Annotated in this window: 51 protein-coding genes and 1 tRNA gene (2 of these 52 only partly in view); 38 read left to right on the forward strand and 14 right to left on the reverse strand. The window is 62.9% G+C overall.

Annotated elements, in window-relative coordinates; genetic code table 11:
• Together nrfD and AC54AG_RS21935 are read left to right on the forward strand one after the other, a co-directional pair.
• On the forward strand, positions 1-259 hold the 3' portion of the coding sequence (gene nrfD, locus AC54AG_RS21930) for an NrfD/PsrC family molybdoenzyme membrane anchor subunit (RefSeq protein ID WP_496631564.1). Its footprint begins 854 nt before the window's first position; only the last 259 of its 1,113 coding nucleotides appear in the window; its start codon lies beyond the left edge, outside the window; the stop codon is at positions 257-259.
• A gap of 10 nt (positions 260-269) precedes the next feature.
• Positions 270-3,479, forward strand: coding sequence for a molybdopterin dinucleotide binding domain-containing protein (locus tag AC54AG_RS21935; protein ID WP_496631565.1), 3,210 nt, complete (start codon positions 270-272; stop codon positions 3,477-3,479).
• 53 nt (positions 3,480-3,532) lie between these two features.
• On the opposite strand, the gene AC54AG_RS21940 is transcribed toward AC54AG_RS21935, so the two are convergent.
• Genes AC54AG_RS21940 through mutM form a run of 5 tightly spaced genes read right to left on the reverse strand, consistent with a single transcriptional unit; the run spans position 3,533 to position 9,880 of the window.
• Positions 3,533-4,147: a response regulator transcription factor gene (locus AC54AG_RS21940; protein WP_034753257.1), complete on the reverse strand. Its 615-nt coding sequence runs from the start codon at positions 4,145-4,147 to the stop codon at positions 3,533-3,535.
• Positions 4,144-5,934, reverse strand: coding sequence for a sensor histidine kinase (locus AC54AG_RS21945; protein WP_496631566.1), 1,791 nt, complete (start codon positions 5,932-5,934; stop codon positions 4,144-4,146). The genes AC54AG_RS21940 and AC54AG_RS21945 overlap by 4 nt, the downstream gene beginning before the upstream one ends.
• The gene (gene mutY, locus AC54AG_RS21950) at positions 5,934-7,097 is read right to left on the reverse strand and encodes an A/G-specific adenine glycosylase (protein ID WP_419177880.1); all 1,164 of its coding nucleotides are present in this window, start codon (positions 7,095-7,097) and stop codon (positions 5,934-5,936) included. The genes AC54AG_RS21945 and mutY overlap by 1 nt, the downstream gene beginning before the upstream one ends.
• A 23-nt stretch (positions 7,098-7,120) precedes the next feature.
• Positions 7,121-9,022, reverse strand: a complete 1,902-nt coding sequence (locus AC54AG_RS21955; RefSeq protein ID WP_046681686.1) for a dynamin family protein — start codon at positions 9,020-9,022, stop codon at positions 7,121-7,123.
• A gap of 21 nt (positions 9,023-9,043) precedes the next feature.
• Positions 9,044-9,880, reverse strand: a complete 837-nt coding sequence (gene mutM / locus AC54AG_RS21960) for a bifunctional DNA-formamidopyrimidine glycosylase/DNA-(apurinic or apyrimidinic site) lyase (RefSeq protein WP_046681687.1) — start codon at positions 9,878-9,880, stop codon at positions 9,044-9,046.
• A gap of 168 nt (positions 9,881-10,048) precedes the next feature.
• Here mutM and AC54AG_RS21965 point away from each other — a divergent pair, with 168 nt between their 5' ends.
• The 7 genes from AC54AG_RS21965 (at position 10,049) to pth (ending at position 16,179) form a co-directional block, all read left to right on the forward strand.
• Entirely contained in the window at positions 10,049-11,851 is a 1,803-nt protein-coding gene (locus AC54AG_RS21965; protein ID WP_496631567.1) for a tetratricopeptide repeat protein, read from the forward strand.
• Positions 11,852-11,929: 78 nt separating this feature from the next.
• Positions 11,930-12,568, forward strand: a complete 639-nt coding sequence (locus tag AC54AG_RS21970; protein ID WP_496631568.1) for an outer membrane lipoprotein LolB — start codon at positions 11,930-11,932, stop codon at positions 12,566-12,568.
• Entirely contained in the window at positions 12,565-13,449 is an 885-nt protein-coding gene (gene ispE / locus AC54AG_RS21975) for a 4-(cytidine 5'-diphospho)-2-C-methyl-D-erythritol kinase (RefSeq protein ID WP_496631569.1), read from the forward strand. Before AC54AG_RS21970 ends, ispE begins: the two co-directional genes overlap by 4 nt.
• A 78-nt stretch (positions 13,450-13,527) precedes the next feature.
• A tRNA-Gln gene (locus tag AC54AG_RS21980) sits at positions 13,528-13,604 on the forward strand.
• 149 nt (positions 13,605-13,753) lie between these two features.
• The gene (locus tag AC54AG_RS21985; protein WP_034753270.1) at positions 13,754-14,704 is read left to right on the forward strand and encodes a ribose-phosphate pyrophosphokinase; all 951 of its coding nucleotides are present in this window, start codon (positions 13,754-13,756) and stop codon (positions 14,702-14,704) included.
• A gap of 166 nt (positions 14,705-14,870) precedes the next feature.
• On the forward strand, positions 14,871-15,479 hold the full coding sequence (locus AC54AG_RS21990) for a 50S ribosomal protein L25/general stress protein Ctc (RefSeq protein WP_034753273.1): 609 nt from the start codon (positions 14,871-14,873) through the stop codon (positions 15,477-15,479).
• Between the two features lie 115 nt (positions 15,480-15,594).
• Complete coding sequence (gene pth / locus AC54AG_RS21995; RefSeq protein WP_034753275.1) at positions 15,595-16,179, forward strand: aminoacyl-tRNA hydrolase; 585 nt, start codon at positions 15,595-15,597, stop codon at positions 16,177-16,179.
• Here pth and AC54AG_RS22000 read toward each other — a convergent pair whose 3' ends face one another.
• Complete coding sequence (locus AC54AG_RS22000; protein WP_496631570.1) at positions 16,180-17,277, reverse strand: serine hydrolase domain-containing protein; 1,098 nt, start codon at positions 17,275-17,277, stop codon at positions 16,180-16,182.
• Between the two features lie 123 nt (positions 17,278-17,400).
• Between AC54AG_RS22000 and AC54AG_RS22005 the strand changes: the two genes are divergently transcribed.
• The 12 genes from AC54AG_RS22005 to AC54AG_RS22060 all read left to right on the forward strand — a co-directional run bounded on the left by AC54AG_RS22005 (position 17,401) and on the right by AC54AG_RS22060 (position 30,953).
• On the forward strand, positions 17,401-17,976 hold the full coding sequence (locus tag AC54AG_RS22005) for a hypothetical protein (protein ID WP_496631571.1): 576 nt from the start codon (positions 17,401-17,403) through the stop codon (positions 17,974-17,976).
• Positions 17,976-18,209, forward strand: coding sequence for a helix-turn-helix domain-containing protein (locus AC54AG_RS22010; protein WP_034753279.1), 234 nt, complete (start codon positions 17,976-17,978; stop codon positions 18,207-18,209). The genes AC54AG_RS22005 and AC54AG_RS22010 overlap by 1 nt, the downstream gene beginning before the upstream one ends.
• Before the next feature lie 154 nt (positions 18,210-18,363).
• The gene (gene ychF, locus AC54AG_RS22015) at positions 18,364-19,455 is read left to right on the forward strand and encodes a redox-regulated ATPase YchF (protein ID WP_034753282.1); all 1,092 of its coding nucleotides are present in this window, start codon (positions 18,364-18,366) and stop codon (positions 19,453-19,455) included.
• Positions 19,456-19,651: 196 nt separating this feature from the next.
• The gene (locus AC54AG_RS22020; protein WP_070305551.1) at positions 19,652-20,170 is read left to right on the forward strand and encodes a sigma-70 family RNA polymerase sigma factor; all 519 of its coding nucleotides are present in this window, start codon (positions 19,652-19,654) and stop codon (positions 20,168-20,170) included.
• A gap of 3 nt (positions 20,171-20,173) precedes the next feature.
• Complete coding sequence (locus tag AC54AG_RS22025) at positions 20,174-21,142, forward strand: FecR domain-containing protein (protein ID WP_496631572.1); 969 nt, start codon at positions 20,174-20,176, stop codon at positions 21,140-21,142.
• A gap of 103 nt (positions 21,143-21,245) precedes the next feature.
• Positions 21,246-23,012, forward strand: coding sequence for an ABC transporter ATP-binding protein (locus AC54AG_RS22030; protein ID WP_496631573.1), 1,767 nt, complete (start codon positions 21,246-21,248; stop codon positions 23,010-23,012).
• Positions 23,006-24,748: an ABC transporter ATP-binding protein gene (locus tag AC54AG_RS22035; protein ID WP_496631574.1), complete on the forward strand. Its 1,743-nt coding sequence runs from the start codon at positions 23,006-23,008 to the stop codon at positions 24,746-24,748. The genes AC54AG_RS22030 and AC54AG_RS22035 overlap by 7 nt, the downstream gene beginning before the upstream one ends.
• Entirely contained in the window at positions 24,745-25,701 is a 957-nt protein-coding gene (locus AC54AG_RS22040) for an ABC transporter permease (RefSeq protein ID WP_139092222.1), read from the forward strand. The genes AC54AG_RS22035 and AC54AG_RS22040 overlap by 4 nt, the downstream gene beginning before the upstream one ends.
• Positions 25,698-26,648 (forward strand): iron chelate uptake ABC transporter family permease subunit, encoded by a 951-nt coding sequence (locus AC54AG_RS22045; RefSeq protein WP_496631575.1) that lies wholly within the window; start codon positions 25,698-25,700, stop codon positions 26,646-26,648. Before AC54AG_RS22040 ends, AC54AG_RS22045 begins: the two co-directional genes overlap by 4 nt.
• The gene (locus tag AC54AG_RS22050; RefSeq protein WP_496631576.1) at positions 26,645-27,415 is read left to right on the forward strand and encodes an iron ABC transporter ATP-binding protein; all 771 of its coding nucleotides are present in this window, start codon (positions 26,645-26,647) and stop codon (positions 27,413-27,415) included. The genes AC54AG_RS22045 and AC54AG_RS22050 overlap by 4 nt, the downstream gene beginning before the upstream one ends.
• Before the next feature lies 1 nt (position 27,416).
• Positions 27,417-28,397 carry a siderophore ABC transporter substrate-binding protein gene (locus AC54AG_RS22055; protein ID WP_496631577.1) on the forward strand — a complete coding sequence of 327 codons (981 nt, stop codon included), beginning with the start codon at positions 27,417-27,419 and terminating at the stop codon, positions 28,395-28,397.
• A gap of 102 nt (positions 28,398-28,499) precedes the next feature.
• Positions 28,500-30,953, forward strand: a complete 2,454-nt coding sequence (locus AC54AG_RS22060; protein ID WP_496631578.1) for a TonB-dependent siderophore receptor — start codon at positions 28,500-28,502, stop codon at positions 30,951-30,953.
• Between the two features lie 12 nt (positions 30,954-30,965).
• Here AC54AG_RS22060 and AC54AG_RS22065 read toward each other — a convergent pair whose 3' ends face one another.
• Complete coding sequence (locus tag AC54AG_RS22065; RefSeq protein ID WP_496631579.1) at positions 30,966-31,802, reverse strand: MipA/OmpV family protein; 837 nt, start codon at positions 31,800-31,802, stop codon at positions 30,966-30,968.
• Positions 31,799-32,191, reverse strand: a complete 393-nt coding sequence (locus tag AC54AG_RS22070) for a hypothetical protein (protein WP_496631580.1) — start codon at positions 32,189-32,191, stop codon at positions 31,799-31,801. The genes AC54AG_RS22065 and AC54AG_RS22070 overlap by 4 nt, the downstream gene beginning before the upstream one ends.
• Before the next feature lie 133 nt (positions 32,192-32,324).
• Here AC54AG_RS22070 and AC54AG_RS22075 point away from each other — a divergent pair, with 133 nt between their 5' ends.
• From AC54AG_RS22075 to AC54AG_RS22085, 3 genes are all read left to right on the forward strand, one after another.
• Complete coding sequence (locus AC54AG_RS22075; RefSeq protein ID WP_496631581.1) at positions 32,325-33,419, forward strand: type II asparaginase; 1,095 nt, start codon at positions 32,325-32,327, stop codon at positions 33,417-33,419.
• Between the two features lie 122 nt (positions 33,420-33,541).
• The gene (locus tag AC54AG_RS22080; protein ID WP_219330190.1) at positions 33,542-34,393 is read left to right on the forward strand and encodes an MOSC domain-containing protein; all 852 of its coding nucleotides are present in this window, start codon (positions 33,542-33,544) and stop codon (positions 34,391-34,393) included.
• 34 nt (positions 34,394-34,427) lie between these two features.
• Positions 34,428-35,585 (forward strand): GGDEF domain-containing protein, encoded by a 1,158-nt coding sequence (locus AC54AG_RS22085; RefSeq protein ID WP_496631582.1) that lies wholly within the window; start codon positions 34,428-34,430, stop codon positions 35,583-35,585.
• Here AC54AG_RS22085 and AC54AG_RS22090 read toward each other — a convergent pair whose 3' ends face one another.
• Positions 35,586-37,565 (reverse strand): cation:proton antiporter domain-containing protein, encoded by a 1,980-nt coding sequence (locus tag AC54AG_RS22090; protein WP_338680606.1) that lies wholly within the window; start codon positions 37,563-37,565, stop codon positions 35,586-35,588.
• A gap of 84 nt (positions 37,566-37,649) precedes the next feature.
• Here AC54AG_RS22090 and AC54AG_RS22095 point away from each other — a divergent pair, with 84 nt between their 5' ends.
• The 8 genes from AC54AG_RS22095 (at position 37,650) to AC54AG_RS22130 (ending at position 44,367) form a co-directional block, all read left to right on the forward strand.
• The gene (locus AC54AG_RS22095) at positions 37,650-38,684 is read left to right on the forward strand and encodes a KpsF/GutQ family sugar-phosphate isomerase (RefSeq protein WP_374106893.1); all 1,035 of its coding nucleotides are present in this window, start codon (positions 37,650-37,652) and stop codon (positions 38,682-38,684) included.
• Complete coding sequence (locus AC54AG_RS22100) at positions 38,684-39,217, forward strand: KdsC family phosphatase (protein WP_496631583.1); 534 nt, start codon at positions 38,684-38,686, stop codon at positions 39,215-39,217. The genes AC54AG_RS22095 and AC54AG_RS22100 overlap by 1 nt, the downstream gene beginning before the upstream one ends.
• Before the next feature lie 42 nt (positions 39,218-39,259).
• A complete protein-coding gene (gene lptC / locus AC54AG_RS22105; RefSeq protein ID WP_034753320.1) occupies positions 39,260-39,871 on the forward strand; it encodes an LPS export ABC transporter periplasmic protein LptC in 612 nt (203 codons plus the stop codon).
• Between the two features lie 25 nt (positions 39,872-39,896).
• Positions 39,897-40,478, forward strand: coding sequence for a lipopolysaccharide transport periplasmic protein LptA (lptA, locus tag AC54AG_RS22110; RefSeq protein WP_034753322.1), 582 nt, complete (start codon positions 39,897-39,899; stop codon positions 40,476-40,478).
• A complete protein-coding gene (gene lptB / locus AC54AG_RS22115; RefSeq protein WP_034753325.1) occupies positions 40,478-41,233 on the forward strand; it encodes an LPS export ABC transporter ATP-binding protein in 756 nt (251 codons plus the stop codon). The genes lptA and lptB overlap by 1 nt, the downstream gene beginning before the upstream one ends.
• Positions 41,234-41,237: 4 nt before the next feature.
• The gene (locus tag AC54AG_RS22120) at positions 41,238-42,716 is read left to right on the forward strand and encodes an RNA polymerase factor sigma-54 (protein WP_496631584.1); all 1,479 of its coding nucleotides are present in this window, start codon (positions 41,238-41,240) and stop codon (positions 42,714-42,716) included.
• Positions 42,717-42,785: 69 nt separating this feature from the next.
• Positions 42,786-43,148 (forward strand): ribosome hibernation-promoting factor, HPF/YfiA family, encoded by a 363-nt coding sequence (gene hpf / locus AC54AG_RS22125; protein WP_034753331.1) that lies wholly within the window; start codon positions 42,786-42,788, stop codon positions 43,146-43,148.
• Between the two features lie 133 nt (positions 43,149-43,281).
• The gene (locus AC54AG_RS22130; protein WP_496631585.1) at positions 43,282-44,367 is read left to right on the forward strand and encodes an enoyl-CoA hydratase/isomerase family protein; all 1,086 of its coding nucleotides are present in this window, start codon (positions 43,282-43,284) and stop codon (positions 44,365-44,367) included.
• Here the strand turns inward: AC54AG_RS22130 and rapZ are convergent, their stop codons facing one another.
• The 5 genes from rapZ to ilvA all read right to left on the reverse strand — a co-directional run bounded on the left by rapZ (position 44,368) and on the right by ilvA (position 49,749).
• A complete protein-coding gene (gene rapZ, locus AC54AG_RS22135) occupies positions 44,368-45,231 on the reverse strand; it encodes an RNase adapter RapZ (RefSeq protein WP_034753336.1) in 864 nt (287 codons plus the stop codon).
• Positions 45,232-45,502: 271 nt separating this feature from the next.
• On the reverse strand, positions 45,503-46,438 hold the full coding sequence (hprK, locus tag AC54AG_RS22140) for an HPr(Ser) kinase/phosphatase (protein ID WP_034753337.1): 936 nt from the start codon (positions 46,436-46,438) through the stop codon (positions 45,503-45,505).
• A gap of 36 nt (positions 46,439-46,474) precedes the next feature.
• Positions 46,475-46,957 carry a PTS sugar transporter subunit IIA gene (locus tag AC54AG_RS22145; RefSeq protein WP_034753339.1) on the reverse strand — a complete coding sequence of 161 codons (483 nt, stop codon included), beginning with the start codon at positions 46,955-46,957 and terminating at the stop codon, positions 46,475-46,477.
• A 333-nt stretch (positions 46,958-47,290) separates the two neighbouring features.
• On the reverse strand, positions 47,291-48,133 hold the full coding sequence (gene queF, locus AC54AG_RS22150) for an NADPH-dependent 7-cyano-7-deazaguanine reductase QueF (protein ID WP_072457768.1): 843 nt from the start codon (positions 48,131-48,133) through the stop codon (positions 47,291-47,293).
• Positions 48,134-48,213: 80 nt separating this feature from the next.
• Positions 48,214-49,749: a threonine ammonia-lyase, biosynthetic gene (ilvA, locus tag AC54AG_RS22155; RefSeq protein WP_034753344.1), complete on the reverse strand. Its 1,536-nt coding sequence runs from the start codon at positions 49,747-49,749 to the stop codon at positions 48,214-48,216.
• A 201-nt stretch (positions 49,750-49,950) separates the two neighbouring features.
• Between ilvA and AC54AG_RS22160 the strand changes: the two genes are divergently transcribed.
• From AC54AG_RS22160 to AC54AG_RS22185, 6 genes are all read left to right on the forward strand, one after another.
• Entirely contained in the window at positions 49,951-50,442 is a 492-nt protein-coding gene (locus tag AC54AG_RS22160) for a YqaA family protein (RefSeq protein ID WP_034753347.1), read from the forward strand.
• Positions 50,443-50,700: 258 nt separating this feature from the next.
• A complete protein-coding gene (locus tag AC54AG_RS22165; RefSeq protein WP_496631586.1) occupies positions 50,701-54,741 on the forward strand; it encodes a DUF3683 domain-containing protein in 4,041 nt (1,346 codons plus the stop codon).
• Entirely contained in the window at positions 54,738-55,181 is a 444-nt protein-coding gene (locus tag AC54AG_RS22170) for an HIT family protein (RefSeq protein WP_496631587.1), read from the forward strand. Before AC54AG_RS22165 ends, AC54AG_RS22170 begins: the two co-directional genes overlap by 4 nt.
• 9 nt (positions 55,182-55,190) lie before the next feature.
• Positions 55,191-55,643, forward strand: a complete 453-nt coding sequence (locus AC54AG_RS22175) for a gamma-butyrobetaine hydroxylase family protein (RefSeq protein WP_230516735.1) — start codon at positions 55,191-55,193, stop codon at positions 55,641-55,643.
• A gap of 98 nt (positions 55,644-55,741) precedes the next feature.
• Positions 55,742-56,086: a YciI family protein gene (locus tag AC54AG_RS22180; protein WP_402720048.1), complete on the forward strand. Its 345-nt coding sequence runs from the start codon at positions 55,742-55,744 to the stop codon at positions 56,084-56,086.
• 2 nt (positions 56,087-56,088) lie between these two features.
• Positions 56,089-57,197, forward strand: the 5' portion of a protein-coding gene (locus AC54AG_RS22185) for an RNA polymerase sigma factor (RefSeq protein ID WP_496631588.1). Its footprint extends 133 nt past the window's final position; the window shows 1,109 of its 1,242 coding nt (coding positions 1-1,109); its start codon is at positions 56,089-56,091; the stop codon falls past the right edge of the window.

The following is a 57,197-nucleotide window of genomic DNA, read 5'->3' on the forward strand; positions in this document are numbered from 1 at the left end:
GAGTGGTCTGGTCAACGGCCTGATCGCGCTGCATAGCGCATGGATGATGCGCTGGACGATTTTCATCGGCGGCCAGACGATCCCGAAAACGGGCGCGGGCCTGTACGACTACCACCTGCCGATGGGGAACGATGGCTTGATGGGGATTATCGGCACGGCCGGCCTGTGGATCGGGCTGCTGTTGCTGATGCTGGAATTTTTGCCATGGGCCGGACGCGTCGTCGCTGCACGCAACCGTCCCGCCATGGCCACGCACTGAGGAGTTAGAAATGAACGAACACACACACGACGACGTCCCTGAAGACGACAATGAAAAGCGCCGCAAGTTGCTGCGCTATGGCGCCATCGGCGGCGGCCTGGCCGCGTTTGCCGCCAGCTTTTCTACCACGGCCGGCCGCATGGTCGACCACGCGCTGGGCAAAGACAAGCCTGTGCAGAAACTGCACGGCAATTCGCTGCCGCCCGAGTTTTCCGTCGACACGGCCACGGGCAAGCTGACCGTCAATCCGGACCAGCAGGTCAGCTACACCATGTGCATGGGCTGCACCACGTTTTGCGGCGTGCGCGTGCGCCTCGATAAAAAAAGCGGCAAGGTCTTGCGCGTGGCGGGCAATCCGTACAGCCCCCTGTCGGCCGATCCGGCGCTGCCATATCAAACGTCGATACGCGACAGCTTCGTGTCGCTGTCGCGCTTCCAGGAAAAGGGCTTGAAAGGCCGCTCGACGGCTTGCGGCCGCGGCAACGGCGTGCTGGAACAGATGGAGTCGCCGTTTCGCGTGCTGGCGCCCATGAAGCGCGTGGGACCGCGCGGCGGCGGTCAGTGGGAACCGATCGCCTTTGATCAACTGGTCAAGGAAGTGACGGAAGGCGGCGACCTGTTTGGCGAAGGCCACGTGCAGGGCTTGCGTGCCTTGCGCGAGCTGGAAAAACCGATCGATCCGGCGCAGCCGGAACTGGGCCCGCAAGTCAATCAGGTGGGCTTGATGTGCAGCACCGACGATGGCCGCCTGGCGTTCGGCACGCGCTTTTTCAAGCAGTCGTACGGCAGTCTGAACCTGGTCAACCACGGCTCGTATTGCGGCGGCGCCTACCGCAGCGGCTCGGGCGCCATGTTCGGCGACATGAAGAAAATGCCGCATGCGAAAGTGGACCTGGAAAACACGGAGTTCTGCATTTTCGTCGGCACGGCGCCGGGCAATGCGGGCAACCCGTTCAAGCGCCAGGGCACTTTGATCGCGAAAGCCCGTTCGGGCAAGCGCGAATTCAGCTATGTCGTCGTCGACCCCGTGCTGACGAATGCCGACAGCCTGGCTGCGGGTGACCGCAGCCGCTGGGTGCCGATCAAGCCGGGTACTGACGGCGCGCTGGCCATGGCCATGATCCGCTGGATCATCGAGCACGAACGCTATGACCGCAACTTCCTCGTGCAGCCGAACCTGAAGGTGGCGGAAGCGGCGGGCGAGGCCGCCTGGTGCAACGCCACGCATCTGATCATCAACGAAAAGGGCCATCCGCGCGACGGCCGCTACCTGCGCGCGTCGGACATCGGCGCGGTGGAGCTGGCGGAAGAAGAGCGCTACAAGGATGGCGACGCCTTCTGCGTGATCGACTCTGCCACGCAGGCCATCGTGCCGCACAACGCGGCCAAGGGCGAGGCGCGCCTGTTCTTCGACGGCCCGCTGGACGTGGCCGGCGCGCCGCTGCACCTGAAGACGGCCATGACGATGCTCAACGAGGAAGCGCAGCGCCACAGCATGGATGAATATTCAAGCGCCTGCGGCATTGCGCGCGACATCATCGAAGGCCTGGCGCAGGAACTGACCAGCCACGGCAAGCGCGCGGCCGTCAATGCGCATGGCGGCATGATGTCGGGCGCCGGCTTTTACAACGCGTATGCGCTGGTCATGCTCAATACCCTGATCGGCAATCTGAACCGCAAGGGTGGCACCCTCGTCAATGGTGGCAGCTTCAAGGATGCGGGACCCGGTCCGCGCTACAACCTCGAGAGTTTCGACGGCGAGATCAAGGCGGCCGGCATGCCGATCGGGCGCAATGTGGCGTATGAAAAAACCTCGGAATTCAAGCTGAAGAAGGAAGCGGGCAAGGCGTATCCTGCCAAGGCGCCGTGGTATCCGAACGCGCCCGCGCTGGCCACCGAATGGCTGACCAGCGCCATGAACGGCTATCCGTACACCTTGAAGGCGTTGATACTGTGGAGCTGCAATCCCGTGTACGGCATCACGGGCTTGCGCGCGCAGATCGGCAAGGAGTTGGCCGATCCGAAGAAGATTCCCCTGATCGTCGCCATCGACCCCTTCATCAATGAAAGCTCGGCGTTTGCCGACTACCTGCTGCCCGATACCTTGCTGTATGAAAGCTGGGGCTGGGCCGGCGCCTGGGGCGGCATGCCCGTCAAAATGAGCACGGCGCGCTGGCCCGTGGTCGAGCCGCGCGTGCAAAAGACGCCGGACGGCCAGACCATCTGCATGGAATCGTTCTTCATCGCGCTGGCAAAAACGATGGCCTTGCCTGGCTTCGGCCCGGACGCCTTGCAGGATATGGATGGCCAGCGCTATCCCCTGCAGCGCGCGGAAGACTGGTATCTGCGCGGTGGCGCCAATATCGCCTGGCAGGGAAAAACGTCCGTGCCTGATGCGAGCGATGACGACATCGACCTGTCCGGCGTGGCGCGCATCCGCCCCGAGCTGGAACGTACCCTGAAGCCGGAAGAATGGCGCAAGGTGGCCTTCATGCTGGCGCGGGGAGGGCGCTACCAGAGCTATGGCGAGATGTTCGGCCTGCGCCTGCCGCCGCCCGCGAATGCCAAGACGCCGCCAGTACCTGCACCCGTGACCGACGAATCGCCGTATCCGCAGGACTGGTCCACGCACCGTTATCTGAAACCGATGATGCTGTACAACGAGGGCCTGGGCGTGAGCAAGAACAGCTTGAGCGGCAAGCGTTTCCCCGGTACGCCCGCGTGGCGGGTGGCGGCGTTTGCCGACGGCACGCCGGTACGCAAAGCCTATCCGGCCAGCGAATGGCCGTTCGAACTGATCAGTTTTAAATCGGCGCTGCAAAACTCGTACAGCATCGGTGCGCGGCGCTTGCGCGGCATCCATCCGGACAACCCCGTCGCCGTGCACCCCGACGACGCGGCCCGCTTGAAGCTGCAAAATGGCGACGTGATTTACCTGGAAACGCCGGGCGGCAAGGCCAGGGCGACGGTGATGCTGCGCCACGGCGTGCAGCGCGGCGTGATCGCCATCGAGCACGGTTTCGGCCACAAGGAGCACGGCGCGCGCGCCCACCGCATCGGCAAGTCGCGCCAGCCCGATGAACCGGCCATCGGCGCGGGCATCAACTTGAACGACCTGGGCTTGACGGATCCGAGCCGCGGCGACAAGAACGTGTTTGTCGATCCCGTTTCGGGCACGGCTGTGCGGCAGGGACTGCCGGCGCGCATCGTGCGGACTTAGATTTGTCCACTAGTTGGTAGGTCGGATTAGCGTAGCGTAATCCGACAGACAGCCTAAATCGCCCCACCCGCCATCAGCAGCCGGGCCACCTCGGCTGCTGAATGCAGGCCCAGTTTTTCCATCGTGTTATGGCGGTGCACCTGCACCGTCTTGTCGCTGATGCCCAGTTCGCGGGCGATGACTTTCGACGCTTTGCCTTCGGCCATCAGCAGCGCCACTTCGCGCTCGCGCGCCGTCAATGTCGCCAATGCTGCCTGTGCCGTATTGGTGCTGGCGGCGCTACGGCTTTCTTCCACGCTGCGGGCCACGGCGCGCGAGACGGCGTCCAGTAGCACCTGGTCCTTGCATGGCTTTTCCAGAAAATCGCAGGCGCCTGCCTTCATCGTCTGCACGGCCATGGCCAGGTCGCCGTGGCCGCTCAAGAAAATCACGGGCAGCGCGATCGCGTGACGCGATAGTTCCTGCTGCAATTCCAGCCCGCTCATCAAAGGCATGCGCACGTCGAGCAGTAAGCAGCCGGGCGCATGGCCCTCATAGCGCTGCAGGAAATCGCGCGCCGATTCGAACGTCTGCACTTGCCAGCCGGCCGAATCGAACAGATAGGCCAGCGAGCGGCGCATGGCGGCGTCGTCGTCGACGACAAAGATGGTGGCATCGCTTTCATTCATGGTGTGTCCTTGATTGCTTTCATGCCGGTATCTTCGGGCAGGCGGAACCAGACCGTCAAGCCTGGCGCATCGGCGTTGGCGTGCGCCGACAAGCTGCCGCCGAACGATTCGATGATGCTTTTGCTGAGCGACATGCCCAGGCCCAGTCCTTCGGCCTTGGTGGTAAAGAACGGTTCGAACAATCGCGCCATCTGCGCTGCCGGCAGGCCGCAGCCCGCATCGCGCACGGCTACCGTGCAGGCGCCGTTTTCACGGTGCAGCAGCACGCCGATTGGATGCTGCGGATTGCCGTTTTCCACTTGCGCATCGAGCGCATTTTTCAGCAGATTGAGCAGCACCTGCTGTACTTGCTGCGGGTCGGCCAGCACGTGCGCCTCAAGATTGCTGCCGTCGTGGGTCCAGCTGATATGGGCGTGCGGGTGGGCCGCGCGGAACAGCGATACTGCTTGCTCGACGGCGTCGGCCAGGGCGAAGGCCGTGCTGTGCGCGGGACGTTTTTGCGCCATCGCGCGGATGTGGCGGATGATGGCGCCCGCGCGTTCGCTTTGCGTGGCGATTTCCTGCGCGCCGTCGAGCAGGGGCGCCGCGTCGAGCCGGCCCGCCGTGATGCGGCGCGCCATGCCGCGCGCGAAATTGCCGATGGCCGCCAGCGGCTGGTTCAATTCGTGCGCGATGGCGCTGGCCATTTCGCCCAGGATCGCCAGGCGCGCCGTGTGGTCGAGCGTGGCCTGGCGCTGACGCGCCTGTTCTTCCAGCGCGCGCTGCTGGTGCTGGGCCGCGCGCAATTGCTCCGTGCGCCGGCTGACCAGGTATTCCACGCGCACCGTGTGCACGGCCCAGGCAATAAGTAGGGCCAGCACCAGCAGCATCCAGCCCCAGTAGCGGCGCAGCGCCGTCTCGAACGTCAGCTTGTCCAGATAGGCGTAGGGGCCGATGTGCAAGTCGCGGAACAGTTCATCGACGATCTGGTAATCGCTGGGCACCGTCCAGCTGTAGCCTTCGCTGGTGCGCGGCATGGCCAGCAGGGCTTGCGCCACTTTTTTCGCCAGCGCGGGCGGCGTCTGGCGCAGGGCCACGAAGGGCCAGTCCGGATACAGGCGCGACGAGCTGGCGCAGCGAAAGCCGGGTATCGGGCGCGTGGTGATCACGCGCAGTTCCTCGGCCCGCACTTCGCCGCGTGCCACCATCTGTTCGAGCAGGCAGGTGCGCACGATGCCCGCATCCATGTGCCCGGACCGCACGGCGTCGGCGATCTGCTGCGAGGGAAAGCCGCTGTAGCGCAGGCTGGCAAAATCGTGCGTGGGATCGATGCCCGCTTCGCGCAGTTCGCGCGCGGCGATCTGGTAGCCGCCAAAGGCGTCGGGCGCCACGGCCATCACATTCTTTCCCGCCAGGTCGGCCAGGTCATGCAGCGGCGACGCGCTGCGCACGACGATGGCCGAGCCGATGGCCTGGCGCGGCGAGTCCGTCCATGGCGATTCCAGGGTGGCGATGCGGCTGGCGCCGTCGCTGTGTTCGAGCGCTACATAGTGGCCGCTGCTGGTGATGGCGAAGGCGATCGCTTGCGATTGCACGGCGCGTGTCAGGCCCGCCTGGTCGTAGTCGGCCAGGATGAAACGGATGCCGGGAATGCTGGCCTGCAGATGGCGCGTCACGTACGACCAGTCCTGCTGCACGGCGTCGCCGCCCTTGTAGGCGAGTACGCCTATTCTCACTTCCGGCAGCGCCGTGTCGGCATGCACTGGCGAGAACAGGATCGCCAGCGCCAGTACGGCAAGCCTGCGCACTAAAACATGCTGCGTTGCGCCGAACGCGCATCGCCGAACAGGTCCAGCAGCAATTTCTTGATCGGTGCAGGCAGCGGCGCATCGGCGATTTTCGCGCCGTCGTACCAGACGTGCGTCGCTTCTCCTGCCAGCGCCAGACGGCGCGCCACGGTGATACGGCAGGGGACGATGTGCAGCTTGTAGTGGGTGAAGACGTGGACGATGGGCAGCAGCCGTTCCTGCGATTCGATTTCGCCGAACGGCGCCACGGCGCGCGCCAGCGCATCCTGGTCGATGTCGCGCGGACAGTCCTCGCCGGCCAGCACGTGGCCATCGAGTTCGGGCAGGGACAGCAAGCCGCCCCAGATGCCCGAGCCGGGACGCTGTTCCAGCAGCACCTGGCCATCGTCGATGATGACGAGCATGACGGCGTGTTTTTCCGGACTGGTTTTCTTCGGTTTGCGCACCGGTAAATCCTTGGTGCGGCCGGTGGCGTAGGCCACGCAGCGCGGCTGCAAGGGGCAGCGGCCGCAATCGGGGCTGCTGCGCGTGCACAGGGTGGCGCCGAAGTCCATCAGGCCCTGCGTGTAGGCTTCGATGCCGGTTTCAGGCAGCAGCGCTTCGGCGCGGCGCCACATGGCTTCCTCGACCCGTTTTTCGCCTGGATAGGCGTCGATGCCAAACGTGCGCGCGAACACGCGCTTGACGTTGCCATCCATGATGGCCGCGCGCGTGCCGCTGGAAAACGCGGAGATGGCGGCGGCCGTCGAGCGGCCGATGCCGGGCAGGTCGGCCAGCAGGGCCGGGTCGCTGGGGAACACGCCGTCGTATTCGGCCACCACGCGCTGCGCGCACTTGTGCAGGTTGCGCGCCCGCGTGTAGTAGCCAAGGCCGCTCCACTGCGCCATCACGTCTTCGACGGGCGCGCTAGCGAGGTCGCGCAGGGTGGGGAAGCGTTCGAGGAAGCGCGCGTAGTAGCCGAGCACGGCGGTGACCTGCGTTTGCTGCAGCATGATTTCGGACAGCCAGATCAGGTAGGCATCGCGCGTGTTTTGCCAGGGTAGCGCGTGGCGGCCATGCTGCTTTTGCCAGGCGATGACGGTGGCGGAAAAAGTCGGGTCGACATAATCTTCAAAAGGTGCCATGCCCGTGGCGGGCGAGAGCGGGTGCAGCAAACGTTTCATGCAGGATTCCAGTGTTCTGTTGTCTATGTTGCGCTGGCCGCGCGCAGGGTGGCCAGCAATTGCGCCAGCTGCGCCTTGTCGCGTTCGAGCGCCGCCAGGCTCGCTTCGAAGCCGGCGATTTTCTGTTCCAGGCTGCCCGTGGCATCGTGGATGCGCTGGATCGAGGCAAAGCGCAGTTTCAGCTGTTCCTTGTACTCGACGATCTGCGCTTCGAGCGGCGCCATGATGACTTTCAGCCAGGCGCTGGCGTCGTCATTGGCGTTGGTGAAACTGCGGCGCACGCGCGAGGCGATGGTGTCGAAGAATTTTTCCATCAGCACGACGCGGCTGGTGGTGAGCAGGGTCGCCGTGCCGAACTGCTTATGGTAGACGGCTTCGATGTCGGCGATTTCCTGGCGGTAGCGGGCCAGCGAAAACGGCATCGGCAAGGCCAGCGCCAGGCCATGTTCGGAAGCGAATTTGCGGTACATCACGTTCATCATTTCCGTGATCTCGGCCGTCTTGCCTTCCGAACGGTCCAGGTTGCTGGCAATGCGCTCGAAATACTGGCGCACGGCTTCGCGCAGGCCCGTGAAAAAGCGGCTGCGCTGCATGGCGGCGCGCACGCCGTCGATATCGTCGCGCACGATGTCCATGCCCAGGCTTGTGTACAGTTCCGTCGACAGGCGGGTAAACACGGCGCGCGTCGCCTGCAGCTTGAACAGGCTGCTGTCGAATTCCTTTTTCTCGATGTCGATGCGCCGCATCATGTGTGCGATCACGCTCTGGTTCTTGCCGCGCAGGCTGTGCAGCTCATGCAACTGCTCGGCGATGCCGCGCGCGCGGGCCGCCGCCTGCACCTGCTGCGCCGCTTCGATGGCGTCCAGGTCGAATGCCAGCTGGCGCCGGATGATGTCCTTGCGCGCGGGGATCAGCTCCTCGAACAGGGCCGTCTCCAGCGGCAGCAAGCGGCTCTTTTCCAGCAGCGCCGCATCGTCGTTGATTTTGCCCACGAGAGCCTTTTGCGCCGAGACGGGAAACACCTGGCTCGCGTCGAGTGTCAACAGATGCGCCACGCTGGCCTGCTGGCGTTCGATCGCCTGCGCCACCTCGGCATCGCCGCGCAATTCGTCCCACATGCTGTCGATCTTGTTGAGCACCACCAGGCGCCCCGCACCGGCGCCGATATGGTTGCGCCATACCTCGATATCGCTGCGCGTGACGCCCGTGTCGGCCGCCAGGATGAACAGCACCGCGTGCGCATTCGGGATCAGGTTCAGGGTCAGTTCCGGTTCCGTGCCGATGGCGTTCAAGCCCGGCGTGTCGAGGATGACCAGGCCCTGTTTCAGCAGCGGATGGGGGAAGTTGATGATGGCGTGGCGCCACATGGAGATTTCCACCTGGCCGTCCTCGTCGAGCATGGCGGGGGCATCCGCGTCGTCGGCGTCGTACAGGCCGTAGCGCGCCGCTTCCTCGACGCTGACTTTTTTCGTCAGGCTGACCTGGCGGATCGCTTCCTGCATGTCGCCGCCCGCCTCGATATTCAGTGGCAGGACGGTCCAGGCGGCGGGCAGGTCGCGGTAGTCGCTGGTCGACAGGTTCTGCGCGCGCGTCTCGATGGGCAGCAGCCGGATCGAGGGCGGCCAGGCCGCGTCGTACAGCAGCTCGGTGGGGCACATGGTGGTACGTCCCGCGCCCGATGGCAGGATGCGCTGGCCGTAGCCGGCAAAGAAGATGGCGTTGATCAGCTCGGATTTTCCGCGCGAGAATTCCGCCACGAAGGCGACAGATAAACGGTCGTCGAGCAGGCGGGAACCACAGCGCGCCAGGCGCAGCGCGGAGGCGCCGTCGACCAGGCCCGCCGCGCTGGCGGCTTGCCGGTATGCCTGCAAGGCGGCCTGCACGTCCTGCCGCCAGGCGCTGTATTGTTCCAGGTCTCTGACCATCTGCTCCCCTTTACCTATGACTTACTTTTGACAATTCACGCAGTAGAACGTGGAACGCTGTCCCTGCACGATCTGGCGGATAGGCGCGCCGCACACGCGGCAGGGCTTGCCCGCGCGGTTGTACGTGAAATACGTCTGCTGGAAGTAGCCGGACTGGCCGTTCACGCCGATGAAGTCGCGCAGGGTGCTGCCGCCTTGCACGATGGCTTCGGCCAGCACGTCGCGGATCGCCTGCGCCAGTTTTTCGTAGCGCGCCAGGCCGATGCGCCGGGCTGGTGTCTTCGGGTTGATCCCCGCGCGGAACAGGCTTTCGGAACAATAGATATTGCCCACGCCGACGACGATGTCGCCCGCCATCAGCACCTGCTTGATGTTGGTGCCCTTGTTGCGCGTTTTTTCGAACAGCAGCTGGCCCGTGAAGCCGCCTTCCAGCGGTTCCGTGCCCAGGCCGCGCAGCAGCGCGTGACCGTCCAGCGGGCCGTCGGCCTCGTCGTGCCACAGCACGGCGCCGAAGCGGCGCGGATCCGTCATGCGCAGCACCTGGCTGCCGCCGTCCGCATCTTCCACGACGAGGTCGAAATGGTCATGCTTTTGCGCTTCCGTCCCCGTCGGCAGCACGCGCAAATGGCCCGACATGCCCAGGTGGATGATCAGGGTGCCGTGGCGGAAGTGGATCAGCAGGTATTTGCCGCGCCGACCCGTCAGGCCGATGGTTTGCCCCGACAATTGTTCGCCCAGGGCAGGGGGGAAGGGCCAGCGCAAGCCGTCGCGGCGCAGCACGACGGAGCGCACGGCGCGCCCTTCGAGGTGGGGCGCGACACCGCGCCGTGTGACTTCGACTTCTGGCAATTCTGGCATAGGGCTCGAATGGTTGAAAACCGGGTAAAAAAACAGGCGGCTTGCCGGCCGAGGGCTGGCCCTGGCAGGCTACGCCGCCACGACGTATATATTTCGTTACATACGTGAAGTACGCGATAGTCGCGTTGGGCGTAGAATCAAACTTTGCCGTTTAGCCAGGATCAGCCTTTGAAAAACGCTTTCGCCATTGTAACCTTGTCCGCCCTGATGGCCACGCATGCCATGGCACAGACGCATGTCGCCCCTGCCGATGCCGCGGCCAGCCCCTCTGCGTCCGCGCCCGCCGCGCCGCAGGAAGAGGGCAGCGAGTCCAAGGTGGACGCCAAAGCAGACGCCAAGGCGGACGGCTTGCCCAAGGTCGAATTGAGCAGCGACCTGCTGTACAAGCTGACCCGCGCGGAAATGGAATTCAAGAGCGGGCAGTGGCAAGGGCCGTACGTGACGATGATGGTGGCGGCGCAGCAGACGCGCGATCCGCGCCTGGCGCGCCGCGCGTCCGAAATGGCGCTGGCCGCAAAGCAGGGCAGCGAAGCGCTGGCGGCCATCCGTCTGTGGCGCGAGCTGGCGCCCGACTCGGACGAGGCAACGCAATTCTTCCTCGGCTTTGTCGTCCTGACCGACAAGATCGAGGAAGCGGAACCGATCTTCGCCGAACGCCTGGCCAATGCGCCCGCAGGCGCGCGTGGCGTGGCCCTGTTCCAGATGCAGCAGATTTTGTCGCGCTCGAATGACAAGCTGTATGCCTATTCGATGATGACGCGCCTGGTGCAGCCTTACCTGGACATGTTCGAAGCGCATCTGGTGCTGGCGCAGGGCGCCTTGTCGCTTGGCGAGCGTGACCGCGCCATCCGTGAAGCGAACAAGGCGCTGGCCATCAAGCCGAACTCCGAACTGGCCGCGCTGACCCTGGCGCAGGTGACGGGCGAACCCGAGGCGGCAAACAAGGTGCTGGCCACGTTCCTGCAAAAGAATCCGGACGCCGTCGAAGTGCGCGGCGCGTATGCGCGCCTGCTCGTCGAGCAAAAGCAGCTGGAGCCGGCGCGCGAGCAGTTCCTGCTGCTGCTGAAAAGCCAGCCCGATAACGTGGGCGCTCTGTATGCGCTCGGCATCGTGGCGCTGCAGCTGGAAGACACCAAGGGCGCGGAGCAGTACTTCAAGCGCTTCCTGGCCGTGCTGGAAAAAAATCCTGGCGATACGCGCGATCCGTTCAAGGCCCTGATGATACTGTCGCAGATCGCCGAGACGCGCGGCGACACGGCCGGCGCCATCGCCTGGCTCGACAAGGTCGACAACAGCGCGTCGGCCGGCTATGTCGAGGCGCGCTTGCGCCGCGCCCAGCTGATCGCCCGCGGCGGCAATCTCGATGCGGCGCGCAAGGCGCTGACGGAAATCGAAACGGACGATCCGGTTAGCCAGGCGCAGGTGCTGCTGGTCGATGCGCAATTCCTGCGCGACGCCGGCTACGTGCAAAGCGCGTACACGGTGATGGAAAACGCCTTGCTGCGTTTCCCCGACAATCCGGAACTGCTGTACGACTACGCCTTGCTGGCCGAGCGCCTGGATAAATTCGAGCTGATGGAGGCGAGCTTGCGCCGCGTGATGGCGCTGGCGCCCGACAACCAGCACGCGTACAACGCGCTCGGTTATTCGCTGGCCGAACGGGGCCTGCGCCTGGAAGAAGCCCATGCGCTGATCGAAAAAGCGCTGCAGATGGCGCCCGGCGACCCGTTCATCATGGACAGCATGGGCTGGGTGCAATTCCGCATGGGTAACCTGGCCGCGGCGGAAAACGCGCTGCGCCGCGCCTATGCCGTGCGCAGCGATCCGGAAATCGCCGTCCACCTGGGCGAAGTGCTGTGGCAGAAGGGCGACAAGGCCGAAGCGCAAAAGCTGTGGCGCGAGGCGCAAAGCAAGGACCCGAAAAACGATGCGCTGAAAAGTACGCTGGCGCGCTTGAATGTCAGTTTGTAGCGCAATGTTAACTAAAATCAGGGATCAGACCCGTCGGGTCTGACCCCAGCTTTAAGCTGCTGGTTCTTTATAATTCCCATGTCAAAAAACCTCTTTGCTCTCACCGCCCTTTGCCTGTCCCTCTCGGCCTGCTCGACCCTGACTTCCCCATTCTCGTCCGGCGCCACGCCATCCGGTCAAACCGTCGCCCCCTACCGCGACCAAGTCGAACTGACGGGCCGCCTGAATGTCGTGTACCAGAAGGATGACAAGCCCGAATCGGCCACCGTCAATTTCAACTGGCAGCAGACGGCGCAGCGCACGGACGTGACCCTGTATTCGCCCGTCGGCAGCACCCTGGCGACGATCACCGTCACGCCGCAGCAAGCCGTGTTGACGCAAAGCGGCAAGGCGCCGCGCAGCGCGCCCGATGTCGATGCCCTGAGCGCGCAGATGCTGGGCTGGTCCTTGCCCGTGTCGGGCTTGCGCGACTGGCTGCAAGGCCATGCCGTGGGCGCCGACGGCAAGCGCTTCGTCGCTTCGCCGGCCAACGACAGCGTCACCACCAAGGACGGCTGGCGCTTGCGCTATGTGTCGTGGCAAGATGCGTCTGACAATACACCGGGCGCCTTGCCCCAACCGCGGCGTATCGATGCCGAACGCAATGCCAGCGCGCAGGCCGATGCCGTCTCGCTGCGCATCGTGCTCGATCCCGCTCCATCGGCTCAAGCACAATGACGTTGACTACCCTGAATAACTGCCCGGCCCCGGCCAAGCTGAACCTCTTTTTGCACGTCAACGGCCGCCGTGCCGATGGCTACCATCTGCTGCAGACGGTGTTCCAGTTGCTCGACCATGGCGACACCTTGCACTTCACGCTGCGCGACGACACGGCGATCCGCCGCGTGACGGAACTGGCCGGCGTGCCGGAGGAGCAAGACCTGATCATCCGCGCCGCGGCACTGCTGCAGGCCGAAGTGCTGCGCCGCACGGGCGCCTTGCCGCGCGGCGTCGATATCGCCATCGACAAGGTGCTGCCCATGGGCGGCGGCTTGGGTGGCGGTTCGTCCGACGCTGCCACGGCCCTGATGGCCTTGAACCGCCTGTGGCAGGCGGGTTTGAGCCGCGAGGAATTGATGGCGCTGGGCTTGCCGCTGGGCGCCGATATCCCGTTTTTCATCTTTGGCGAGAATGCCTTTGCCGAAGGCGTGGGCGAAGCCTTGCAGCCCGTTGCCACGCCCGAGTGCTGGTATGTCGTGATCGAGCCTGGCGTACAAGTGCCGACCGCCGCAATTTTTTGCGCGGAAGGCTTGACGAGAAATACCGAACCCGTCACAATAGCGGACTTTTCCAGGCACCTCGCAGAAGGAAACGATGCGGGCGGGTTTGGTAAGAATGATTTACAGCAAGTGGCATGCAGTCTTTTCAAGCCGGTAGCAGATGCGGTAGAATGGCTGGGTGCTTACGGTGAGGCCAGGATGACTGGTTCCGGTGCTTGTGTGTTTAGTGCGTTTGGCAGTCAGGAAGAAGCGGATGCGGTGCTCAGCAATGTGCCACCAGTCTGGATCGCCTGGAAGGCAAAAGCCCTGAATCGCCACCCGATGCTCACCATGTTGTAGAGAGCAAAAAAAGATTTTGCTTAGCGTCAAATAGTCGGTATAATACTGGCCAACATGACGGCAAGCAGTCAGTAACGTAGGGGAATCGCCAAGCTGGTTAAGGCACTGGATTTTGATTCCAGCATGCGAAGGTTCGAATCCTTCTTCCCCTGCCACCATTTCACCGTAGTCTGTCGATGCGAAGTTGGCGTCCAGTACGGGAAAAAGCAGATGTGCCGCCACGCGGCATATTCTAAACATGACTGACCGGGCCTATGCCCGGTTAGTGCTTTTCAAGACTTCTATATCACCTCTTGGGACTCCCATGGCTTACGAAAACCTGATGGTTTTTACCGGCAACGCGAATCCAGCGTTGGCAGAGGGGGTCGCAAAAAACCTCGGCATCCCTCTCGGTAAAGCAAACGTTTCGAAATTCTCCGACGGCGAAGTAATGGTCGAGATTAACGAAAACGTACGCGGCAAGGATGTTTTTGTTTTGCAATCCACCTGTGCTCCAACCAACGACAGCCTGATGGAAATCATGCTGATGGTTGATGCCTTGAAACGTGCTTCCGCTGGCCGCATCACCGCCGCCATTCCTTACTTCGGCTACGCCCGCCAAGACCGTCGTCCACGCTCCGCGCGTGTGGCGATTTCGGCCAAGGTGGTGGCGAACATGCTGGAAGAAGCCGGTGTCGAGCGCGTCCTGATCATGGACTTGCACGCTGACCAGATTCAAGGTTTCTTCGATATCCCAGTCGACAATATTTACGCTTCGCCAATTTTGCTGGGCGACCTGCAAAAGAAAAACTACCAGGATCTGCTGGTGGTGTCGCCGGACGTCGGCGGTGTGGTACGTGCGCGCGCCCTGGCAAAACGCCTGGGCTGCGACCTGGCCATCATCGACAAGCGTCGTCCAAAAGCGAACGTGTCCGAAGTGATGAACATCATCGGTGAAGTCGAAGGCCGCAACTGCGTGATCATGGATGACATGGTCGACACGGCAGGCACCTTGACCAAGGCTGCCGAAGTGCTCAAAGAGCGCGGCGCGAAAAAAGTCGTGGCGTATTGCACGCACGCGGTGCTGTCGGGCCCGGCGATCGACCGTATTTCGGCCTCGCCACTCGACGAGCTGGTCGTGACCGATACGATCCCCCTGTCCGAAGCGGCCCTGGCCTGCGGCAAGATCCGTCAATTGACGTGCGCGCCGCTGCTGGCCGAGACGTTCAAACGCATCATCAAGGGTGACTCCGTCATCTCGCTGTTCATCGACTGATTCGATCAGCAGTAACAGACGTAATGCCTGCGGCGCGACCGGCTTTTTGCCTGTTGCGCCGCAGTGTTTTAATTTTCGGGGTGTTTTGCACCCCATTTCCGAGGATTCCTGGTCGCGGGCATCCTCATAACACAAGGCGCAAGCCTTGTTCTTCTTGGAGTTTCACATGAAAGTTATCGCATTTAAACGCGAATTGCAAGGTTCCGGAGCGAGCCGCCGCCTGCGCATTTCCGGCCAAACCCCTGGTATCGTCTACGGTGGCGCTGAAGCCCCTGTGCTGATCTCGCTGGATCACAACGCCCTGTACCACGCGTTGAAAAAAGAAGTGTTCCACTCGTCGATCCTGGACCTGGAAATCGACGGCGTTTCCCAGCAAGTTCTGTTGCGCGACTTCCAAGTCCACGCATACAAACAACTGGTTCTGCACGCTGACTTCCAGCGCGTTGACGCTAAGCAAGCTATCCACGTGAAAGTGGCGCTGCACTTCATCAACGCTGACGTTTCCCCAGCAGTCAAACTGCACGGCGCGACCATCAGCCACGTAGCCAACGAAATCGAAGTTTCGTGCCTGCCAGGCCAACTGCCAGAATTCATCAACGTTGACCTGTCGAACATCGACGTCGGTCACTCGCTGCACGTAGGCGACCTGGTCCTGCCAGCTGGCGTGACCGCTGTCACCCACGGCGCCAACCTGACCATCGCTACCGCTTCGGTACCGGCTGGCCACGTTGCTGCTGAAGCCGCTGCTGCTGAAGTTGTTGCTGACAAGAAGTAATTTTGCCGCCGCAGCAATGCGGTAGTCGCAAGGAAAAACCCGCCAGGTTCGCCGCGCGGGTTTTTTTCTGCCTGTTTTCACCGATAATGCTTTCTTTTACACTGCAGACACAGCCATGCCCATACGCCTGATCGTCGGCCTCGGCAACCCGGGACCCGAATACGAACAAACCCGCCACAATGCCGGCTTCTGGCTGGTGGACAATCTTGCCAACAGCTTGCCCGGCACGCGCTTGCAGCGCGATTCGCGCTACAACGCCATGCTGGCCAAGACCTCCATCGGCGGCAACGAAGTCTGGCTGCTCGAACCGCTGACCTTCATGAACCGCTCGGGCCAGTCCGTGGGCGCGCTGGCGCGCTTCTTCAAGATCGCCGCCGATGAAGTGCTGGTCGTGCATGACGAACTCGATTTGATGCCCGGTATCGCGCGCCTGAAAAAGGGCGGCTCGGCGGGCGGCCACAATGGCTTGAAAGACATCACGGCCGCGCTGGGCACGCAGGATTACTGGCGTTTGCGCCTGGGCATCGGCCATCCGCGCACCTTGAGCCTGCAGCAGCAAGTGGCCGACTTCGTGCTGCACCGCCCGCGCCGCGAAGACCAGGAACTGATCGAGCAAGCGATCGACAAATCCTTGCAGGTGATGCCGCAGATCGTCGAAGGCAAGTTCGAAGCCGCGACGATGAAACTGCATACCGCCTAGTTATTTTCCTGCCTGGCCGAAGCCGGCCATGATGGTTTTCGCCATCTGCTGCTGGCTGGCCTGGGCGCTGCTGCCTTCGCCCGCGTTGGCGGCGATCAACAAGCCGTCGCCGCTGCCGGGCGCCAGCGCGATCAGCGCGTGCCAGTAGCCGTTCGAGCCCAGGTGGGTGAGCACACGCTGCGGCGCTTGCGGTGGAAAATGCATCACGCCCCAGCCCAGGGCCGCATTCGTGTCGCCCTGCGCCGTGTGCAGCGCCACATACGTTTCCTGTTTCAGCAGCTTGCCCTTGCCTTGTTCGCCGTGCAGTTGATCAAGCGCAAACTTGGCCCAGTCTTGCATGCTCAGGTGAATCTCCCCATCGGGCGCCATCATCAGCGGATTGCTGGCCATCAAGCCGGCAATCGGCTTGTTCTCCTTATGCCCCAGATTTTGCCCGCGCACGGTGGGGCCGAACGCGGCCCGCATGCCCAGCGGGCCGAACACTTCGGCCTGCATCAATTCCTCATACGTCTTGCCCGTGGCCTGTTCCGCGATGGCGGCGGCGATCATGGCGCCGCTGTTCGAGTAGTGCGATTCGCCGCGCGGCGTGGCCACCGGGGCGTCGGCCAGCGCGCGCTGCGCGTACTCCTGGCGCAGCAGCGGCAAGGGGCGCGTGTCCGCGTAGGTGGAATTGATCCATGCTTCATCGGGATTGGGCGGCAGGCCGGCGCGGTGCGACAGCAGATCCATCAGGTTGACGTCGCGGTACTCGGCGCGCATGCCGCCGGCCAGCGCGGGCAGCATGCGCGACAGCGGCGCGTCCCACGACAGCACGCCCCGTTCCACCAGCCGCGCGATCAGGGTCACCGTCATGGCCTTGCCGTCCGAGCCGATATTCCACACGTCATCGGCGCGCACGGCATCGTGGCCATCATTGGCGCGCACGCCAGCTTGTGCCTGCGCATTGATCTTGCCGTCGCGAATCACGAGTATGGCCATGGCCGGCACGCTCTTGTCGGCCAGCGCCCGCTGCAGCATGGCGTTCACGTCATGGGCGCGGGCGGCGCCGCTGAGTAAAAAGGCGGTGCTGCAAACGAGCGAGGCAAGCAGGGTTTTCATGGTGTCTCCAGTCGATAGGGGTGGGCGAGCATGTTAAAATGGTCGCAAAACATGATTTAATTATTGTTTTACGATAATTTATTCTAACGGCAGTAGCTGCTTTCGTATACTTTTCTTTTAAATATGAAAAAAAATCAGACGGCGCCCGCGGCGCTGAGCCGGCGCGTGCGCTACGGCATTTCGGGATTCTTTGTCTTGTACCTGCTGCTGACGGTGCTGGGCTGGCTGGCGCCCGCGCCGGCCGTGCAGGGAGCCGTCGGCGGCGCCGGCATGTATGAACTGTTGCTGCAATTGCAGAGCCAGCCATTCGAGCTCCTGGCCGCCATGCCCTTGTGGCAGCGGGGACTGGGCCTGGCGCTGGCCTTGCCGGCCTTGTGCGTGCTGGGTGACGCCGTGCGCCAGCTGGCCGCGGTCTTGCGCCAGTTCGAGCAGGGCGTGTTTTTTACGCCGCAGGTAGCGCGGCACTTTCGCCGTTTCGCGGGCGGCTTGCTGCTGGGGACGGTGCTGACGTTGCTGGAACCGACCGTGCGCGGCATGCTGTTCGGCTTGCTGGAAGAGGGGACGAGCCAGTTGCGTCTGGTCATCGACATCACGGGCGGCGACCTGTGGACCTTGCTGCTGTGTTCCGTTTTCTTTGCGCTGGCGCAAATCCTCCATGAAGGCCAGCGATTGGCCGATGAAAACAGCGGGTTCATCTGATGGGTATCGTCGTGCGCCTCGACCTGGTACTGGCCAGGAAAAAAGTGAAATCGAAGGAACTGGCCGCCTTCATCGGCATCACGGAACAGAATTTGTCTCTCTTGAAATCGGGCAAGGTGCGCGGCGTGCGTTTCGATACCCTGTCGAAGATTTGCGAGATGCTCGAATGCCAGCCCGGCGACATCCTGGAATTCGATGCGTCGCAGCCGGACGACGGGGATGGCGGCAGTTAGCGGCACAGAGGGCGGTTTTTTTGAAGAGTAGGGTGCATAGAGGTACAATTGATCCTTACGAGCATTAATACAGCAAGATTATCCAGAAAACGCCGGTACAGGCCGTTTTTGCACCAGCCGCTTGCCGGCAAAATTGATTAATTAAAGGTTTTCCATGAGTCTCCAATGCGGTATCGTCGGCTTGCCGAACGTCGGCAAGTCCACCCTGTTCAATGCACTGACGAAAGCCGGCATCCCGGCTGAAAACTATCCGTTCTGCACCATCGAGCCGAACGTCGGCGTTGTCGAAGTGCCGGATCCGCGCATGGATGCGCTGGCCGCCATCGTCAAGCCGGAACGCATGGTCAACGCCATCGTGGAATTCGTCGACATCGCCGGCCTGGTGGCAGGCGCATCGAAGGGCGAGGGCCTGGGCAACCAGTTCCTGTCGCACATCCGCGAAACGGACGCCATCGTCAACGTCGTGCGCTGCTTCGAAGATGACAACGTCATCCACGTGGCCGGCAAGATCAACCCGCTCGACGATATCGAAGTCATCCAGACCGAACTGGCGCTGGCCGACATGGGCACCGTGGAAAAAGCCATCCACCGCGAAAACAAGAAAGCCCGCTCGGGCGACAAGGACGCGGCCAAGCTGCTGGCCATCATGGAACGCATGATGCCTTACCTGAACGACGCCAAGCCCGTGCGCGCCATGGGCCTGGACGCGGACGAAATGGAACTGATCAAGCCGCTGTGCCTGATCACGGCCAAGCCCGCCATGTTTGTGGCCAACGTGTCCGATTCGGGCTTCACGGACAACCCGCTGCTGGACCAGCTGACGGCCTATGCGCAATCGCAAAACGCCCCCATCGTCGCCATCTGCGCCGCGCTGGAAGCGGAAATCGCCGACCTGGACGATGCCGACAAGGGCGCTTTCCTGGCCGACATGGGCATGGAAGAGCCAGGCCTGGACCGTTTGATCCGCGCCGGCTACAAGCTGCTGGGCCTGCAAACCTACTTCACGGCAGGCGTGAAGGAAGTGCGCGCGTGGACCGTCCCTGTGGGCGCCACGGCACCGCAAGCGGCCGGCGTGATCCACACCGACTTCGAACGCGGCTTCATCCGCGCCCAAACCATCGCCTATGACGACTTCATCGCCTACAAGGGCGAAGCGGGCGCCAAGGAAGCGGGCAAGATGCGCGCCGAGGGCAAGGAATACGTGGTCAAGGATGGCGACGTGCTGAACTTCCTGTTCAACGTCTAAATCCCGACCCGCTCCCGTACGGAGCCGCCACGAACCCTGCAAGTCATTGATTTGCAGGGTTTTTTATTGCCCGGATGGCCCAGCGGGCACGTGATATGGTTGCGGCTGTCCTGTTTTTCACTATATAATGAGAATAATTCTCATTTATAATCCGATGCGCCTGTTCTTGCCGGCCGTTGGCGACAGGAAGGGTATCGTGAGCACCGCCGAGTTAGCGCTTCAGCAGCAAGTCAGCAGTCTGTACACCGACCACCATCACTGGCTGCGTGGCTTGCTGCGCCGTAAACTCGGCAATGCCTTCGATGCGGCCGACCTGGCGCATGACGTGTACCTGCACCTGATGAAGACGGGCAGGGTGCCGCCGGCCGGGGAGTCGCGCCGCCATCTGACGCAGATCGCCAACGGCATGGTCATCGACCTGTACCGCCGCCGCCAGATCGAAACGGCCTACCTGGAAGTGCTGGCCCTGGTGCCCGAAGCGCTGGCGCCGTCCGAGGAAGAGCGCGCGCTGGTGATCGAGGCGCTGACGGAAATCGACGCCGTGCTGCACCAGCTGCCCGCCAAGGCACGCAAGGCCTTGTTGCTGTGCAAACTCGATGGCCTGAGCTACCGCGACATTGCCACCGAATTGCAGGTGTCCGTCTCGTCCGTCGAAAAATACATCGCCGCCGGCCTGCTGGCCTGCTACCAGGCCATGCACGCCCAAGGCGCCTGAACCATGGATGTGGTGATTGCACCGGCCATCGTGCAGCAGGCGGCCCAATGGATGGCGCGCCTGTGGTCCGATGACGCCAGCGACGAAGACCGGGCTGCCTGTGCACGCTGGTGCGCCGCCCATCCGCACCACGCCATCGCCTGGCAGCGTTTGCAGGCGTTCGAGGGCAAGCTGCACAGCGTGCCGCGCGACGCGGCCCGGCATGTGCTGCGCGAACCGGCGCCGGCCGCCTACCTGAACCGCCGCCGTGCCCTGAAACTGCTGGCCGTGCTGCTGCCCGTGGGCGGCATGGCCTACATGCTGCGCGGCACGGATGCGTGGCAAGTGGCCACGGCAGGGCATGGCACGGCCACGGGCGAGATCCGCGAGATGACCTTGCCGGACGGCACGCGCGTGATGCTCGCTTCCGCTTCCGCCATCGATGTGCGCTTCGATGCCAGCGAGCGCTTGCTGATCCTGCGCAGCGGCGAAATCCTCGTCACGACGGCGCACGATCCCGATCCGGCCCAGCGGCCTTTCCGCGTGCAGGGCCGCCATGGCACGGTGCAGGCACTGGGCACGCGTTTTACTTTACGCCAAGACGAATACACGTCGCGCGTGGCCGTCTTCGAGGGCGCCGTCGAGGTGCGCCTCGCGCATGCGCCGGGCCGTCCCGTGCGCATCGACACGGGCCAGGGCGCCGTCTACTCGGCCGACATCGTGCAGTCTGGCGCACCCGCGTCCGCCAGCGCCGCGGCCTGGGTCAAGGGAGTGCTGGTGGCCGACAATATGCGCCTCGATGAGCTGCTTGCGGAACTGGCCCGCTACCGCCCCGGCCTGCTGCGCTGCGACCCGGCCGTGGCCAGCCTCACCGTCAACGGCGTGTTTTCCCTGCGCGACACGGACCGCGCGCTGCACAACCTGGCGTTGGCCTTGCCCGTGCAAATCGTTGCGCGCACGCGCTACTGGGTCACCGTCCAGGCCGCTGCCTGACAATTTCGCGGACCCGATTGAGGGTTTTGCATTCTCGTTCGGGATATAGGGTGAGAGCCACCCTTATCCATTGAACTTATGCACGCTTTTTCCCGTTTTTCCCATGAGTAGCCACAGCCGCCATGCCGGCCCGATCAGCCGGATACTGCAGCCCATCCGCAGGCACCTGATCGCCGCCGCTGTGCTGGCCGGCACGGGTTCCATGCTGACCCTGGTGCCGCTGGCCGGCATCGCGCACATCGCCAGCATCGCCCTGGCCCCTGCGGCCACGCAGTTTGGCATCTGGCCTACCATTCTCGCCAGCGTCGCCTGCCTGTTTGCCGGCATGGCCCTGATCACGCTGGGCGAGCTGGCCGCGCACTTGGCCGACAACCGCCTCACCCATCAATTGCGCCTGCAAGCCATGCAGCACCTGGGACAGGTGCCGCTGGGCTGGTTCACCAGCCGTGCCTCGGGCGAGGTCAAGCAGGCGATGCAGGACGATATCAATACCCTGCACAGCCTCACCGCGCACTTTTATACGACGACGGGACGCGCCGTGGGCGCCATCGCCATCTCCGTCATTTACTTGTTCGCCATGGACTGGCGCCTGGCCCTCGTCGCCATCCTGCCATTTCCCGGCTTCTTCCTGTTCTTCGGCCGCGCCATGAAAGCCAGTGGCGGCAATATGGAGCAATTTGTCGCCGGCATGGGGCGCATTAACAATGCCGTGGTGGAATTCGTCAACGGCATCCCCGTGGTCAAGGCCTTTGGCGCCACGGGACGTGCGCACGGCAGCTACCGCGCCGCCGTCGATGCGTTTGCCGAGGCGTTTGCCGCGTTTACGCGCCCCCTGGTTGGCTCCATGGCGAATGCCAATGCGCTGATCGCGCCCGTCGCCGTGCTGGGCGTGGTGGTGCTCGCCGGCACCGTCTTCGTGGCGCTGGAGGCGATGGCGCCCATCGATATCCTGCCGTTCGCCCTCGTGGCGCCCGGCATTTCCGCACCGATGCTGTTGCTGCACTACCTCACGCATGACCTCAACAATGCCACGGGCGCGGCCCAGCGCGTGCAAGCCTTGCTCGACACGCCCGTGCTGGCGCAGCCGGCGCCAGGCCAGCAGCAGTTGCCAATTGGTACCGAGATTCGCATGGAAGGCGTGGGCTATGCCTACGATGGGCACAACAAGGTGCTGTCGGACATCACGCTAACTTTGCAACCCGGCACGGTGACGGCCATCGTCGGCGCTTCCGGCTCCGGCAAGTCGACCCTGGCGCGGCTGCTGCTGCGCTTTTTCGACCCGACAGAAGGGCGCATCACCTTGGGCGGCGCCGACCTGCGGCACATCGCCACGCCCGAGCTGTACCGGCGCATCGGTTTCGTGCTACAGGAAGTGCGGCTGATCCACGCCAGCGTGCGCGAGAACATTGCGCTGGGCCGGCCATCGGCCAGCACGCACGAGATCGAAGAGGCGGCGCGCCTGGCGAACATCCACGAGCGCATCCTGGCCTTGCCGCGCGGCTACGATTCCGTCATCGGCGAGGATGCGCAGCTGTCCGGCGGCGAGTTGCAGCGCGTCAGCATCGCCCGCGCCGTGCTGCTCGATCCATCCGTGCTGGTACTCGATGAAGCGACGGCCGCGGCCGACGCGGAAAACGAAGTGGCGATCCAGGATGCCCTGTCGCGCTTTGCCCAAGGCCGCACCCTGCTGGTGATCGCGCACCGGCTCGACACGGTCATGCATGCCGACAATATCGTCGTTGTCGAGAACGGCGTCATCGCCGAGCAGGGCAGCCATGCCGGCTTGCTCGCCCACCAGGGCCGCTATGCGCAACTATGGGTGCTGGGCGGCTATCAGGATTCCCGGGAAGATGCGGTGCTCCCATGTTGAAAACGTTTATTCAACTGCTGGGCGACGATGCGCCCGTGTTCCGCCGCTATTGCGCCATGGCGCTTGCGTATGGCGTGCTGAGCGGGCTGACGATCACGGCGCTGGTATTGGCCCTGGGCCGGCTGCTGGCCGGCGATGCGGGCGGCGCGGCCCTATGGCTGCTCGTGCTGCTGGCCGGGCTGGTCGCTTGCTGGGCCTGGCGGCGCCAGGTGGAGAAAGCGGGCGTGCGCGTGGGCGTGACGGTCTTGCAAGGGGCGCGCCAGCGCTTGGGCGACCACGTGGCGCGCCTGCCCGTCGGCTGGTTTACGCCGGAGAATACGGCGAAGCTGGGCCACGTCATCACGCAAGGCATGATGAACGTCGCGCAGCTGCCGGCCCACGTGCTCACGCCCGTGATTTGCGGCGCCGTCACGCCCGTGGTCTTGCTGGCCGCGCTGTTTGCACTGCATTGGCAGCTGGGCGTGATCGCGCTGCTGGCGCTGCCCCTGCTGGCCGGCGCCTTGCGGCTCACGGCGCACCTGGGCCAGCGCGCCGACGATGCCTACCACCATCATTTTGCCCAGACCAGCCAACGCCTTGTGGAGTTTGCACAAGCGCAGTCGGTGCTGCGCGCATTCGGTGGCGCAGCTGACGGCGGCACGCGTTTCCTGCAACAAGCCATCGACACACAGCGCCACGCGGGCACGCGACTCATATACCTGTCGGCGCTGTCGTCGGTGCTGAACGTCTGGACCGTGCAAGCCATCTTCGCCGTCTTGCTGGCCGTTGCCGCGAGCCTGCTCGGTACGGCAGCGGCTGCGGCAGATGTCATCGCCGTCAGCGTGGCATTGCTGCTGGTGGTGCGCTTTGTCGACCCGCTGCAGGAAGTGGCCAGCTATGGCGAAGTGCTGCGCGGTGCGCGCGGCCCGCTGGACGCTGCACGCGATATTTTCGCCGTACAGCCCTTGTCGGAAGCACACAAGCCGCAAGCGCCGCGCGATGCTTCGGTCGAATTGCGTGGCGTGCACTTCCGCTATGCGCCGGACCAGCCCGACGTCTTGACGGACATCAACCTGCAGATTGCGCCGGGCAGCATGACGGCACTGATCGGCGCTTCCGGCTCCGGCAAGACGACCCTGGTGCGCCTGATCGCACGCTTCTTTGACGCCAGTGCAGGCACGGTGCTGGTGGGTGGTGTCGATGTGCGCGACATGTCCAGCGAGCAATTGGCCGGCCAGATCAGCCAGATATTCCAGGACAGTTATCTGTTCCAGGGCAGCATCGCCGACAACATTCGCATCGGCAAGCCGGACGCCAGCGATGCCGAGGTGCTGGAAGCGGCGCGCCAGGCGGGCGTGGCGGAGATCATCGCCCGCCTGCCGCAGGGACTTGCGACACCGGTGGGCGAGGGCGGCGCGCGCCTGTCCGGCGGCGAACGCCAGCGCATCGCCATCGCGCGCGCGCTGGTCAAGGATGCACCGATTCTGCTGGTCGACGAGGCGACGGCCGCGCTCGACGCGGAAAACCAGGCCGCCATCGCGGAAGCGCTGGCGCGGCTGCGCGGCAAGCGCACGGTGATCGTCATCGCGCACCAGCTGTCGACGGTGGCCATGGCCGACCAGATTGTCGTGCTCGATGGCGGCACCCTGGGCGAGCAGGGCGGCCTGTATGCGCACTTCCTGGCCCAGCGTCAGGCGGCCAAGGGCTGGCGCATCGCCGCGCCCGCGCGTCCGGCTGGAACGGAGTCCGGCATTTGACACACGCGCGTCTGCTTTTCCTTTTCGTGCTGCTGTGCTGCGCCTCCTTGCTGGTCGGCGCCAGGCAGATGGAGTGGGCACAACTGTTGTCATCGTCCGGCGCGCTGTCTGCCGATGCTTGGCTGACCCTGACGGCCAGCCGTCTGCCCCGTTTGGCGGCGCTGGTGCTGACGGGCGTGGGCCTGTCCGTGTGCGGCGTCATCCTGCAGCACATCGTGCGCAACAAATTCGTCGAGCCGGCCACGTCGGGCGGCCTCGATGCGGCCAAGCTGGGCATCCTCGTTGCGCTGACCGTGGCACCGGCAGCGGGCACGGCCGGCAAGATGGCGTTCGCGCTGGCCTTCTGCCTTGCCGCCAGCGTACTGTACGTGGCCCTGATCCGCCGCATCCGCTTCAAGAACACGATACTCGTCCCCGTCATCGGCCTCGTGTATGGCGGCGTGCTCAGCGCCGTGGCCGAGTTTTATGCCTACCGCAACAACATCCTGCAAAGCATGCAGGGCTGGCTGCTCGGCGATTTTTCGCGCATCGTGCAGGGCAACTATGAAATCATTTATCTGATCCTGCCCATCGTTGCCCTCACGTATGTGTACGCGCAGCGTTTTACCGTGCTGGGCATGGGCGAGGGCATGGCGACCAGCCTGGGCCTGAATTATGCGGGCACGGTGGCGCTGGGCCTGATGCTGGTGGCCGTCACGGTGGCGGCCACGGTGATCACGGTGGGGGCCATACCGTTTGTCGGGCTGGCCATCCCCAACTTGGTAGCCTTGCGTTATGGCGACAAGCTGGAGCGCACCCTGCCCATCGTCGCGCTGTGCGGTGCCTCGCTGCTGCTGGCCTGCGACATCGCCGGGCGATTGCTGATCTACCCATTCGAGGTGCCGATCGGCCTGACGGCCGGTGGCGTGGGCGGCCTGCTGTTCCTCATCCTGATCATCCGGGGGCAGCGATGAGGCGCAGTTTGAACCAGCGGACGCTGTGGCTGGCCGTGTTTGCTTTAGCCGTGGTTTTCCTCCTCCTCGGCGCCAATCTCGACTTCGATTACATCATCCCCAAGCGCCTGTCGCGGCTGGCCGCCATCATCATCGGCGGCGTTTGCGTGGCCGTGTCGTCGATTGTTTTCCAGACCATTGCCGGCAACCGGATATTGACGCCGGCCGTCATGGGGTATGAAGCCGTGTACCTGCTGCTGCAATCGCTGCTGATCCTCGCGATGGGCATGCAAAGCGTGGTGCTGCTGGGACAGAACGGCAATTTTGTCGTGTCGATTGCGCTGATGCTCGCGTATTCCTGGGCCATCCACTATTGGCTGTTTCGTGATGGCAAGAACAACGTGTATTTTCTGTTGCTGCTGGGTTTTGTGCTGACGATGGTGATCGGCACGTTGACCCAGTTCATCCAGCTGCGCATCAGCCCCGGTGAATTTGCCATCTTGCAAGGCTTCAGCCAGGCATCGTTCAATAAGGCGCAGCCTGCACAATTGCTGTACTCGGCCATGCTGGTGGGCGCCACCTGCGTGGCTGTCGTGAAAACTTTGCCGGCGCTCGACGTGCTGGCGCTGGGGCGCGAACAGGCGATCTCGCTCGGCATCGATTACCGGCGCATGGTGCGGCTGCAGCTGGCGCTGATCGCCGTGCTGGTGGCCGTGTCGACCAGCCTGCTGGGCCCCACGGCCTTCATGGGCATCTTTGTGGCGAACACAACGTATGCCCTGGCCCGCACGGGGCGTCACCGCGCCACCTTGCCGCTGGGCTGCGCCATCGCCATCGTCATCTTCCTGGCTGCCCAGCTGCTGGTCGAGCACGTTTTCAACTACCGGACCACGGTTGGCATACTCGTCAACCTCGTATGTGGCGCGTATTTCCTCGCGCTCATGGTCCGCACCCGGGGTACCGCATGATCCACGTCAACCATATTGAAAAAAGCTACGGCGCCAGGCGTGTGCTGGGCAACGTCAGCGTGCAGTTTCCCAAGGGGAAAGTGACGTCCTTGATCGGCCCGAATGGCGCCGGCAAGACCACCTTGCTGATGCTCATCGCGCGCTTGCAGCAAGCGAATGGCGGCGAGATTGCGATAGACGGGCGCAGCATCGCGGCGATCAAGATCCAGGACTATGCGAGACTGGTGGCCACCCTGCGCCAGTCTCCCGATTTTCATTTGCGCCTGACGGTGGAAGAGCTGGTCGCCTTTGGCCGCTTTCCCTACAGCCGGGGTAGCTTGACGCGGCAGGACCGGCAAGCCATCGACGAGGCCATCGCCTTTTTGTCGCTGGACAATCTGCGCCTTGCCTACGTCGATGAGCTGAGCGGCGGCCAACGCCAGATGGCCTTCCTGGCCATGACGATCGCCCAGCAGACCGATATTTTGCTGCTCGACGAGCCGCTCAACAACCTCGACATGCAACACGCAGTGCGGATCATGCGCGCGTTGCGCCGCCTGTGCGACGAGCAGGGCCGCACGGTGATCCTGGTGATCCACGACATCAATTTCGCCGCCAATTATTCGGACCACATCGTCGCCATGCAGGGTGGCGCCGTGCGCTTTTCCGGCCCTGTCGACGAGGTCGTCACCGAGGCACGCTTGCGATTGTTGTACGGCATCGATTTTCACATCATGCGCAATGAGCGCGGCTGCGTCTGCAATTACTTTACCCCCACAGGAGCTTGAGATGATCTGGAACAAATCCCGCTGCGCGCTGGCCGTGCTGCTCGCCGCCATGGCCGCCCTGCAAGGCTGCACCGACAAGGTGGCTACGGCGCCGCCGGCGCCTGCCGCTTCCGCGTCGGAGCAGGCATTTACTCCCGTCACCATCGTGCACAAGCTGGGCACGACGGTGATCCAACATCGCCCGCAGAGGGTGGCTGTGCTCGACATGAACGAAGTCGATTTCCTCGACCAGCTGGGCGTGCCCGTCACTGGCATGGTGAAGGATTACGTGCCGCATTTCCTCACGCGCTACAAGGACGACGCGAACATCCGCGACCTGGGCGCCATCGTGCAGCCCAATCTCGAGCATATCCACGCGCTCCAGCCCGATCTGGTGCTGATGACGTCGATTCAGGCCAACCATTACAAGGAACTGAGCCAGATCGCGCCCACCTTGCATTTCGACGTGGACTACCAGAACAGCGAGAGCAAGCATATCGAGGTGGTCAAGCAGCATTTGCTGACGCTGGGGCGTATCTTTGGCAAGGAAGACGTCGCCAACCGGAAAGCGCAGGAGCTTGACGCCAAGGTGGCGGACGCGCGCAAGGTGACCCTGGACCGTCCCGAGAAAGCGCTGATCGTGCTGCACAACAATGGCGCCTTCAGCTCATTCGGCGTGCAGTCGCGCTACGGTTTTGTCTTTGATGCGCTGGGCGTGAAACCCGCCAGTTCGGCCATCGAAGCGGGCTTGCATGGCCAGCCCATTTCCAGCGAATTCATCCAGCAAGCCAACCCCGACATCATCTATGTTGTCGACCGTACGGCCGTTATGGAACACCGTCCCGTCATGACGGCCGAACAGATGGCCAATCCGCTGCTGCGCCAGACCAAGGCCTGGAAGAACGGCCGCGTCGTCTTCGTCGATGCGGACGCCTGGTACATCACGGCGGCCAGCGTGACGTCGCTGAAACGGGTGATCGACGACGTGCTCAGCGGTTATTAATGATATTTTCGTAATGATTCGTATTTAGATTGAGGGTTTTGCCTTTTCGTTCGGGAGATAGGGTGAGAAGAAGCAATCATCCCATCTGAAAGGATTTACTGTATGACACACCGCATGGCAACGCGCCACCTTCCCGCCTTGAACCTGAGCCGCATCGCCACCGCCGTGCAACTGGCGCTCATCACGGGCTTGACCGTGGGGGCGCTGGGCGTGGCGGCCCCGGCAGCCTACGCGCAAGCGGGGACGGGCCCAGCCCGGCAAGCGTTCAGCGTGCCGGCCGGTGCGCTGGGCTCGGCGCTCAATATTTTCGCCGCCGAGGCGGGCGTGGAATTGACGGTCGAGGCTAGCCTGCTGCAAGGCAAGAACAGCGCCGGCCTGTCCGGCAGCTACAGCGTGCCCGAGGGTTTTTACGAATTGCTGCGCGGCCACGGCTTGCAAGCCGTGCGCGAGGGCAATGGCAGCTATACGGTACGCCGTGAAGCGGCGCACAGCGCCGCCGCCGAGGCCGCCGCCACCATGCCGGCCGTGACGGTATGGGGCAAGGGCAACACAGTGACGGATGCCTATGCCGGTGGGCAAGTGGCGTCCGGCGGCCGCGTGGGATTCCTGGGCGACAAGGATTTCATGGAAACCCCGTTCAACGCCATCAGCTATACGGATAAATTCATCGAAGACCGGCAGGCGCGCGACATCACCGATGTGATTTCCGCCACCGACCCCACCGTCTTCAGCAGCGGCATGACGGGCATCATCGGCGAGAATTATTCGATACGGGGCTTCAGCTCGAATATCGGCGACGTCGCGTTTGGCGGCCTATACGGCATCTCGCCCTACTACCGCACCTCGCCTGAAATGTTCGAGCGCATCGAGGTGCTGAAGGGACCGTCAGCATTGCTCAATGGCATGCCACCGGGCGGCTCGGTAGGCGGTAGCATCAATCTCGTGCCCAAGCGCGCGGGCGATACGCCGCTGGCGCGCGTGACGGCATCGTACATGTCGGACGCGCAATGGGGCGGCCATGTGGACCTGGGGCAGCGGTTCGGCGAGCATAAACAGTTCGGCATCCGTGTCAACGGCGTCTACCGCGATGGCGAGGGCGCCATCGACCATCAGAAAAAGAAGACCAAGCTCGTCTCCGTGGGCCTGGACTGGCGTGGCAACGGTGCGCGCCTGTCCGCCGACCTGTACCACAGCGAGGACCGCGCCGATGGCTTGAACCGGGGCGTCAACCTGGCCCCCGGCTTGCCCGTGCCGCGTCCGCCGAAAGCGGAAACCTTGTTGAATCCCAGCTGGGCGTTCTACGATACCAAGGACAAGGGCGCCATGCTGCGCGGCGAGCTGGACCTGAACGGGCAAGTGATGGCGTATGCCGCCGTGGGCGCCAGCCGGGCCGACTACCAGTCGACGGGCGCGTACCTGATCCAGGTGTTCAACACGGCTGGCGACTACCGCACCAATCTTGCCGACCTGGGTTTTGATGTGGAAAAGCAGTCGGCGGAAGCGGGCTTGCGGGGCAAGCTGCGCACGGGCGATATCGGCCATCAATGGGCCGTCAACGCCACGTATTACCACCACACGGACAAGCAGTACGGGCGCAGAAATACCCTGGCAAAAGACTGGATCACGAACATCTATAACCCCGTCTGGGGTCCGGCGACGCGCTTCGAGGCGCCGCAAATTTCCAAGGCGGAACTCCGCCTGGCCAGTATCGGCCTGGTCGACACGCTTTCTTTTGCGCAAGACACCGTGCAGCTGACGGTGGGCTTGCGCCGCCAGGAAGTGCTCAGCGATAACTTCAACATCAAGACGGGCGCGCGCACCTCGCGCTATGACGAAGGCGCCACCACGCCGGCCGTCGCCCTGCTGGTCAAGGCGAGCAAGACGATTTCCCTGTATGGCAATTACATCGAAGGCTTGAGCCAGGGCGCCACGGCGCCGTTGACGGCGGCCAACTCGGGCGAGGTCTTTGCGCCATACAAGTCGAAGCAGGCGGAGCTTGGCCTCAAGGTCGACCTGGGCGAGTTCGCGCATACGGTCAGCATGTATGAAATCAAGCGGCCCAGCAGCTATGTCGATCCCGTCAGCAATATCTTTTCCTTTGGCGGTGAGCAGCGCAACCGCGGCATCGACTGGGGCTTCTTCGGTTCGCCCCTGCGCGACGTGCGCCTGATGGGCGGCGTGGCGTATGTCGACCCGGTCTTGAGCAAGACGCCGGGCGGCGCCAACCAGGGCAAGCAGGCAGCGGGCGTGCCCAAACTGCAAGCCAAGCTCGGAGTCGAATGGGATACACCGGCCATCCCCGGCGTGACCCTGACGGCGAATGCGACGGCGGCATCGAAGCAATACATCAATGCCGACAATTCGATGTCCGTGCCGGGCCGTACCGTGTTTGATCTGGGCGCTCGCTATGCGACGAAGGCGGCGGGCCGGCCGTTGACCGTACGCGCCAGTGTGACGAACGTCGGCAACAAGGCATACTGGGCGCTGCCGCAATGGACCAGCCTGGGCCTGGGCGCGCCGCGCACGGTCATGCTGTCGGCCACGACGGAGTTTTAAGCCATCCCGCCGCTAGTCGTCCGTGCCCCGCGCCAGGCTGTCCGAGCGCCGCCACGTCCACATCAGCCCGATGCCGGCCGAGGTGCCGCTGTTCTGGCGCAGCAGGGGGCTGGCGCGGTTGGCGGCACCTGAGTAGTTGTCGTAGCGTAAAAAAGCAAAGGCGCGCCAGTCCCGGTGCAGCCGGTACGAACCGCCCAGGCCCAGCCGCGTAAGCATCAGCCCGCTTTTTGCCGCATACGCTGGCCGCTGAGCGGTGGCAAACGCGGGGCTGACGCCATAAAAATAATCATTGATGGCGGCATTGCCCAGCACGGCGCCCAGGCTGGCGTCCACATGCCATGCCTGCTGCCCGCCTTGCAGTCCATACACGAAACGCGGCTCGAACGTGGCGCCCTGGCGGCGCAGGCCGCCGCGCGCTTCGATGACGGCGCGCAAGGGCAGTTCCAGGCCCAGGCGGCTGTGCTGCGTCGGCTCGGCCAGCTTGATTTTCAGAAGCGGGCCAAATTCCACCAGGGTGCCCAGGTCGGGCATGCCGCGCCGGGCCGGCACGTCGCTGGAGCGGGCAGGCAAGGACAGGGCAAAACCGATATCGAAGTCGAGGCGGTCCGTATCGAGCAGGCGCGCGCCCACGCCCGAGCGGTCGGCGCGCAACACTTTCCCGCGATAAATCAGATAGGGCAGGGCCAGGCTGCGCGTCGAGCGTTCGCTGGCGCCCGGATAGGCGGGCGTGACGGCCGAGCCGCCAAATACGCCCGCTTCCCATAAGGGCAGCGGTGCTTCGGCGGCTTGCGCCGGCGCCATGGCGGCGAAGAAGGCGCAGGCGGCCAGCAAGGTGCGGGCGGTGTTCATCGAAGAACGCCGCAAGATTTGCCGGCCTGTAGCGATTCCAGCGCCTTGTCGCTGAGGGCGCTCGACTGACCGCTTTTCTTTGCCAGCGCGATGGCGCGGCTGAAATGAAAGGCGGCCGCGTCGTCGCGGCAGGCGGCGCTGGCGGCGCGCCCGGCTTCGTGGTGCAGCCGCGCCTGCCAAGCGAAATCGCCATGGCCCAGTTCGGCATTGCCGGCGGCGTCCGCGTAGTTGCGCATGGCTTGCGCCCAGTCGCCCTGGCTGGCCGCTTCCCGCGCGAACTGCTCCTGCTGCGCCGCCGTGCGCAGTTCGATTTGCGTGGCGCAGGCGCCCAGGGCCATCAGGACGAACGGCAGGACGAGGCAAGTGCGGAAGGACAGGAGTGTGGACATGGCGCCACTGTAGCGCATGGGAAGGCGCGCACGTTTGCGCTGAACGCGTGAATCTGGGCTTTTTTGTAGCACTGATGACATATAATTTGCACACGACTTTGTTATCTTTGACACATCACCGAACAGGAGCACCATGTTTTCACGTAAATTTCATTCTTGTGCACAGCTGATGCTGGCTACCTTGCTGATGGGCTTTGTCGCGGCCTCGCCGGCGCGTGCGCAGCAGGTGGCCGTCAAATTGCCGAACGTGGTGATCTTGGCAACGGGCGGCACCATCGCCGGCAGCGGCGCCGACAGCACCACCACCGTCGGCTACACCTCGGCCACCGTGGGCGTCGAACGGCTGATCGCGGCCGTGCCGGAACTGAAGAAAGTGGCAAACGTAAAAGGCGAGCAAGTATTCCAGATCGCCAGTGAAAGCATGGGCAACAGCCACTGGCTGACCCTGGCCAAGCGCATCAACGTGCTGCTGGCCTCGAACGACGTCGATGGCGTGGTCGTCACGCACGGCACCGACACCATCGAGGAAACCGCGTATTTCCTGAACCTGACCGTGAAAAGCCACAAGCCGGTCGTGGTCGTGGGCGCCATGCGTCCATCGACGGCCATCTCGGCTGACGGCCCCATCAACCTGTACAACGCTGTGTTGCTGGCCGGTAGCAAGGAATCCGTCGGCAAGGGCGTGCTGGTGGCCTTGAACGACCAGATCAACGCCGCGCGCGAAGTGAGCAAAACCAACACCTCGACGACCGATACCTTCAAGTCGCCGGAACTGGGCATGCTTGGCTACATCCAGGGCAGCAAGCCTTTCTTCTACCGCCAGTCGACGCGCAAGCACACCTTGGAATCGGAATTTGACATCAGCAAGCTCGATGCCTTGCCGCAAGTGGACATCGTCTACGGCTACGCCAACATGAACCGTGTCGGCATGGACGCCTTCATCGCCGCTGGCGCCAAGGGCATCATCCACGCTGGCGTGGGCGATGGCAGCGTGGCCGCGCAAATGAAGCCGGCTCTGGTGGAAGCGCGCCAGAAGGGCGTGCTGATCGTGCGTTCGAGCAGAGTCGGCCAAGGCATCGTGGCGCGCAATGGCGAAGCGAACGACGATGAACTCGACAGTGTCGTCTCCGACACCCTGAACCCGCAAAAAGCCCGCATCCTGCTGATGCTGGCCCTGACCAAAACGAATAGCACGCAAGAAATTCAGCGTATTTTCTACACGTATTAATCACTGCTACGCCACACTCAGCCTTATTGGCTCAGTGTGGCTGATTTACGCTTGCCCGCTTTGCTGCCATACTTCGCTTCTGAATAATTTCCTGACAGAAGCTGCAACACTGTCTCCGGTTCATGGCCATCCTGTCCGACATCATTCTGTATCCCATCAAATCGTGCGCCGGCATCCATTTGCGCGAGGCGGTCCTGACGCGTTCAGGGCTGATGAGCGAGCACGTGTTCGACCGCGAATGGATGGTGGTCGATGAGCAGGGCCGCTTCCTGACCCAGCGCGAACATCCGCGCATGGCGCTGATCGTGCCGTCCATCAAGGCCACCACCCTGGAATTGCGCGCGCCGGGCATGCTGCGCCTGGAAATCGAGCTGGGATTGCCGCATCCGCAACACTCGCCCATGCTCGACGTGCAAGTGTGGGACGATTGCGTGCGCGCCTACGATTGCGACGACGTCACGGCCACCTGGTTTTCCAACGCCATCGGCGTGCCGTGCCGCCTGGCGCGCTTTCATCCGGACGTGGTGCGCGCCACAAGCACCAAATGGACCGATGGCGTCGCCGCCGAGACCATGTTTGCCGATGGCTACCCGGTGCTGATCGCCGGCGCCGCTTCGCTGGCCGACGTGAATGACAAGCTGCGCGCGGCTGGCCGTGACGCGCTGCCGATGAACCGCTTCCGCCCCAACCTCGTCATCGGCGATATCGGCGCCTTCGAGGAAGACTACGCCGACTTCCTGCAATTCGGCGCGACGGTGCTAAAACCCGTCAAGCCGTGTTCGCGCTGCCCGATTCCGTCGGTGGACCAGGCCACGGGCGTGCCCGGACCGGACCCGCTCGACGTCATGCATGGCTATCGCGCCAAGCCCGAGCTCGACGGCGCCATCTGCTTCGGCATGAACGCCATCGTCACCGAAGGCGGCGATGAGCGTATCGTGGTGGGGCAGGACATCGGTTTCGAACTGGCATTTTAAGCATGGCGCCCGCACACAAGGGTTTAAGGTTTCTATGAATCAAGCAATACCGCCGGACCCGCGCATTGCCAGCCTCGAAGCCGAAAACCAGGCCTTGCGCGCACGCATGGCTTTCCTGCTGGAACAGGCCGAGCGCAACCATGACATCATGTGCCGCCACCAGGCGTTCGACCTGGAAATCGTCAGCGCGTCCACGTTTCCTGAATTGATCGGCACCATCTTCCGCACCTTGCCCGTGATTTCCGACCTCGACGGTGTGACTTTGAGCCTGCTCGACGAGGATGACGATATCGTGCTGGTGATGGAAAAGCTCGGTGTCGATTTCAGCGCCTTCCCGCAGTTGCTGTTCGTGCATGCCGTGGCCGAGCTGGGTTTTGCCGCACCAAAGCCCGTGGCCGAGGGCGAAGCGGCCTTGCCGCCGATGCCGCTGCTCGGTGCCTTCGACTCTGCCGTGCATGGCCGCCGTTTTCCGCAGATCGAATCGCTGCGCAGCGTGGCGCTGGTGCCTTTGCTGCGCAACAAGCGCCTGATTGGCAGCCTGAACCTGGCCAGCAGCGACGTGACGCGCTTTACGCCCGCGCTGGGCACGGATTTCGTCAAGCATATGGCGTCCATCATCGCCATTTGCCTGGAAAACGTGATCAGCAATGAAATGCTCAAATACATCGGCTTGACCGATTCCCTGACGGGCGTCTACAACCGGCGCTATATCGACCGCCGCCTGCTGGAAGAAATCGCCCGCGCGCGGCGCCAGAATTATTGTATTTCATGCATGTATATCGACATCGACCATTTCAAGCTGGTCAATGACACGCATGGCCACCAAGGCGGCGATGAAGTGCTGCGCGAAGTGGCCACGCGCATCCGCACGGAATTGCGCCGCTCCGATGCACTGGGCCGCTTCGGCGGCGAGGAATTCGTCGTGCTGCTGATCGACGCCGATCTCGACAGTGCGACCTTCGTTGCCGAACGCATCCGCGCCAGCATCGCCGGCACCATGTTCGACTTGCCGGGCAGCGCGCAGGCGTGGGTCAGCGTGTCGATCGGCGTGGCCAGCCTGGAAGCGGACGCGGCGCTGCTGCCGATCGAAACGGTGGCGCAGCAACTGGTGGCGCACGCGGACCAGGCCCTGTACCAGGCCAAGTCCGATGGCCGCAACAAGGTCGTCAGCTGGAAAGCGCAGCGCGACTGATTATTTCAACAGCAAGGTCTCGGCTTTGGCCACGGCGTCGGCCGTGCCGCGCAGCACCACCACATCGCCGCTGGCCAGCTGCGTCTCGGGGGTAACTTCCAGGCGGCCGCGGCCGCGGCGGATGGCCGTCACAAACGCGCCGCAGCCTGCCACGTCGACCGCACTCAAGGGCAGTCCCACGCAATGCGCGTCTTCGCTGACGGTGACCGTATGCAGGCGTTCCAGCTCGGCATCGTCGCCCGCGTCGCTGGAACCGTGGAAATAGCCGCGCAGCGAGGCATAGCGTTCCTCGCGCGCCGCCTGCACCCGGTGCACCACGCGGCGCAAGGGCACGCCCATCATGATCAAGGCATGCGAAGCGAGCATCAGGCTGCCTTCCATCAATTCCGGCACCACTTCGGCCGCGCCCGCCTTCTTCAACTGGTCGAGGTCGGTATCGTCGTGGCTGCGCACGATGACGGGCAGGGTCGGCGCCATTTCGTTCAGCAGATGCAATAACTTCAGTGCCGAGGGCGTGTTGGCATACGTGATCACGACGGCGCTGGCCCGGTAGATGCCGGCCGCCACCAGGCTTTCGCGCCGGCCCGCATCGCCATACGAGACGTTGGCGCCGGCCAGCTGCGCTTCCTGCACCCGTTCCGGATCCAGGTCCAGCGCGTGGTATTCGATTTTTTCTTCCGCCAGCAGGATGGCCAGGCTTTGCCCGCTGCGCCCGAAGCCGGCGATCAGCACGTGTTTTTGTGACGCCATGGTGCGGGTGGCGATCCTGGTCAGCGCCAGCGACTGCATCATCCAGTCGTTGGCCGCCAGTTTCATGACGATGGCGTCCGACTTGGCGATGAGGAAAGGCGCCACCAGCATCGACAGCACCATCGAGGCCAGCACCACCTGCACGACGAACGGGTCCATCAGCTTGATGCCGCCAGCCAGGTTCAGCAGCACGAAGCCGAACTCGCCCGCCTGCGCCAGTCCCAGTCCCGTGCGCAAGGCCACGCCGTTGCTGGACCCGAACAGCCGGGCCAGACCCGCGATCAGCGCGAATTTCAGCAGCACGGGGGCGCACAGCAAGAGCAGCACCAGCCACCAGTTATCGAGCACCACGCGGATATTGAGCAGCATGCCGACCGTGATGAAGAACAAGCCCAGCAGCACGTCGCGGAAGGGCTTGATATCCTCTTCCACCTGGTGCTTGAATTCCGTCTCGGAAATAAGCATGCCGGCAACAAACGCGCCCAGGGCCAGCGACAGCCCGGCCCGTTCCGTGATCCACGCCGCGCCCAGGGTAATCAAGAGCAGGTTGAGCATGAACAATTCTTGCGAGCGGCGCTTGGCAACGATGGTCAGCCAGCCGCGCACCATCTTCTGGCCGATGAACAGCAGCAAGATCAGTACGACCAGAGCCTTGCCGCCGGCCCAGGCCAGGGTTTCGGCCAGGTTGTCCGAATCGCGCGTGAGGGCGGGGATCAGGATCAGCAGCGGCACGACGGCCAGATCCTGGAACAGTAAAATGCCGATGATCTTGCGGCCGTGTTCGCTTTCGAGCTCGAGCCGCTCCGTGAGCATTTTCGAGACGATGGCTGTCGACGACATGGCCAGCGCGCCGCCCAGGGCGAACGCGGCTTGCCAGCTCAGGTGGATGTAGGCGGACAGGTAGCGCCCGACGAACCAGCCGAAGACGACGGTGGCGATGATGGTGGTGACCACCTGCGCCATGCCAAGGCCGAAGACGATGCGCCGCATGGCGAGGAACTTGGGCAGAGAAAACTCGAGCCCGATGGAAAACATCAGGAAGACGACGCCGAACTCGGCCAGCGTATGGCTGGCCTCGTTTTCGGCCGCCAGGCCCAGCGCATGGGGGCCGATGACGATGCCAACGGCCAGGTAGCCCAGCATGGGCGGCAAATGCAACATTCTGAAAGCGACCACGCCCAGCACGGCGCTGCCGAGTAACATCAGGGTCAGTTCAAGCGAGGAAAACATGGGTTGCCCGGTACGGTCAATGGAAATCGTTGTTTGTTGTGACTGGCAAGTTTTTTGCTTTCCTAATTCGTTTATACTTTGGGCATGAGTGTAACCCATGAAAAAACAATGCTGAAAGCTTTTGATCGAATTGACATGCAAGCGACGACCGAGCGCGCTGTCGCGCTGGCCCGCACCACCTTGCAGATCGAGTCCGACGCCATCGTTGCGCTGCACGCGCGCCTGGCCACGGACGACAGCGTGGGCCGCGCCGTGGCGCTGTTGCTGCAATGCAAAGGAAGAGTCGTCGTCTCCGGCATCGGCAAGTCCGGCCATATCGCGCGCAAGATTGCCGCCACCCTCGCTTCCACCGGCACGCCGGCCCTGTTCGTGCATCCGGCCGAAGCGGCCCATGGCGACCTGGGCATGGTCACCTCGGACGATGCTTTTATTGCCATATCGTACTCGGGCGAGTCGTCCGAACTGATGGCCATCATGCCTGTCGTCAAGCGCATGGGCGGCGTACTGATTTCCATGACGGGCAAACCGAATTCCAGCCTGGCCCAGCTGGCCGACGTGCACCTGGATATTTCTGTTGAGAAAGAAGCCTGTCCGCTGAACCTGGCGCCGACAGCCAGCACCACCGTCACCCTGGCCCTGGGCGACGCGATCGCCGTGGCCTTGCTCGACTTGCGCGGCTTCAAGGAAGAAGATTTCGCCCGCTCGCACCCTGGCGGCGCCCTGGGCCGCCGCCTGCTCACGCACGTGCATGACGTCATGCGCAGCGGCGAAAGGGTGCCGAAAGTGCCGGTAGAGGCATCCCTGCTGCAGGCGCTGGAAGAAATGACGAAGAAGGGCATGGGCATGACGGCCATCGTCGATGCGGACAACCGCCCCGTGGGCGTGTTTACGGATGGCGACTTGCGCCGCATGTTCGAGCGCGTGCAGGATTTCACGCAAGTGGCGATCCGCGACGTCATGCATGCGCAGCCGCGCAGCATCGCGCCCGAACGCCTGGCCGTCGATGCCGTGGCCGTGATGGAGCAGTTCCGCATCAACCAGATGCTGGTCGTCGATGCCGACGGCAAGCTGGTGGGCGCGCTGCATATCCATGACCTGACGCAAGCGAAGGTGATCTGATGGAGAGCGTAGCGGACAACCTGGCACGCGCGGCCAAGGTCAAACTGATGATCTTTGACGTCGATGGCGTGCTCACCGACGGCAGCCTGCATTTCGGCCCCGATGGCGAGATGATGAAAACGTTTAATGTGTATGATGGCCTGGGCATCAAGCTGCTGCAGGAATCGGGCGTGCAGACGGCTATCATCAGCGCGCGCCGCTCGACCATTACGGCACGCCGCGCGCAAGACCTGGGCATTACCCATGTGCACCAGGGCGGCCACGACAAGCTGACGCCGTTTCGCGAACTGCTGGCGCTGACGGGCTTGACGGAAGAGCAATGCGGCTATATCGGCGACGATGTCATCGATGCGCCCATCCTGAAACGCGTCGGTTTTGCCGTCAGCGTGCCGGGCGGGCGTCCGGAAGCGCAGGACCTGGCGCACCATGTGACGCAGGCCGGAGGCGGCCGCGGCGCGGTGCGCGAGATCTGCGAATTCCTGCTGCGCGCCCAGGACAACTATGCGCGCGTCATGGCGCCGTTCCTGGAGTGAGGCGCACCTTGCCGCCAGTGATATTGGAAAGAGTGAAACCCTATGCGTAAGCCAGGAGGCGCCCATCGCTGGCGCACGATTTTTACCCTGCTGGGCGCGGTTGTTGTCGCGCTGGCCAGCTTTTGGCTGCTCGAAGTGATGAACAAGAACAGCCAGGACATCAAGGCCAGCAAGCATCTGGATGAGCCCGATTATTTCATCACCAATTTCAGCCTGGTGCGCATGGATTTGACGGGTAAGCCCAGCTATATCGTGTCGGGCACCAAGCTCACGCATTATCCGGCCGACGATTCGTCCGATATCGACCAGCCCTTCGTGCGCAAGCTCACGCCCGGCATGCCGCCGTTGAACATGAATGCGGAACTGGCGCATATCGACCAGGACAATACCCGGCTGCAACTGCACCGCAAGGTCGTGATCGACCGCGCGGCCAGTCCGAAGGCGCAGAACCTGACGGTCAGGACGGAAGCGCTGACGGTGTTTCCGGACGAGGAAAGAATGGAAACGGACGTGCCTGTCGATATCCTGACGGGGACTTCGCGCCTCAATGGCATCGGCATGAAAGCCAATAACGCCACCGGCGTGGTGGAAGTGCAGAATGCGCTGCGCATGGTCCTCCCGCCGAAACCGCGCCCGGCCGCGGCGGCAAAATGACAGAATGAAACAAGGAAACCATACTATGAAGAACATCTTGCTGTTGACCGTATTTTCGCTGGCCATCATGGGCGTGGCGCATGCCGAGAAAGCCGATTCCGAGAAGGAAGCCGTCATCACGGCACGCAGCGGCCACGTCGATGACGTCAAGCAGGTGCGTACCCTGACGGGCGACGTCGTGCTGGTCAAGGGCACCCTGACCATGAAGGCGGGCCGGGCATTGATCACGGAAGACCCGCAAGGCTACCAGTTCATCACCTTCTGGGCCGATCCCGGCAAGCTGGCCACGTTCCGCCAGAAGCGCGATGGCGCGGGCGACCTGTGGGTCGAAGGCGAAGCGGAGCGCGTGGAATACGACAACAAGACGGAAGTGGTGAAACTGTTTTCCAAGGCCAAGCTGACGCGCCTGGAAGGCACGAAAGTGACGGACGTGGCCAATGGCGCCTTCATCTCGTATGACAGCCGCAAGGAAGTATTCAAGATGGAAAATTCCGACAGCGGCACCAGCACTTCCGATGGCGGCAGCGTGCGCATGGTGATCCAGCCGAAGACCAAGGCGCCGGAAGCGGAGAAAGCGCCGGCAACGCCTGCGCCAGGAAAGAAATAATGGACAATACTCGTTGCGGCAGCACCCTGATCGTTCGCGGTCTGCAAAAAACCTATGGCAAGCGGCAAGTCGTGCATGATGTCTCGCTGCAAGTCGAATGCGGCGAAGTGGTGGGTTTGCTGGGCCCGAACGGCGCCGGCAAGACCACCTCGTTCTACATGATCGTCGGCCTGGTGCCGTCGGACGGCGGCAGCATCGACATCAGCGGCGTGGACATTTCCAGCCTGCCGATCCACCGCCGCGCGCAGATGGGCTTGTCCTATCTGCCGCAGGAAGCGTCCGTCTTCCGCAAGCTGACGGTGGAAGACAATATCCGCGCCGTGCTGGAAATCCAGACCGTCGAAGGCCGTCCTTTGAAGAAGGCCGAGATCGAGGAGCGCCTGGATAAGCTGCTGGCCGATTTGCAGATTGAAAAGCTGCGCGAGAACCAGGCCCTGTCCCTGTCGGGCGGCGAGCGCCGCCGCGTGGAAATCGCCCGCGCGCTGGCCACGGATCCCCGTTTCGTGCTGCTCGACGAGCCGTTCGCCGGCGTCGATCCGATCGCCGTGATCGAGATCCAGCGCATCGTGCGCTTCTTGAAGGAGCGCAATATCGGCGTGCTGATCACCGATCATAATGTGCGCGAGACGCTGGGTATTTGCGACCGTGCCTACATCATCAACCAGGGCTCGGTACTGGCGTCGGGACGCCCCGACGACATCATCGCGAACGAGTCGGTACGCCGGGTCTATCTGGGCGAACACTTCCGCATGTAAGCCAATGAAACAATCATTGCAGCTGCGCACTTCGCAGCACCTGGCACTGACGCCGCAGTTGCAGCAATCGATACGCCTGTTGCAATTGTCCACCTTGGAATTGCACCAGGAACTCGAGCAACTGCTGACGGACAATCCCCTGCTCGAGCGCCTCGACGATCCGCTCGACCGTTCGCTGCGCCTGCTGTCGGACGGGGCCTTGAGTTCCACGGCGGCGCCGGCCGAAGCGCCGCCCCAGCCGCCAGGCCAGGAGGCGCCCGCGGCGCCAGCCGAAGCGGAAACCTTTGACGGCGAGGCGGGCGAGGGTCCGGCCGTGGCGGATGGCGGCGACAGCGACTGGAGCGAGGCGAGCCGGGGCAAGGCGCCCGACGACGAAGATTCCCGCCCGCAACTCGAGGCCCATCACTGCACCCTGCGCGAACACCTGATGGAGCAGATGCGCGTGACGGTGCTCGAGTTGCGCGACCGTGCGCTGGTCGAGCTGATCATCGACGCGCTCGACGACAATGGCTACCTGGAAGAGTCGCTCGACGACATCCTGGCGCGCCTGCCGGAAGAGCTGGAAATCGACGCCGACGAGATGCGCACGGCCTTGTCGCTGCTGCAAAGTTTCGATCCGCCCGGCGTGGGCGCGCGCAATGCGTCCGAATGCCTGGCGCTGCAGATCAAGCGCTTGCCGCACATCGCCATGGTGACGCGGCGCATGGCCCTCGTCATCGTGGAAAAGCACCTGGCCTGGTTTGCCCAGCGCGATTTCAACAAGCTGAAAAAAGCCCTTGATTGCGACGATGAAGACTTGCGCGAAGCGCAGACGGTGATTCGCCAGTGCAATCCGCATCCGGGCGCCGTGTTCGCCTCGGACGTGTCCGATTATGTGGTGCCCGACGTCGTCGTCAAGCGCGCGCGCAATGGCTGGCAAGTGACCCTGAACAACGACGTCATGCCGCGCCTGCGCGTCAACGCCATGTACGCCAACCTGCTCAAGCAGGGCAAGGGCGAGGGCGCCATGGGCGCACAGTTGCAGGAAGCCAAGTGGCTGATCAAGAATATGCGCCAGCGTTTCGACACGATCCTGCGCGTGGCACAGGCAATAGTAGAAAGACAAAAGAACTTTTTCTCGCATGGGGCCGTTGCCATGCGCCCCCTTGTGCTCCGTGAAATAGCTGATACACTGGGTTTACACGAGAGTACTATCTCGCGGGTAACAACTCAAAAGTACATGCTGACCCCGCACGGCATGTTCGAGTTGAAATATTTCTTTGGTAGCCACGTCGCCACCGAAGCGGGGGGCGAAGCGTCATCGACGGCGATACGGGCATTGATCGTGCAACTGACAGGAGCAGAAGACCCTAAAAATCCTTTATCCGACAGTAAGATTGCGGACATGCTGGGGGAACAAGGCATGGTGATTGCGCGACGTACTGTTGCCAAATACCGGGAAGCGTTGAAAATTCCGCCAGTGAGCCTGCGTAAGTGTTTGTAAGTTTTTTTCGGTTCCTCTGCGGGCCGGATAGGATGGACCGCACGAACCCGATCATCTTTAGGAGTGTGTATGAATCTCACCATCAGCGGACATCATCTCGAAGTGACACCAGCCATCCGTGAATACGTACAAACGAAGCTGGAACGCGTGAAACGTCATTTCGATCAAGTTATCGATATCGCCGTGATTCTGACCGTGGATAACCTCAAAGAGAAAGAAAAACGTCAAAAGGCCGAAGTCAACCTGCGTTTAAGTGGCAAAACCGTCTACGTGGAAAGCCTGGCACAAGACCTGTATGCCGCGATCGATGCCCTGATCGACAAGCTCGATAGGCAAGTGATGAAATACAAAACCAAAGTGCAAGGGCACGGTAAAGAGGCGATCAAGCATCTGCCAGACAACTCCGAGGAAGACGCCGTCGTCGCCGTTTAAGGCCACCCGCTTCCAGCAGTTGTGATCAACTAAGGGCGCACATTGCGCCCTTTTTTGCGCCTGGACCTTTTGAACGCAATCTTCCCCGCGCAGGCGCTAAAATGTTTGTACTTTTACTTTTTTCACGCCTGCCATGAGCGACTTCGTCCAGACTTCCATCCGCAACCGCACGGGGCATATCGTGCTCGACCGTCCGAAAGCCTTGAATTCCCTGTCGCTGGAGATGGTGCGCGCCCTGAGCGCGGCCCTGCTGGCCTGGCGCGACGATCCGCAGGTGGACGCCGTCGTGATCCGCTCGAGCAGCGAGAAAGCACTGTGCGCCGGCGGCGACATCCGTTTCTTCTACGATGCGGGCCTGGCCACGCCGCAAGGCGGCAGCGCCTTGCTGGAAGATTTCTTTACGGAAGAATACGCGTTAAATCATGTGATCCATTTCTATCCGAAACCGTATATCGCCGTGATGGATGGCGTGGTGATGGGCGGCGGCATGGGCGTGGCGCAAGCCGGACCCGGCAACCGCTTGCGCATCGTCACGGGCCGCACGCGCATGGCCATGCCTGAAGTCAATATTGGCTTGTTCCCCGATGTGGGCGGCAGCTATTTCCTGTCCCGCCTGGCCGGCCAGCTGGGCCTGTACCTGGGCTTGACGGGCTTGACGATCAGCGCGGCCGACGCCCTGTACACGGACCTGGCCGATGTCTACCTGCCCGAGGCGCAAATGGGGGCGCTGCTGGCCCTGTTCGAGTCGACGCCGGGCGAGGCCCTGCCGGTGGCCATCAAGGCGCTGGCGGCGCCGTTCCAGGCACAGGCAGGTGTCTCCTCGCTGGCGGCGGCGCGCGCGGCGCTGGACCGCCATTTCGGTGCGGATTCCGTAGCGGCCATCATGGCCTCGCTGGCGCAGGACGACAGCGCGTTCGCCAGCAAGGCGCTGTTGGCCATGCGCCTGCGCTCGCCTTTGATGATGTCGGTAACTCTGGAATTGCTGCAGCGCGGGGCTCACTTGGGCGTGGCCGATTGCCTGCGCATGGAACGCACGGTGGTGCGCCACAATTTCGAGCATGGCGAAGTGCTCGAGGGCGTGCGCGCACTGGTGGTCGACAAAGACAATGCGCCGCGCTGGAGCCCTGCCAGCCTGGACGAGGTCGACGCTGCCATGGTGGCGCGCTTCTTCGCACCGGTCTGGCCGGCGTCAGCGCATCCGCTGCGCCACCTGAATTAACTAGCTACGTTCGCGGTGGCGCAGAACCACTCGTTCATTCGGGCCGAAGTATTGCGCCAGCCGTTCCGCCATGTACACGGAGCGGTGCTGGCCACCCGTGCAACCGAGGGCCACCGTCAGGTAGCTGCGGTTGTCGGACTTGAATGACGGCAGCCATTTTTCGATGAAGGCGCGGATGTCTGCCAGCAGTTCCAGCGCGCTCGGCTGCGCGTCGAGGAAGGCGATCACGGGCGCGTCGCGGCCATCGAGCGGGCGCAGCGCCAGGTCGTAATACGGGTTAGGCAAGGCCCGGACGTCGAAGACGAAATCGGCGTCCAGCGGCACGCCCAGCTTGAAGGCGAACGATTCGAAGAACAGGGTCAGCGGCGCGCGCTCGGAAGCGATCATATCCTTGATCCAGGCGCGCAATTTGTTGGCGCTCAGTTCGGACGTGTCGATCACGTGGCCCAGCTGTTCGATGGCCGACAGGCGTTCGCGCTCTTCCGAGATGCACTCGATCAGGGTGCGGCGGCTGGCCGGATTCTGGTTCGGGCGCAATTCATGCGACAGCGGATGGCTGCGCCGCGTTTCCGAGAAGCGCGCCACCAGCGAATGCGTGGTGGCCGTCAGGAACATGACCTTGACGTCGTGTCCCTGGTCGCGCAGCAGCGCCACATTGTGCGGCAGGCTGACGAGCGACTCGGCGCTGCGCGCATCGACGGCGACGGCCAGTTGCGGTGTACCTTCGTCGAGCAGGGTTTGCACCAGGCTGGGCAGCAAGGCCGGTGGCAGGTTGTCGACACAATAGTAGCCGGTATCTTCCAGCACATTGAGCGCGACGGATTTACCGGAGCCGGATATTCCGGTGATAAGGACGATATGCATAGCCCGATCATACAATAAAGATCGGCACTCTGCTCCAAGGCAATTATCTTTACAAATTATTGCAATTTAGACTGTGGTATTTCTTTGCTGCACACGTCAACCATGTTGTCGGATTACGCGGGGCCTTGCCCCGCCTCGGCGGCCCCGCTAATCCGACCTACGTTGCTAATCGCCACTCATGGCGAGTCGTTGGTGCAGCAGGGGATTCGCGCAGCACTGCTGCGTGCCTGCGTAACGGTTCGCCCTTGCAAGGGCGAACTCCTTGGCAACATTAATCGCCACTCATGGCGAGTCGTTGCCGCTCCATGAACTCCTGCAAGGTATCGATGCCGCGCAGTTGCAAAATGGTATTGCGTACGGCCGCTTCCAGCAGCACGGCGATGTTGCGGCCGGCGGCGACGGGGATGACGACCTTGCGCACGGGCAGGCCCAGCACGTCTTCCGTGGGGAACAGGAAGGGCAGGCGCTCGACTTCTTCTTCCAGCGCGTTGCGGCGCACGAGATGCACGATCAGTTTCAAGCGCATCTTGCGGCGCACGGCCGTTTCGCCAAAGATGGCCTTGATGTCGAGTAAGCCCAGGCCCCGCACTTCCAGCAGGTTTTGCAGCAGGGGCGGGCAGCGGCCTTCGATCATGTTCGGCGCGATGCGCGAGAATTCGACGGCGTCGTCGGCCACCAGGCCGTGGCTGCGCGAAATCAGTTCCAGCCCCAGCTCGCTCTTGCCCAGGCCCGAATCGCCGGTGATCAGCACGCCCACGCCCAGCACGTCCATGAACACGCCATGCATGATGATGCGCTGCGCCAGTTTTTTGGACAGGTAGACGCGCAGGAAGTCGATCACTTGCGCGGCCGGCAACGGGGTGGAGAACAGGGGAATGTTTTGCTCGTCGCAAATGGCGAGGATGTCGGGCGGCGTTTCCAGCCCTTGCGCGATGATCAGCGCGGGCGGGCCGCCGGCGATCAGCTCGCCGATCACGTGGGTACGCGTATTGACCTTCAGGCGCTGGTAGTAATTGATTTCCTGGTGGCCGAAGACCTGGATGCGGCCCGGATGGATCAGGTTCAAGTGGCCGACCTGGTCGGCGGCCGACGAGACGTCGCCCGAGATCAGGCGCTCGCCGCCGGGGAAGCCGGCGAACCAGCCCAGTTGCAGACTTTCACGATTATCGTCGTACAGGCGTTGTATCGTCAGCGGCGTTTGCAACATGGCAGTCTTCTTCAGGAGTGGAGGAATACCTGAAGTTTAACCCGCCGCTTGCAGACTGGGTTGCCAATTGACGATGCGCGAATGCACGGATTTCGGTTCCGGATCCGTGGCCAGCGCCGTACGGAAGGCATCGTCGGAAAACATTTCGGCGATTTCCGACAGGATTTCCAGATGTTGCTGAGTGACATGATCAGGAATCAGCAGGAAAAACAGCAGATTGACGGGCTTGCCATCGGGCGATTCGAAGGGAATCGGCTCGGCCAGGCGCACGAAGGCGCCCAGCGGCGATTTCAAGGTTTTACTGCCCTTGACTCTGCCATGCGGCACGGCCACGCCATGGCCCAGACCCGTCGAGCCCAGGCGTTCGCGGGCAAACAGATTGTCCGAAACGGTAGAGCGGGCGATGCCGTAATTGTTTTCGAAGATCAGGCCGGCTTGCTCGAAGGCGCGCTTTTTACTGGAGACTTCCAGGTCCAGCAGGACGTTTTCGAGGGATAATATTTTGCTAAGATTAGTCATGACACTCAATGAAATGGTGCAATGCGCAGAGGGCTTGCGAGCCGAATTATAGGCCTGTTTCGGCGGCCTGTAACGCCAATTCTCAACAGTATACGCCCGCTGCGGGCGCAGTGGGCGCTACAGCCCACGTGGCCATCATTTTAGCAAAAAAATAACATCGGCGTGTATCGGCTATTTCTTGATTAAAAACACGGCGCGCGCCGGTTTTTCCGCCGCCGAATGCCGATTTTCCGATTTTTCAGCGTCTGTGACATGCTCTGCGGCACTACTGCAACGTTGTTTTAAAACACAGCCAACATTCCTGCTGGCATGGTTGCGTGGTGGTGTCTGGTGTTACTGGCGCGCATTGCGCAGATTGCCCGGCATCGTACCCGTGCTGAAATTGCTGCGCCATGGATTGATATCGAGGCCGCCGCGGCGCGTATAGCGCGCATACACGGACAGTTTTTGCGGCTTGCACTGACGCAAGATATCGACAAAGATGCGCTCCACGCATTGCTCGTGGAATTCATTGTGCTCGCGGAAGCCGATCAGGTAGCGCAACAGGCTTTCCTGGTCGATCTGCGGCCCCGCATATTCGATCTGCACGCTGCCCCAGTCTGGCTGACCCGTCACCAGGCAATTTGATTTGAGCAAATGCGAGACGAGTTTTTCTTCCACGGGCGCTTCATTCAGGGCGGCTTTCAGCAGCAGCGGCGAAGGCGTGTATTGCGTGATTTCCAGGTCGAGGCGGTCGAGCAGTACGCCGTCGAATTCGCCCATTTTCAGCTTGCCGAAATCTTCCTGCAAGGTCAGTTCCACTTGCACGGGCGCGCCGAAGCCGTTCGACAAATCCTGCTTGAGCAGGGCCAGCAGCGCTTCGGGGTTGTCCAGCTTGGTCTGGTTGAACGAGTTGAGGTACAGCTTGAACGATTTCGATTCGATGATGTTCGGCGAATCGGCCGGCGCGCTGACCTTGGCGATGGCCACCTGCGGCTTGCCGCGCTGGTTCAGCCACGACAGTTCATACGCATTCCAGATATCGAGGCCGAAGAAGGGCAAAGTGCCGCGCAGTTCCAGCTCGTCGCGCTTGCCCTGGCGCGGAATCGGAAACAGCAATTCCGGCGCGTAATCGGTGCGGTAGGCGGAGCTTTTGCCCAGGGGAGATTGTTCGGCGAGATCGTTGGTGGTGGTCATGGTCGTGTGGCGTGAATTCAGTCAAGGACGCATGGTAGCCTATTTCACCCCAGTACAAATACCGGGGTGAATTCCGCCATTTAGCCGAGGAACAGTTTATACACAGGATTGCTGCTCTCATCCCAGTAACGGTACCCGAGGGTATCGAGGAAGCGGGCAAATTCGCCCATCTCATCGGGCGGCACTTGCAGGCCGATCAGGATGCGGCCCACGTCGCCGCCCTGGCTGCGGTAATGGCACAGGGAAATATTCCAGTTCGGCGCCATGCTGTCGAGGAAACGCATCAGTGCACCGGGGCGCTCGGGGAATTCGAAGCGGTACAGCAGCTCGTCCTGGGCCAGCCGGCTCTTGCCGCCCACCAAGTGGCGGATGTGCGACTTGGCCAGTTCGTCGTGGGTCAGGTCCAGGGTCTTGAATTCGTGTTCCTCGAAGGTCTTCGCCAGCACGCTCGACTCATGCCGGTCGGCAATTTGGATGCCGACGAATACGTGCGCGGCTTTTTCATCGCTGATGCGGTAATTGAATTCCGTCACGTTGCGCGCGCCGATGAGCGAGCAGAAACGCTTGAAGCTGCCCCGCTGTTCGCGCATGGTGACGGCAAACACGGCTTCGCGGAATTCGCCCAGTTCAGCCCGTTCCGCCACAAAACGCAGCCGGTCGAAATTCATGTTCGCGCCGCTGGCGATGGTGACCAGGGTTTCGTTGTTGACGGGGTGCTTGGTCAGGCTGGCCCGTTCCACATAGGCTTTGGCGCCGGCGATGGCCAGCGCGCCGGACGGCTCCAGAATGCTGCGCGTATCCGTAAACACATCCTTGATGGCGGCGCAGATGGCGTCCGTGTCGACCGTGATGATTTCATCGACATACGCCTGCACGAGACGAAAGGTTTCCTCGCCAGCCAGGCGCACGGCCGTGCCGTCGGCAAACAGGCCCACGTCGTTCAGGGTGACGCGTTCGCCGGCCTTGAGCGAGCGGGCCATGGCGTTCGAATCGACGCTTTGCACGCCGATGATCTTGATGTCGGGGCGAATCTGTTTCACGTAGGCGGCAATGCCGGCGATCAAGCCGCCGCCGCCGATGGGGGCGAAGATGGCGTGGATGGGGCCGGCGTGCTGGCGCAGGATTTCCATGCCGATCGTGCCCTGGCCGGCGATCACGTCCGGGTCGTCGAACGGGTGCACGAAGGTCAGCTTCTGTTCCTTTTCCAGCGTCAGCGCATGGTTGTAGGCATCCGTGTAGGACTCGCCGTGCAGCACCACTTCCACGTTCACGCCGCCGCGTCCTTTGACCGCCTCGACCTTCACCAGCGGCGTGGTGGTCGGCATGACGATGACGGCGCGGCAACCCATGCGTGCGGCGGACAGGGCCACGCCCTGGGCATGGTTGCCGGCCGAGGCGCAAATCACGCCGCGCTTGCGTTCCGCTTCGCTGAGCTTGGACATCTTGTTGTAGGCGCCACGAATCTTGAAGCTGAACACGCTTTGCATGTCTTCGCGCTTGAAGTAAATCTGGTTGTTCAGGCGCTGCGACAGGGCAGGGGCCAGTTCCAGCGGCGTTTCGGTGGCGACGTCATAGACGCGGGCGGTCAGGATTTTCTTGAGGTAGTCGATGTTCATAGTCTGCAAGCAAGTGATTCTGGGCCAGAAAGGGTCTGGAGCGTGTCTGTCGATAGCGGCGGCGCCGCGGCGGATAGCCTGGCGACAATAATGCTCTGTGGAACTGCGGGCGGGTATGCCTTTGCCGGCCGGCGCGATGTGTGCGGCGCCCAGGCTGCTCTTCATTATAATGGAGAGCCTTACTGCATCGCGAAGTGTTCCATGATCGAATCCGCAATCGCCTGGCTGCTGCAGCTGATCGCAGCACCGGAAGTCGGGCTGACATCGGTCTTTCTGATCAGCTTTATTTCCGCCACCTTGCTGCCGCTCGGCTCGGAGCCGGCCGTGTTTGCCGTCATCAAGGCCAATCCCGCGCTGTTCTGGGCCGCCATCGGCGTGGCCACCCTGGGCAATACCCTGGGCGGTATCGTCGACTACTGGCTCGGCTACCGGGCCAAGCAGGCGTTCGCCAAGGAGCGCGACACGCGCTGGTTCCGCTGGCTGGCCCGCTATGGCGCCAAGACCATGCTGCTGGCCTGGCTGCCCCTCGTGGGCGACCCCCTGTGCACTTTGGCTGGCTGGCTCAAGCTGCCGTTCTGGCCCAGCGTTGCCTACATGGCCGTCGGCAAGTGCGCGCGCTACCTGACCATGACGGGCTTGCTGCTGTACGTGCCCGATGGCGTATGGCACCGGATCGGCCAGATGCTGGCCTGAATGGGACTGCCTGCAACGCCAGTTTGCCCCATTTTTGGGCAGGTCGATAGTTTGTAATAGAGCCCGATTCTTGGCATTTTTGCGTCAAAAAATCATGGAAACTGGTTTTTTATTCACGCAAAAGAAGGCTTTTCCGTATTTGCTATGGTAGTGGGTGAGGCGCTTAAACCTTGGGCGGCATAAGGCTGTTCCCGCATGGTGCGGCGCAATAAGATAAAATGGCCCTTTAGGGTCCAGTCTATATCGTCACCACACTCCATGAACGCTCCCGCACAAATCCAAGCTTTACTGGCAGAAACGCCGAATGGTCCCGCAGCAAGCCGCCTGCGCGAAATCCCGTATAACTACACGTCGTTTTCCGATCGCGAGATCGTCATACGCCTGTTGGGGGAGGACTCCTGGCGCCTGCTCGACGAGCTGCGCGGCGCCCGCCAGACGGGCCGTTCGGCCCGCATGCTGTACGAGGTGCTGGGCGATATCTGGGTCGTGCGCCGCAATCCCTACCTGCAGGATGACTTGCTCGACAATCCGAAGCGCCGCCAGGGCTTGATCGATGCCTTGCATCACCGCCTGGCCGAAGTCGACAAGCGCCGCCTGTCCATCGATGCGGCCGGCGGCGACGCGCTGGCGGCTGGCGAAGCGCCGGAAGTGGCCAAGGCGCGCAGCGCCAACGTGGAGCTGCTGCTGAAGGCGGCCAGCAAGGCCGTGGCCGACTTTGGCGACGAATTCCGCAAGACCTACGACTTGCGCAAGCGCACCGTCAAGGTGCTGGGCCGCTACACGGAAAAACACAATGTGCGCTTCGACGGCATGACGCGCGTGTCGCACGTGACGGACGCCACCGACTGGAGGGTGGAATACCCGTTCGTCGTGCTCACGCCCGACACGGAAGAGGAAATGGCGGGCCTCGTCAAAGGCTGTATCGAGCTGGGGCTGACCATCATCCCGCGTGGCGGCGGCACCGGTTACACGGGCGGCGCGATTCCCCTGACGCCGATGTCGGCCGTCATCAACACGGAAAAACTCATCACCCTGGGCGCCGTGGAAATGACGGTCTTGCCGGGATTGAGCCACGAATACGCGACGATCAATTCGGGCGCGGGCGTGATCACGAACAAAGTGTCGGAAGCGGCGGAAAAGGCCGGTTTCGTGTTCGCCGTCGATCCGACCTCGGCCCACGCCTCTTGCATCGGCGGCAACGTCGCCATGAATGCGGGCGGCAAGAAAGCCGTGCTGTGGGGCACGGCGCTGGACAACCTGGCCTCGTGGCGCATGGTCGACCCGAACGGCGACTGGCTTGACGTCACCCGCCTCGACCATAACCTGGGCAAGATCCACGATATCGCGCTGGCACGCTTCCAACTGGAGTGGCGCCACCCGAGCACGCGCGACGCGACAAAACCGAACGCGCCGTTCAAGACGGAAATTTTGGAAATTCCTGGCCGCAAGTTCCGCAAGGAGGGCCTGGGCAAGGACGTGACCGATAAATTCCTCGCCGGCTTGCCGGGCATCCAGAAAGAGGGCTGCGATGGCTTGATCACGTCGGCGCGCTGGATCTTGCACAAGATGCCGAAATTTGCCCGTACCGTCTGCCTGGAATTCTTCGGCCAGGCGCGCGACGCGATCCCGTCGATCGTGGAAATCAAGGATTACCTGGACGGCTTGCCGGCCAAGGGCGAGCAATACACGAGCATCCGCCTGGCGGGCCTGGAGCATCTGGACGAGCGCTACCTGCGCGCCGTCGGCTACGCCACCAAGTCGAAGCGGGGCGTGCTGCCGAAGATGGCCCTGTTTGGCGACATCGTCGGCGACGATGAAAACGCCGTCGCACAAGCGGCGTCGGAAGTGGTGCGCATCGCCAACACCCGCGTGGGCGAAGGTTTTGTGGCCGTCAGCCCGGAAGCGCGCAAGAAATTCTGGTTAGATCGTGCCCGCACGGCGGCGATCGCCAAGCACACCAATGCGTTCAAGATCAATGAAGACGTCGTGATTCCCCTGAACCGCATGGGCGAATATACGGACGGCATCGAGCGCATCAATATCGAGCTGTCGATCAAGAACAAGCTGCAACTGGCCGACGCCCTGAGCGCGTTCTTTGCCAAGGGTAACTTGCCAATCGGCAAGAGCGACGATGCATCCGACGACCGCGTCGATGATGCGGAAATGCTGGGCGACCGCGCCGAGCAGGCGCAGCAGTTGCTGGCGCAAGTCACGGCACGCTGGATCTATCTGCTGGCCCAGCTCGACCGTCCGCTGGTCGACGCGAAGGCTGAATTGGCCGAACTGGGCATGGAGCGCTTGCTGCCCGTGTTCGAAGCACGCCTGGAAACACAGCCGAACGCGACATTGTTCGACGTGGTGCAGGACCGCACCGTGCGCATCACGTGGAAGCAGGAAATCCGCGCCCAATTGCGCCAGATCTTCAACGGCGCCGCCTTCAAACTGATCCTCGACGAGGCCACCGCGATTCACGCGCGCATCTTGCGTAGCCGCGTGTTTGTCGCGCTGCACATGCATGCGGGCGACGGCAACGTGCACACGAACTTGCCCGTCAACTCGGACAATTACGAAATGCTGCAAGACGCCCACGAAGCCGTGGGCCGCATCATGATTTTGGCCCGCTCGCTCAATGGCGTCATTTCCGGCGAGCACGGTATCGGCATTACCAAGCTGGAATTTTTGACGGAAGAAGAAATCGGCGACTTCCGCAGCTACAAGCAGCGCATCGATCCGGAAGGCCGTTTCAACAAGGGCAAACTGCTGAATCTGCCAGGCATGGGCGCCGACTTGCGCAATGCCTACACGCCATCGTTCGGCCTGATGGGCCATGAATCCTTGATCATGCAGCAAAGCGATATCGGCGCCATCGCCGATAGCGTCAAGGATTGCTTGCGTTGCGGCAAGTGCAAACCCGTGTGCTCGACCCACGTGCCGCGCGCCAACTTGCTGTACTCGCCACGCGACAAGATCTTGGCGACCTCGTCCCTGATCGAAGCCTTCCTGTACGAAGAGCAGACGCGCCGTGGTATTTCCATCAAGCATTGGGAAGAGTTCGAGGACGTGGCCGACCACTGCACGGTCTGCCATAAATGCGTGACGCCTTGCCCCGTCAACATCGACTTTGGCGACGTGTCGATGAACATGCGCAACTTGCTGCGCAAGATGGACAAGAAGAGCTTCAATCCGGGCACTAAGGCCACGATGATGTTCCTCAACGCCACCGATCCCGTGACCATCAATGCCACGCGCAAGGTCATGATCGGCTGGGGTTACAAGGCGCAGCGCCTGGGCCACGATTTGCTGAAGAAGTTTGCCAAGAAGCAAACTAAGGCGCCGCCGCCATCGACGGGCAAGCCGCCCGTCAAGGCGCAGGTGATCCACTTCATCAACAAGAAAATGCCGGGCAACCTGCCGAAGAAATCGGCGCGCGCGCTGCTCGACATCGAAGACGACAAGGTCATCCCGATCATCCGTAATCCGAAGACGACGACGGCCGATACGGAAGCCGTGTTCTACTTCCCCGGTTGCGGTTCGGAGCGCCTGTTCTCGCAAGTGGGCCTGGCCACGCAAGCGATGCTGTGGGAAGTGGGCGTGCAGACGGTCTTGCCGCCGGGCTACCTGTGCTGCGGTTATCCGCAGCGGGGCGCGGGCGAGTTCGACAAGGCCGAGAAGATGATGACGGACAACCGCGTCCTGTTCCACCGCATGGCCAACACGCTCAATTACCTGGACATCAAGACGGTGCTCGTCTCGTGCGGCACGTGCTACGACCAGCTGGCCACGTACCAGTTCGAGAAGATTTTCCCTGGCTGCCGCATCATGGATATCCATGAGTATCTGCTGGAGAAAAACGTCAAGCTGGAAGGCGTCAACGGCACCCGCTATATGTACCACGAGCCATGCCATAACCCGATGAAGCTGCAGGAATCGGGCAAGACCATCAACTCCCTGATCAGCACGGTAGATAACGTGAAGATCGAGAAGAATGACCGTTGCTGCGGTGAATCGGGTTCGCTGGCCGTCACACGCCCTGACATTTCCACGCAAGTGCGTTTCCGCAAGGAAGAAGAGATGGTCAAGGGCGCCGACAAGCTGCGCGGCGACGGTTTTACCGGCGACGTGAAAATCCTCACCAGCTGCCCGTCGTGCCTGCAAGGCCTGTCGCGCTACAATGACGATTCGGGCACGACGGCCGACTACATCGTCGTCGAGATCGCCAAACACTTGCTGGGAGAGAACTGGATGCCGGATTACGTGAAACGCGCCAATGACGGCGGCATTGAACGGGTGTTGGTGTGACCTGCGATCTGTGCACATTGCTGGATGGCTTTGCCAACAAGCAGGGCTGTGAAGCCTTGCTGTGGCGCAGCGAGCGCCTGTCCGTCGTGGCCGTCGATGACGCCGCCTATCCCGGCTTTTGCCGCGTGATCTGGAACAAGCACGTCAAGGAAATGACGGATTTGACGTCGGGCGAGCGCAACTACGTCATGGAAGTCGTGTGGCAAGTCGAGCTGGCCGTGCGTGAAGTGATGCAGCCGGAAAAGGTCAACGTGGCCAGTTTCGGCAACATGACGCCGCACGTGCACTGGCACGTGATTCCCCGCTACCGCGACGACGCGCATTTCCCGAACCCGAGCTGGGCTGTCGTGCAGCGCGAGACGGCACCCGAGGTGCTGGCCGCGCGCCGCGCCCTGTTGCCGGCCTTGCGCGACGCCATCATTCAACGTTTATCCGCATAAAGTATCGTCATGACTGAAAAAGCAGCAACACCGCAACCGACCGGCTTGACCGTGCACAACCAGTCGCGCGTGCTCGACGTGGCTTTCGACGATGGCAGCGAATTTGCGCTGCCGTTCGAATACCTGCGCGTGTACTCGCCGTCGGCCGAAGTGCAGGGCCATGGCAAGGGCCAGGAAACTTTGCAATTAGGCAAACGCCTGGTCGGCATCACGGGCCTGGAGCCGGTCGGCAACTACGCCGTGCAACCAACCTTCAGCGATGGCCACAATTCCGGCCTGTACACCTGGGCATACTTGTACAAGCTGGGCGCGGAAAAAGACAAGCTGTGGCAAGCCTACCTGGACCAGCTGGCGGCAGCCGGCTATCCCGGCGACAGCGGCCGCGACGCCAAGGCGGACATGACGGTCAAGCAGTCGTCCGGCGGCCATGTGCACGGACCGAGCTGCGGGCATAAGCATTAAGCTGAAAAAATAATGCGGTAATCTTGTCGGATTGCCGCCGCCCCGTTCGTCGTATGAATGCCCGCGCTTGCGGGCATTTTTCTTTTGGAGAAGACACTATGGAATACCTGATCCTGATCTACGCCGACGAGGCGCGCTATGCCGCCATGCCAGACGAGCAGATGGCCAGCCTGATGGCCGACTTTGCCAGCTATACGCAGGCGCTGGAGGCGGCCGGCGTGTTGCGCGGCGGGGCCGAGCTGGCGCCCGTGGCCAGCGCCACCAGCGTGCGGGTGCGCAATGGCAAGCCCGTCATCACGGATGGGCCGTTCGCGGAAACCAAGGAGCAGTTGGGCGGCTACTATCTGCTAGCCTGCGCCAACCTGGACGAGGCGCTGGCCTGGGCCGGGCGTTGCCCTGCCGCTTCCCTGGGCACCATCGAAGTGCGGCCCGTGACGGCTTGAGCATGGCCGGCGACGCCATCGCGGCCGTCGAGCACGTCTTTCGCCAGGAAAGGGGCAGGGTGCTGGCCGGCCTGATGCGGCGTTTCGGCGACTTGGGCCTGGCGGAAGATGTGTTGCAGGAAGCGTGCCGCAAGGCGCTGGAACTGTGGCCGCGCACGGGCATCCCCGATAATCCCGCCGCCTGGCTCAGTTCCGTGGCGCGCAATGCGGGCCTCGATCACGTGCGCCGGGCGGGCAAGAGCGTCAGCGATGCCGAGGCCCAGCTAGGCAGCCTGACTGCGGCCGTGGCGGTGGAAGCGCCGCCCATCGAGGACGATCGCCTGCGCCTGCTGTTCATCTGCTGCCATCCCGCGCTGGCGCACGAGGCGCAGGTGGCGCTGGCCCTGCGCACCTTGTGTGGCCTGTCTACGGGCGAGATCGCGCGGGCCTTCGGCGTGGCGGAAGCGGCCCTGTCGCAGCGGCTGTTGCGCGCCAAGCGCAAGATCGCCGAAGCGCGCATCCCCTTCGAGTTGCCGCCGGAACAAGAATTGCAGCCACGGCTGGCGCAGGTGCTGCACGTGATTTACCTGGTGTTCAGCGAAGGCTATTGCGCCAGCGGCGGCGAGACCCTGCTGCGCGCGGACCTGTGCGCCGAGGCGCTGCGCCTGGGGCGCTTGCTCGACAGTCTGCAGCCGGGCCAGCCCGAAGTGCAGGGGCTATTGGCCCTGATGCTGCTGCAGGCGTCGCGCGGCCCGGCCCGGCTATCGCCTGAAGGCTATCTGCTGACCCTGGAAGAGCAGGACCGGCGCCTGTGGCAGGGGGACTTGATTGCCGAGGGACTGGCCGTGCTGGAACTGGTCTTGCCGGCGCGCGCGCCAGGGCCATATCAGTGGCAGGCGGCGATTGCCGCCTTGCACGCCAAAGCGCCCATGGCCAGCCAGACGGACTGGCGCCAGATCAGCGCCCTGTACGGCGCCTTGCTGCGGCACAAGCCGGAACCCTTGATCTTGCTAAATGCCGTGATCGCCTGCGCCATGGCGCATGGCGCCGCACGCGGCCTGGCGTGGCTCGATCGCCTGGAAGCCGTGCCCAGCCTGACGCTATCGCATTATCTGCATGCGGCCCGGGCCGA

It is taken from the genome of Janthinobacterium sp. BCJ23, from assembly GCF_059617945.1.

Bases quoted from the DNA above. Each gene is read 5' to 3' on its own strand.
- rapZ (WP_034753336.1), bottom strand. From the start codon at position 45,231: ATGCATATCGTCCTTATCACCGGAATATCCGGCTCCGGTAAATCCGTC.
- AC54AG_RS22130 (WP_496631585.1), top strand. From the start codon at position 43,282: ATGAGCGACTTCGTCCAGACTTCCATCCGCAACCGCACGGGGCATATC.
- AC54AG_RS22060 (WP_496631578.1), top strand. From the start codon at position 28,500: ATGACACACCGCATGGCAACGCGCCACCTTCCCGCCTTGAACCTGAGC.
- lptA (WP_034753322.1), top strand. From the start codon at position 39,897: ATGAAGAACATCTTGCTGTTGACCGTATTTTCGCTGGCCATCATGGGC.
- AC54AG_RS21990 (WP_034753273.1), top strand. From the start codon at position 14,871: ATGAAAGTTATCGCATTTAAACGCGAATTGCAAGGTTCCGGAGCGAGC.
- queF (WP_072457768.1), bottom strand. From the start codon at position 48,133: ATGACCACCACCAACGATCTCGCCGAACAATCTCCCCTGGGCAAAAGC.
- AC54AG_RS22165 (WP_496631586.1), top strand. From the start codon at position 50,701: ATGAACGCTCCCGCACAAATCCAAGCTTTACTGGCAGAAACGCCGAAT.
- AC54AG_RS22055 (WP_496631577.1), top strand. From the start codon at position 27,417: ATGATCTGGAACAAATCCCGCTGCGCGCTGGCCGTGCTGCTCGCCGCC.
- AC54AG_RS22005 (WP_496631571.1), top strand. From the start codon at position 17,401: ATGAAAAAAAATCAGACGGCGCCCGCGGCGCTGAGCCGGCGCGTGCGC.
- AC54AG_RS22010 (WP_034753279.1), top strand. From the start codon at position 17,976: ATGGGTATCGTCGTGCGCCTCGACCTGGTACTGGCCAGGAAAAAAGTG.
- AC54AG_RS22025 (WP_496631572.1), top strand. From the start codon at position 20,174: ATGGATGTGGTGATTGCACCGGCCATCGTGCAGCAGGCGGCCCAATGG.
- AC54AG_RS22145 (WP_034753339.1), bottom strand. From the start codon at position 46,957: ATGACTAATCTTAGCAAAATATTATCCCTCGAAAACGTCCTGCTGGAC.
- AC54AG_RS21940 (WP_034753257.1), bottom strand. From the start codon at position 4,147: ATGAATGAAAGCGATGCCACCATCTTTGTCGTCGACGACGACGCCGCC.
- ilvA (WP_034753344.1), bottom strand. From the start codon at position 49,749: ATGAACATCGACTACCTCAAGAAAATCCTGACCGCCCGCGTCTATGAC.
- AC54AG_RS22080 (WP_219330190.1), top strand. From the start codon at position 33,542: ATGGCCATCCTGTCCGACATCATTCTGTATCCCATCAAATCGTGCGCC.
- mutY (WP_419177880.1), bottom strand. From the start codon at position 7,097: ATGAAACGTTTGCTGCACCCGCTCTCGCCCGCCACGGGCATGGCACCT.
- mutM (WP_046681687.1), bottom strand. From the start codon at position 9,880: ATGCCAGAATTGCCAGAAGTCGAAGTCACACGGCGCGGTGTCGCGCCC.
- AC54AG_RS21985 (WP_034753270.1), top strand. From the start codon at position 13,754: ATGGCTTACGAAAACCTGATGGTTTTTACCGGCAACGCGAATCCAGCG.
- AC54AG_RS22100 (WP_496631583.1), top strand. From the start codon at position 38,684: ATGGAGAGCGTAGCGGACAACCTGGCACGCGCGGCCAAGGTCAAACTG.
- AC54AG_RS21955 (WP_046681686.1), bottom strand. From the start codon at position 9,022: ATGGTCAGAGACCTGGAACAATACAGCGCCTGGCGGCAGGACGTGCAG.
- ispE (WP_496631569.1), top strand. From the start codon at position 12,565: ATGACGTTGACTACCCTGAATAACTGCCCGGCCCCGGCCAAGCTGAAC.
- AC54AG_RS22175 (WP_230516735.1), top strand. From the start codon at position 55,191: ATGACTGAAAAAGCAGCAACACCGCAACCGACCGGCTTGACCGTGCAC.
- lptB (WP_034753325.1), top strand. From the start codon at position 40,478: ATGGACAATACTCGTTGCGGCAGCACCCTGATCGTTCGCGGTCTGCAA.
- AC54AG_RS22160 (WP_034753347.1), top strand. From the start codon at position 49,951: ATGATCGAATCCGCAATCGCCTGGCTGCTGCAGCTGATCGCAGCACCG.
- AC54AG_RS22035 (WP_496631574.1), top strand. From the start codon at position 23,006: ATGTTGAAAACGTTTATTCAACTGCTGGGCGACGATGCGCCCGTGTTC.
- AC54AG_RS21935 (WP_496631565.1), top strand. From the start codon at position 270: ATGAACGAACACACACACGACGACGTCCCTGAAGACGACAATGAAAAG.
- AC54AG_RS22075 (WP_496631581.1), top strand. From the start codon at position 32,325: ATGTTTTCACGTAAATTTCATTCTTGTGCACAGCTGATGCTGGCTACC.
- AC54AG_RS22045 (WP_496631575.1), top strand. From the start codon at position 25,698: ATGAGGCGCAGTTTGAACCAGCGGACGCTGTGGCTGGCCGTGTTTGCT.
- AC54AG_RS22030 (WP_496631573.1), top strand. From the start codon at position 21,246: ATGAGTAGCCACAGCCGCCATGCCGGCCCGATCAGCCGGATACTGCAG.
- AC54AG_RS22050 (WP_496631576.1), top strand. From the start codon at position 26,645: ATGATCCACGTCAACCATATTGAAAAAAGCTACGGCGCCAGGCGTGTG.
- AC54AG_RS22000 (WP_496631570.1), bottom strand. From the start codon at position 17,277: ATGAAAACCCTGCTTGCCTCGCTCGTTTGCAGCACCGCCTTTTTACTC.
- lptC (WP_034753320.1), top strand. From the start codon at position 39,260: ATGCGTAAGCCAGGAGGCGCCCATCGCTGGCGCACGATTTTTACCCTG.
- AC54AG_RS22095 (WP_374106893.1), top strand. From the start codon at position 37,650: ATGAGTGTAACCCATGAAAAAACAATGCTGAAAGCTTTTGATCGAATT.
- AC54AG_RS22085 (WP_496631582.1), top strand. From the start codon at position 34,428: ATGAATCAAGCAATACCGCCGGACCCGCGCATTGCCAGCCTCGAAGCC.
- AC54AG_RS22090 (WP_338680606.1), bottom strand. From the start codon at position 37,565: ATGTTTTCCTCGCTTGAACTGACCCTGATGTTACTCGGCAGCGCCGTG.
- pth (WP_034753275.1), top strand. From the start codon at position 15,595: ATGCCCATACGCCTGATCGTCGGCCTCGGCAACCCGGGACCCGAATAC.
- ychF (WP_034753282.1), top strand. From the start codon at position 18,364: ATGAGTCTCCAATGCGGTATCGTCGGCTTGCCGAACGTCGGCAAGTCC.
- AC54AG_RS22180 (WP_402720048.1), top strand. From the start codon at position 55,742: ATGGAATACCTGATCCTGATCTACGCCGACGAGGCGCGCTATGCCGCC.
- AC54AG_RS21970 (WP_496631568.1), top strand. From the start codon at position 11,930: ATGTCAAAAAACCTCTTTGCTCTCACCGCCCTTTGCCTGTCCCTCTCG.
- AC54AG_RS22070 (WP_496631580.1), bottom strand. From the start codon at position 32,191: ATGTCCACACTCCTGTCCTTCCGCACTTGCCTCGTCCTGCCGTTCGTC.
- hpf (WP_034753331.1), top strand. From the start codon at position 42,786: ATGAATCTCACCATCAGCGGACATCATCTCGAAGTGACACCAGCCATC.
- AC54AG_RS22120 (WP_496631584.1), top strand. From the start codon at position 41,238: ATGAAACAATCATTGCAGCTGCGCACTTCGCAGCACCTGGCACTGACG.
- hprK (WP_034753337.1), bottom strand. From the start codon at position 46,438: ATGTTGCAAACGCCGCTGACGATACAACGCCTGTACGACGATAATCGT.
- AC54AG_RS22065 (WP_496631579.1), bottom strand. From the start codon at position 31,802: ATGAACACCGCCCGCACCTTGCTGGCCGCCTGCGCCTTCTTCGCCGCC.